Below are 56,728 nucleotides of genomic sequence, written 5' to 3' on the forward strand. Positions count from 1 at the left end.
GAAGTAGACCATCGGCGTGGCCACCACGCCCAGGTCGATCACGTCGACGCCGGCCGACTGCAAGCCCTCGGCCAGCGCCTTGGCCAGCGACGGGCCGGACAAACGGCCGTCACGGCCGATCACCACCTTTTTTTCGCCCTTGGCCAGCGCGGCGCGGCCGAACGCGGCGCCGATCTGGTGTGCAACGCCCGCATCCAGGGTTTTATCGATGATGCCGCGAATATCGTAAGCTTTGAAAATCGTTTTGGATAAGGAGACCATAATGAGCGATAAGTGAGAGCGATTGGTTAGTGTATCATCAATGTTTTTTATGGCGTATCATCCAGCGCGGCGCGCGGAAACGTACGATGCGCACATAAATCCAGATGTAGCAGCCGATGAACAGCAGGCAGGACACCATCAGCACCCAGGTATGGCGCCAGAACACGGTGGCCGGGATCACCGCCATCAGCGAGAACAGCCACAGATAGGGCGACGTCATCGAATTACGGCGGATCAGCGCGCGCGCCTCCTTGCGGCCCACGGCCCACTGCACCACGCGCCGGAAAATCAGGCTGTGCAGGTGGATACCGTCTGGCACCGCCGGCGACTTACCGCGCACGAACATGCGGCGATACACCGAGAACATGGTCTCGAACGCCGGATAAATCAACAGCAGCGCCGCATACCAGGTCGACACCTGCGGATTGCGCATCACCAGCAGCAACGCCAGCTCGCCCAGCATGAAGCCGATAAAGTACGCGCCGCCGTCGCCGAGGAAAATCAGGCCGACCGGATAATTCCAGATCAGGAAACCGGCGGTGGCGCCGGCCACCATCAGCGCCGCGATCAGCACGAACATATCGTTGACCTGCAGCGCCACATAGCCCAGCGACAGCAGCATGCAAATGCACACCACGCTGGCCAGGCCATTGAAACCATCGATGATATTGACCGCATTGGCGATGCCGGCCACCGCCAGCACCGTCAGCGGCAGCGTGATCCACATATATGGCAGCGCCCAGGCCGAGAACGCCCAGTCGAGGCGGTCGATGCGGGCGTCGAGCAGGAAATAGCCGAGCGTGGCGGCGGTCATGGTCAGCAGCAGGCGGCGGGTGGCGCTGACGCGGCCGGTGTAATCCTCGACAATGCCGCCGGCGAAGGCGACGGCGGCGCAGGCCAGCAGCGACAGCAGCAGATCGCTGAGCACCGGCACGCGCCAGATCGAAATGGCGGAACTGAGCGCCACCGCCACAAAAATCGGCAGACCGCCGATCCGGGCCACATGGTGGGCATGGACTTTCTGCACGCCGTCGAAATTGGTGTCCAGCGCCGGTCCGTGCAATCTCGCCTCTTTAATGACCAGCAGGGTCAGCAGTGCGGAAGCGATAAAGCTCAGTAAGAAGGAAAACATATTATTTTAAATTCTGCGTTGTATCGCAACACGAAGCATTAACAACGTGCCAACAGCTGATTGTACAGGATTACACGCGGCGGCCAGCGTTTTGGGCGGCCGCCGGCATGATACCAGTAGCAACTTGCTCATGTGGCCATGCTTACCAATCGATACAACTCCGGAGGAATTAGCGCATGCAGAGATGCAGGGCTTCTTTCCAGTGGGGCAGATGGCAGAAACGCGCCATCAGGCGTTCGGACGACATCACCGAATATTGCGGCCGGCGCGCCGGGGTCGGGTACTCGGCGCTGGTGATCGGCACCACCTTGCAGCTCAGGCCCGCTTCTTCGATGATGGCTTCGGTGAATTCGTGCCAGGTGGTCTGGCCTTGCGCGCTCAGGTGATACACGCCGCTGTTTTGCACCCACCACTCGCGTCCGCCCGCGTGCGCCTGCGACAGCACCTGGGCCGTGATGTCGGCGATGGTGCGGCTCCAGGTCGGCGCGCCGTGCTGGTCGGCCACCACGCGCAGTTCATCGCGTTCCTTGGCCAGCCGCAGCATGGTCAGCAGGAAGTTCTTGCCGCGCATGCCGTACACCCAGCTGGTGCGGAAGATCAGGTGCGGAATACCGGCCGCCGCGATCGCGCGCTCACCGGCCAGTTTGCTGGCGCCATAGACGTTCAGCGGCCCCAGCGGATCATCCTCCACCCGCGCCGTCGGCTGCGAGCCGTCAAACACATAGTCGGTGGAGTAATGCACCAGCGCCGCGCCCAGTAGCTTGGCTTCCTCGGCCATCACGCCTGGCGCTTCGGCGTTGATGCGGTGTGCCAGTTCGGGCTCGCTCTCGGCCTTGTCGACCGCCGTGTAGGCGGCCGGATTGACGATCAGCTTGGGCTTGACGCTGCGGATCACGTCGCGCACCTGGTCCAGATCGGACAGGTCCATGACATTGCGGTCCACCGCCACCACCTCGCCCACACCCTGCAGGCTGCGCGCCAATTCGTAGCCAACCTGGCCGGTGCTACCGGTCAGCAGCACCTTCATGCGAACACCTCGGCGTCGGCCAGCAGCAACGCGGCCTGGTCTTTACCGGACAGCAGCGGTGCGGCGTCCAGCACCGGCCATTGGATGCCGATCGCCGGGTCGTTCCACAGGATCGCGCGCTCATGTTCGGGCGCCCAGTAGTCGGTGGTCTTGTACAGGAATTCGGCGGAATCGGAGGTGACCACGAAACCATGCGCGAAGCCGGCCGGTATCCACATCTGCAGCTTGTTTTCGGCCGACAGTTCCAGTCCAAACCACTGGCCAAAGGTCGGCGAGCTCTTGCGGATGTCGACCGCGACGTCGAACACCGAACCGGCGGTGGCGCGCACCAGCTTGCCCTGGGCTTGCTGAATTTGATAATGCAGGCCGCGCAGCACGCCCTTGGTCGAGCGCGAATGGTTGTCCTGCACGAATTCGGTGGTGACGCCGGTCAGCTCGCTAAAGCGGCGGGCGTTGTAGCTTTCAAAGAAAAAACCGCGGTCGTCGCCGAAGACGCGTGGCTCCAGCACCAGCAAGCCTTCCAGCGGCGTAGTAATGACATTCATCGTGGGACTACCTTATCTTCCAGAATTTGCAGCAGATATTGACCGTACTGGTTTTTCTTCAGCGGCTCGGCCAGCTTGCGCAGTTGCTCGGCGTCGATATAGCCCTTGCGATAGGCGATCTCTTCCGGGCAAGCCACCTTCAAGCCCTGACGTTTTTCAATCGTGGCGATGAACTGCCCCGCTTCCAGCAGCGATTCGTGGGTGCCGGTATCCAGCCAGGCCATGCCGCGCCCCATCACTTCGACATTCAGCTGCCCCTTTTCCAGATAGGCCTGGTTGACGTCGGTGATTTCCAGCTCGCCACGCGGCGACGGCTTGATGCCGGCGGCAATGTCGCACACCTGGCTGTCGTAGAAGTACAGGCCGGTGACGGCGTAGTTCGATTTCGGCTGCTTCGGCTTTTCCTCGATCGACACCGCGCTGCGGTTCGCGTCGAACTCGACCACGCCATAACGTTCCGGATCCTGCACGTGATAGGCAAACACGGTGGCGCCGTCGGTCTGCTCGGTGGCGTGGCGCAGCAACGCGTCCAGGTCATTGCCGTAGTAGATGTTATCGCCCAGGATCAGCGCCGACGGCGCATCGCCCACAAACTCCCGGCCGATGATGAAGGCTTGCGCCAGCCCGTCCGGCGACGGCTGCACCGCGTAGCTGATGCTGATGCCCCACTGGCTGCCATCGCCCAGCAGATCCTTGAAGCGCGGCGTGTCCTGCGGCGTCGAGATCAGCAGAATCTCGGTCATGCCGGCCAACATCAGCACCGTCAGCGGATGGTAGATCATCGGCTTGTCGTAGATCGGCAGCAGCTGTTTGGAGACGCTCATGGTCACCGGATACAGCCGGGTGCCGGAACCGCCCGCGAGAATAATCCCTTTGCGCTTGTTCATCACTGGCCCTCGCGGTTGAAGTAGTTGGTCTCGATCCATTTGGTGTAACCGCCCGACTGCACGTCGGCCACCCATGCCTGGTTATCCAGATACCATTGCACGGTCTTGGCGATGCCGGTCTGGAAGGTCTCGGCCGGCTTCCAGCCCAGTTCACGCTCCAGCTTGCGCGCATCGATGGCGTAGCGGCGGTCGTGTCCGGGACGGTCTTTGACGAAGGTGATCTGGTCGCGGTAGCTGCCCTGCGCTTTCGGCTTCAGCTGATCCAGCATGTCGCACAGCGTGTGCACCACGTCCAGATTGGCCATCTCGTTCCAGCCGCCGACGTTGTAGGTCTCGCCCAGGCGGCCGGCTTCCAGCACGCGGCGGATCGCGGCGGCGTGGTCGCTGACGTACAGCCAGTCGCGCACCTGCTGGCCATCGCCGTAGATCGGCAGCGGTTTGCCGGCTTGCGCGTTGGCGATAATCAGCGGGATCAGTTTTTCCGGGAAGTGGTACGGGCCGTAGTTGTTGGAGCAGTTGGTGGTCAGCACCGGCAGGCCATAGGTGTGGAAGTAGGAACGCACCAGATGGTCGGACGCGGCCTTGGACGCCGAGTACGGGCTGTTCGGCGCAAACGCCGTGGTTTCGCTGAACGGCGCATCGTCCGGTCCCAAGGTGCCATACACCTCGTCGGTCGACACATGCAGGAAGCGGAATGCGGCTTTCTCATCGTCCGGCAGGCCGGACCAGTAAGCGCGCGCCGCTTCGAGCAGGCTGAAGGTGCCGTTGATATTGGTCTGGATGAATTCGCCCGGCCCAACGATGGAGCGGTCGACGTGACTCTCGGCCGCGAAGTGCACCACCGCGCGCGGCTTGTGCTGCTGGAACAGCGCCAGAACCTGGGCCTGGTCGCAGATATCGCCGCGCACGAACACATGGCGCGCATCCTGCTTCAGGCTGGACAGGTTGTTCAGATTGCCGGCATAGGTCAGCTTGTCGTAGTTGAGGACGGGCTCATCGGACTGCGCCAGCCAGTCGAGAACAAAGTTTGAGCCTATAAAACCAGCACCACCCGTTACAAAAATCATTTAGTATCCCGCAGCAAGCGTCAGTTAGTCGTATGCATGATTTTATGTGAAGTGCCCCGTATCAGGGCAAAAATTCAGGGTAATTCAGCCCCCAAAGCAACGAACAAGTGAGTATCTATATGAAAACCTATGTAATCGGGGATTTGCAGGGCTGTCACGAGCAGGCGCTGGCCATCCTCGACCGCATACGCGCCCATGCCGCAGCCGCTGGTGTGGCCGAGCCCGCCATCCTGTTCGCAGGCGACCTCATCAACCGTGGTCCGGATTCGTTGTCCACGCTGCGCCATGTGCGCCAGCTGGCGATCGCCAGCGGCGGCCTGATCGACAGTGTGCTGGGCAATCACGACCTGCACCTGCTGGCGGTGGCGTACGGCATCCGGCCCGAGCACAAGTCGGACACGCTGGCCGAGATCCTGCATGCGCCCGATCGCGATGAGCTGATCGATTGGGTGCGGCACCGGCCATTGGCGATCCACGTGCAGAACCACGTGCTGGTGCACGCCGGCCTGCTGCCGCAATGGAGCGCGGCGCAAGCGATGACGCTGGCCGGCGAGGTGCAAGACATGCTGCGCGGCGATGGCATCGACGACTTCCTGGCCGAGATGTATGGCAACGAGCCGGCCCAGTGGTCGGATGATTTGCAGGGCGCAGACCGGCTGCGCTGCATCATCAACGCAATGACGCGGCTGCGCTTCTGCACCGCCGATGGGGTGATGGACTTCAAGATGAAGGAAAGCGGCACCGCCGATCCGTCGAGCGGCCTGATGCCGTGGTTCGAAGTGCCGGGCCGCCGCAGCGCGCGCGAAACCGTGGTGTTCGGCCACTGGTCGGCGCTGGGACTGAAGCTGGAACCGAATCTGATCGCGCTGGACAGCGGCTGCGTGTGGGGCGGCCAGCTGTCCGCCGTGTGCCTGGAAGACCGCAGCCTGCTGCAGGTGCAGTGCCCGGAATTCCAGCAAGTCGCGTCTAAAGCGGCAAAACTGGCATAGCATCTGCCATGGCCTGGTAGCCGCGATCGTTCGGATGCAAATGATCGCCGCTGTCGTAGGCCGGCAGCAGCCGATCGGTCCGGGCCGGATCACGCAACTGCAGGTCAAAGTCAACCAACGCATCGAACTGGCTTGCGCTGCGTATCCACGCATTGACCGCCTGCCGTTTGGCTTCGCCCTCGGCGCTGCGGACGAACGGCTTGCCGACGCCGCCGGACGGCAGCAAGGTGGCGCCGCACACCTTGACGCCAGCCGCATGCGCGCGCTGTATCACAGCCTGCATGCCGGCAATGATGTCCTGCGCCGACGCTTGCTGATCCGGCACCGCCAGCATATCGGAAGCATTGATATCGTTGGACCCCGCATGCAGCACCAGCCAGCGCACGCCCGGCCGGTCCAGCACATCGCGCTGCAAACGCGCCAGCATGCTCGGGCCAACGAAAGGCCTGGCGCCATCTCTCAGCAGCCGGTTACCGGCAACGCCCGCGTTCAACACCGCCACCGATGACGGCGCCAGCCGTGCCGCCAACTGATCCGGCCAGCGCGCTTGCGCATCGGTGCTGGAGCCGACACCGTCGGCGATGGAATCGCCCAGCACCACGATGGTACGCGCCGCGCTGGCGCCCCGCACCTCCAGGCTAGCCAGGAAATACAGGCTGTCATCGGTTTCCGTGGCGGGCATGACGGCGGCGGCAGTGAGGTCCGCGCCGCGAGCAATGTAAGCGGTCTGCAAGCCTTCGCCATGCAGCGTTGCACGCGCGCTGCCCTGTGGCAAGTAGAGGCTGACCGCCAGTTTCTGCAAGGCCGTCACCGGCATCGCCAGCGGATCGCTGAGTACGCTCTCACCCGGCGCAATCGTCACGTGCGGCTGCCCCGCGAAGGTCAGCACGCCGCCACTGCCGGGCTCGATGGCGGCGACGCCAGCCCAGCGCGCCACCCGCACCGTCCCCACGATCAGCGGCGCCGTGCCCTGCGCATTGGACAGGCGCACCCGCACACTGTCACCGCCGACGCTGGCGCGTATCACCTGGCGCAGGCTCAACGCCTGCATCGCCGGCCCGGGAGTGTCCGGCACCGCCATCCAGCTTGTCGTCCACTCCGGCGCGGCCATGCTGTACATCGGCGCCAGCAAAAACAGCAGCATTGCCATCCAGCGTTTCATCGCACTCCCCTATGGTTGTTGAGTGCGGCCAGTCTACGGACGCAGGCTTGCCAAATCAACAGCAATGGCCGCATACCCGCTATGCGTGCCGCGCATGCCCGGCTCAACCGGCGTTGAAGTGCGTCACGCCATGCTCGAAGCCATGCAGCACATCAAACATCTGCTGCCGGAACCATTGATGCGCCGGATCGTGATGATGACGGGCATGCCACAGCAGCCAGTAGCGGTAGGCAGGCACGTCGAACGGCAACGGCTGCCATGCCAGCGGCGCGGCCGAGGCGAACTTGATGGCCATGTGTTCAGGCACGGTCAGCAGCAGATCTTGCTGGCCAAGCAGACGCAGCGCCGCCGAAAAAAACGGCACGCTCAGACGCACAGTGCGCCGCACGCCATGCTGAGCCAGTGCTTGTTCGATCACGCCATCGCGGTCGCTGCCGCCGCTGATGCGCAGGTGCGAGGCCGCCACATAATCCGCCAGTGTCAGCACCTTTCCCGCCAGCGGATGGGTGGCCCGCATCAGGCACACCGCCCGGTCCTCCCCCATGGCGCGGCCATGCAGGTTCTCTGGCAGCAGGTCGGCGATGGTGGCGACCAGGTCGACGCCTTCATCGCTCAACAGCCGGTAGTAGCCGGGCTCCCACATGCGGAAGTCCAGCCGGGCCTGCGGCGCTTGCGCGTGCAGAACCTCGGCCAAAGATGGCAGCATGTGTTCAGCCAGATAGTCGGAGCCGGCGAGAGAGAAAGTACGCGAGCAGGTGGCGGGCTCGAAACCCGGGCCATCCAGCACCAAATGAAGCGACGCCAGCACGGCCTTGAGCGGGCCGCGCATGGCTTGTGCACGCTGGGTCAGCAAGAAACGCTGGCCCTCGCGTATCAACAGAGGATCGCCGTATTGAACGCGCAACTGGGCCAGTTGGCGGCTCAGCGCGGACTGGGTCAGGCCCAGCATCTCGGCCGCCAGCGTCAGGTTGCGCGTTTCCAGCAGCACATCCAACGACCTCAGCAAATTCAGGTTGGTGGATGGCTGCGGCATGCTTAGTGCGCCGTTACCGTCACGCCCAACGCGGCGGCGACGGCTTGCTGCGAGGCCTCGGCCAACTCGCGCCGGTGGGCGCCGATGGTGTCCAGCGGTGGCAGGATCGCCAGCTGTGCTTTCACCGGCGGCCCGTTCAGAATCAGCGCGATGCTTTCCGCGAAGCTGGTCTCGCCGATGAAATCCACCGACGGATGCGAGGCGCCGTCGGCATCGCGGTAAGTCAGCGCGAACGGCTGCACCGGCACCTTGGCGTCAATCGCCGCCTCAAACAGATTGGCATGGAACGGCAGCAGCTGGCCCTGCGCGGCGGTGGTCCCCTCCGGGAAAAACGCCACCCGCTCGCCCTGCTCCAGCGTGTGCACCAACCCCTTGAAGATATGCCGCAGATCGCGCCGGTTGCCGCGCGCGATGAACACCGTGCCGGCCTTCTCCGCCAGCCAGCCGGCCAGCGGCCACGAGCGAATCTCGGCCTTGGCCACGAAGTGACTCGGATACAGGCTGTGCACCACGAAGATGTCCAGCCACGACACGTGATTGGCCACCACCATCGAATGCTCCAGCACCGGCGCGCTGCCCGGCGCCAGCTCCACCGTCACATTGCACAGCGCCAGCAACCGGGTGGACCAGCGGCGGATGTGAACATTGCGCTGGCTCCAGCCTATCCACGGAAACACCGTGGCGCAGATCGCCATGCCCTTGAATACGTGCAGCAGCACCCGCGCCAGGCGGAAGATCGTCGACAGTTTCATGCAGGCGTATCAGCGTTGGTAAGCGACGTGGCCGGCCACGATGGTGGTTTGTACCTGACCGGCCAGGTTGTAGCCGAGGAACGGCGTGTGCTTGCCCTGGCTGGCCAGCGCCGACGCTTCCACCGTCCAGTGCGCACCGGCGTCGAACAGCACCACGTCCGCCACCGCGCCCACCGACAGCGTGCCGGCATCCAGACCTGCTACACGCGCCGCTTCCGAGGTGATGCGGGCCAGCGCGCGCGATAACGGACGCTGACTGCCGGTATCCTGTTGCGCCGCATAGTCGTCGGCCCATTTCAGCGTCAGCGACAGCAGCAGTTCCAGGCCGGTCGCGCCGGGCGAAGCTTCACCGAACGGCAGCAGTTTTTCATCGTCGTCGACTGGCGTGTGGTCCGAGCACAGCGCGTCGATGGTGCCGTCCAGCAGGCCGGCACGAATGGCGTCGCGGTCGCGCTGGCTGCGGAATGGCGGATCCATGCGCGCGTTGGAATCGAAGAAGCCGATATCGGCGTCGGTCAGGTGCACATGGTGCACGCCAACGTCGCAGGTGACCGGCAAGCCCTCTTCCTTGGCCTTGCGCACCAGCTCCAATGCGGCCGCCGACGACAGGCGGCACAGGTGCACGCGCGCGCCGGTCGAGCGCATCAGTTCGAAGATGGTGTGCAGCGCGATGGTCTCGGCCATCACCGGCACGCCGGACAGGCCCAGGCGCGAGGCCAGCGGACCCGACGCGGCCACGCCGCCACGGCCGATGTACGCATCCTGCGGACGCAGCCACACGGTGTAGCCGAAGGTCTTGGCGTACTGCATGGCGCGCAGCAGCACGTTGGTGTCCTGGATGGTTTTTTCCGCTTGCGAGAAGCCGATGCAACCCGATTCGGTCAGCGCAGACATTTCGGTCAGCGCGTCGCCCTTCAGACCCATGGTCAGCGCGCCCAGCGGGTGCACGTGCGCCTGGTTCAGCTTTTGCGCGCGGTGTTTCAGCATTTCCACCAGGCCCGGTTCGTCCAGCACCGGATCGGTATCCGGCGGGCACACCAGCGAGGTGACGCCACCTTGCATGGCGGCCTGCATTTCCGATTCCAGCGTGGCTTTGTATTCAAAACCCGGCTCGCGTAGGCGCGCCGACAGGTCGACAAAGCCAGGTGCGACGATCAGGCCGATGGCGTCGATGGTCTGGTCGGCGGTGAAGCCGGCCGGCGCGGCGCCGATCGCCAGCACTTTGCCGTCGGCGATATAAAGGTCGTTGAGGCCGTCGATGCCGTTGGCGGGATCGATCACGTGGCCATTCTTGATGTGGATATTCTTCATGCTTGGGTTCCTGCTACGATGCTCATGACTGCCATACGAACTGCGATGCCGAAGGTGACCTGCGGCAGAATCACCGCCTGCGCGCCATCCGCCACGGCGGAATCGATTTCCACGCCGCGATTCATCGGGCCCGGGTGCATGACGATGGCGTCCGGCTTGGCCAGCGCCAGCCGTTCCGGCGTCAGGCCGTAGCTCTTGAAGTATTCGCCGGCCGACGGCAGCAGCGCACCGCTCATGCGCTCGTTCTGCAGGCGCAGCATGATGATCACATCGACGTCTTTCAAGCCTTCATCCATGTTGGTGAAGGTGCGCACGCCCATCTGCTCCAGGCCGCCCGGCAGCAGCGTGTGCGGGCCGATCGCGCGCACTTCCGGCACGCCCAGCGTGGTCAAGGCGTGAATGTCGGAACGCGCCACGCGGCTGTGCAGAATGTCGCCCACAATCGCCACGCGCAGGTTGGTGAAGTCCTTCTTGTAGTGGCGGATGGTGTACATGTCCAGCAGACCCTGGGTCGGGTGAGCGTGGCGGCCATCGCCCGCGTTGACCACGTGCACATGGTTCTGCTTGGTTTCCATCAGGTGCTTGGCGATCAGATACGGCGCGCCCGATTGCGCGTGGCGCACCACGAACATGTCGGCGTGCATGGCCGCCAGATTGTCGATGGTGTCCAGCAGCGATTCGCCCTTGCTGGTCGACGAGGCCTGAATGTTCAGGTTGATGACGTCGGCCGACAAGCGCTTGGCGGCGATTTCAAAGGTGGTGCGGGTGCGGGTCGAGTTCTCGAAGAACAGGTTGAACACCGATTTGCCGCGCATCAGCGGCACTTTCTTCACATCGCGGTCGGAGATGCCGACGAAGGACGAGGCGGTGTCCAGGATGTGATTGAGGATGCCTTTCGGCAGGCCCTCGATCGACAGCAAGTGCTGCAGCTCGCCGTGTTTATTCAGTTGCGGATTAAGCATGATGTGGTCTAAACGTTACTCGATAGTTAGCGTGAATTTGTCGTCGTCGGTGCGCTTCAGCACCAGTGCCTGGCCCGCAGGGACAGCCACCTTGGCAGCGACGAAATCGGCCGCCACCGGCAGTTGGCGCTCGCCGCGGTCGACCAGCGCCGCCAGCATGATGCGCGCCGGGCGGCCGTAGTCGAACAGCTCGTTGATGGCGGCGCGGGTGGTGCGGCCTGTGTACAGCACGTCATCCACCAGCAGGATGTTGGCGGCCGCCACGTCGAAGCCGATGTTGGTCGGCTTGACGTCGGCCGTCAAGCCCTTCTTGGCGTAATCGTCGCGGTAGAAGGACACGTCCAGCACGCCGCAGCGCGCCGACAGGCCGAGGTCAGCCGCGAGACGCTCGGCGATCCAGGCGCCGCCCGAATGAATGCCGACAATGGCAACATCCGGCACGCCGGCCAGGCCGGCTTTCACATCGGCCAGCAGGGTCGCGTACAGCGCCTCGGCATCGAGTTGGTGGGGGTTCAGAGTCATAGGGAGTCGAAGTATTGTTGCAGAATGATGGCGGCGGCGCGGTCGTCGATGACCTCGCCGCGCTTGGCCGAAATCACGGCCGAGGAATAGCGCTCGTCGACCAGCTCCACCGGCAGGTTGAAGCGGCCGTTCAATTGATTAGCAAAACGGCGCGCCCGCGCCGTCATTTCGTGTTCATTGCCGTCCGGGTGCATCGGCAGCCCGACCACCAGCCGCGCCGGCTTCCATTCGTCCAGCAGCTTCTGGATGTCGGCGAAACGGGTGGCGTTGTCGATCGCGTTGATGACCTTCAGGGGTTCCGCCTGGCGCAGCATGGTGTTCCCCATGGCCACGCCGATCCGTTTAACGCCGAAATCGAAAGCGAAAATGGTGTCGATACCGCTCATTTAGGCGTGACCCGCCTCGGATGTCAGCATCAAGGGATCGATGCCCAACAGGCGCATGGCGGCGGTGTAGCGTTCCTCGATCGGCAGGCTGAACAGGATTTCGGGATCGGCGCCCACCGTCAGCCAGCCGTTGCGGCCGATTTCCTCTTCCAGCTGGCCCGGGCTCCAGCCCGAGTAGCCGATCGACACCAGCATGCGCGACGGACCGTCGCCGGCCGCCACCGCTTCCAGCACGTCGATCGAGGTGGTGAAGGCGATATCCTTGGTCACCGTCAGCGACGACGAATAGCGCGGGCCGGGCGTGTGCAGCACGAAGCCGCGATCGTCCTGCACCGGGCCGCCGAACATGATCGGTTCATCGTCATGGCCTTCCAGGCCATCCTCGACCTTGAGATCGATGCGCTCGAACAGCGTGTGCATGGTCATGTCGGTCGGTTTGTTGATGACAACGCCAAGCACGCCATTTTCATTGTGTTCGCAAACATACACCACCGTGCCGCCGAAAATCGGATCTTGCATGGATGGCATTGCAATTAAGAAATGATTAGCCAGATTGAGGGCTTGGGCCGATACGGCGCCGAATGGTTCCAAGGAATCGCCGGCATCCTGCAGGACGCCGGGTACAGGTAGAGTTTTGCCTATTTTGCTCTTCTTCATACAAGTTGCTCTCTCTGCTGGGGTGCGTGTTCTTTCTGTGCTGCTGACAATTACTGTAGTATTCGCGCGGCTAGCAACTCTGTTTTACCCGCTAGTTTACACTGAAACGCGGGTGCAGCCATGATTGCGTCCCACACAAGCTTGACACAGACCGAATGAAACTGACTTCCTCCCTCGTATGGCTGCGGCGCGACCTGCGCGTGTTCGACCACGTGGCCTTGCATCAGGCGCTGCTGGCCAGCGACAAGGTGTATTGCGTTTTTGTCTACGACACCACGATCCTGGACAGCCTGCCGCGCCGCGACCGCCGGGTCGATTTCATCCACGCCAGCATTGCCGAGGTAGCGGCGGAATTACAACAGTTGGGCGGCCATTTGATCATCCGCCACGGCGATCCGGTGCAGGAAATTCCGGCGCTGGCGGACGAACTCGGCGTGCAGGCGGTGTTCTGCAACCACGATTATGAACCGCAAGCGATGGAACGCGACGCCACGGTGGACGCGGCGCTGCAAGCGGCCGGGCGCAAGTTCTACAGCTATAAAGACCAGGTGATTTTCGAGCGCAGCGAGGTGCTGTCGCAGACCGGCGGCGTGTTCTCGGTGTTCACGCCGTACAAGAACGCCTGGCTGAAAAAGCTGGCGGCCGATCCGTCGGTGCTGGCGCCGTACAACATCGAACCGCACGCGGCGCGACTGGCGGCGCCGCCGGCCGATGCGCCGCCACTGCCGACGCTGGCCGAGCTCGGCTTCGAAGCGAGCAACCTGGCCGAACTGAAAATCCCGACCGGCATGTCCGGCGCGGCCCAGCTGTTCGACGATTTCCTCAAGCGCATCGCGGACTACAACGTGACGCGCGATTTCCCTGCGGTGAAGGGGCCGTCCTACCTGTCGATTCACTTCCGTTTCGGTACGCTGTCGGTGCGCCACATGGTGCGCACGGTGCTGGACCTGCAGGAACGCGGTGGCGGCGGTGAAGGCGCGGCGGTGTGGCTGTCGGAACTGATCTGGCGCGAGTTCTACGCCATGATTTTGTATCACCACCCGCACGTGGTCGGCGCCGCGTTCAAGCCGGCCTACGACGCCATCGAATGGGAAACCGGGCCCGAAGCGGACGAGATGTTCGCCGCCTGGTGCGAAGGCCGCACCGGCTATCCGCTGGTGGATGCCGCCATGCTGCAGCTGAACCGCACCGGCTGGATGCACAACCGCCTGCGCATGGTGACGGCCTGCTTCCTGATCAAGGATCTGGGCATAGACTGGCGCCGTGGCGAAGCATATTTCGCGCTGCATCTGAACGATTTCGACCTGGCCTCCAACAACGGCGGCTGGCAGTGGGCTTCGTCCTCGGGTTGCGATGCGCAGCCTTACTTCCGCATCTTCAATCCGGTGACGCAGTCGCAGAAGTTCGACGCCCAAGGTAAATTCATCCGCCGCTATCTGCCGCAGCTGAAGTCTTTGAGCGACAAGGAAATCCACGCGCCGTGGGACGCGCCGCGCATGCTGGCGCCGGACTACTGGCCACCAGTGGTGATGCACGACGAAGCGCGCAAGCTGACGCTTGAGCGCTACGAGGTGGTCAAGAAGCCTGCTTGAGCAGGCCGCTGATCGCTTCCAGCAGCACGTCTTCCTGATATGGCTTGCCGAAGTAGGCATTCACACCCAGCTCCAGTGCCACGTTGCGGTGTTTGTCGGCGCTGCGCGAAGTAATCATGATGATGGGGATGGCGCGCGTGCTGTCGTCGCCGCGCACGTTGCGGGTCAGGTCAAAGCCGTCCATGCGCGGCATCTCGATATCGACCAGCATCAGGTCTGGCCGTGATTCCTGGATTTGCTCCAGCGCGTCGACGCCGTCCTTGGCCAGCGCCACTTTGTAGCCTTCACGCTCCAGCAGGCGCTGGGTGACGCGGCGCACGGTCAGCGAATCGTCCACCACCATGATGGTGCGGCCCAGCTGCGGCAGCGCCGCCGGACTGTCGACCGCCACCTGCGCGTAGTGCGGCTTGGCTTCCGGGTGGTGCGCCAGATGCTGGACCAGCGCCACCGGGTTCAGGATCAACACGATGTCGCCAGTACCCAGCACCGTGGCGCCGGCAATGCCGACCATGCGCGACAGCTGCGGGCCGATGTTCTTGATGACCACCTCGCGGTTGCCCAGTACTTCATCCACTTGCAGCGCCAGGCGCTCGTTGCCGTTCTTGAGCATCATCACCGGAGCGGAACGCTGCACCGGCGGTTGGGCGGCGTCGCCCAGCAGCGTTGGCAGGTATTCCATGCCGTTGGCGCGGGCTTCGGCCAGCGCGGCTTCCTTCATCTGCAGCACCTGTTCGACCAGAATCGCCGGCAGCGCGTAAGTCTTGCCACCGGCGGCCAGCAGCACTACCTGCGTGACGGCCAGCGTCAGTGGCAGGCGGATGGTGAAGCGTGTGCCCTGTCCGGGCACCGAGTACAGGTCGACGCGGCCGCCCAATGCTTGCGCCTCCGACTGCACCACGTCCATGCCGACGCCGCGCCCGGACAGTTCGGTCAGGGTGTCGGCGGTGGAGAAGCCGGGTTCGAAAATCAGGTCGGCGATCTGGGCGTCGCTGGCTTCGTCGTCCTCGTCCAGCAGGCCGACGCTGAGGGCTTTGGCCTTGATGCGTTCCAGATCGAGGCCGCCGCCGTCATCGCTGAATTCGATCACGACTTCGTTGCCTTCCTGTGCCACCTGCACCAGCAGTTCGCCGGTTTCGTTTTTGCCGGCGGCGGCGCGGGCGGCGCGCGCTTCGACGCCGTGGGCGATGGCGTTGCGCAGCAGGTGTTCAAATGGCGCGGCCATGCGTTCCAGCACGCTGCGATCCAGTTCCACCGTGCTGCCACGGATGTCGAGGTTGACGCGCTTGTCGACGTCCTTGGCGCTCTGGCGGGCGACGCGGAACAGGCGTTCGGAGATGCTGCCGAAGGGGACCATGCGGACCCGCATCAGGTCACGCTGCAGGTCACGTGTCAGGCGGGCTTGCTGGGTCAGGTCGCTGTGGGCGTTGTCGACGCTGCGGGTCAGGCTTTCGTGGAAGCTGGCGACGTCGTTGACGCTTTCGGCTATCATGCGGGTCAATTCTTGCAGGCGCGTGAAGCGGTCGAATTCGAGCGGGTCGAATTCGCGGTCGCTGGAGATGGCCATGCGGGAGGCGATCTGCGATTCGGCCTGCATTTCGACTTCGCGCAGTTGGCGGCGCAAGCGACCCAGGTTGTCGGAGAAGTCGGCCAGTGAGGCGCGCAGGGTTTCGACTTCGTTTTCCAGCTTGGAGCGCGAGATCGAGACTTCGCCGGCCTGGTTGACCAGCCGGTCCAGGATGTCGGCGCGGACGCGGACCAGCGGAGAGCGGACGGCGGCTTGCGGGTCGTCGATGCCGGCGGCCAGCGGTGGCGCGGCGTTTTGCGCGGCGCCTTGGCCTGCGGCTGCGGCGTGCGCGCCAGGCGCCTCGTCGGCGGCGGACATGGCTGGCGATGTTGCGTGCCCGGTGCCAGCGTCCAGCGCGGCGACGTTGTCGGCCAGGCCGGCGATGGCGTCTGGGTGTTGCAGCTGTTCGAACAGCAGTAGCGCGTGGTCGTAGTGGGCCAGCAGTTCGTCGAAGGCTTGCGGCGTGGCGGAGCCGGCGTGCACCATGTTTTCGATGTGGGTTTCGATTTCATGGCAGTGCTGGCCGAGGCGCATGGCGCCGGCCATGCGGGCGCTGCCCTTCACGGTGTGCAGCAGGCGTAGCAGGCTTTGGGCTTGGGCGGTGTCGGCGGGATTGTGCTGCCAGGTGCGCAGCGCTTCGCCCACTTGCGGCAGCAGATCGGCGCCTTCTTCGAGGAAGACGGGCAGCAGGTCGGGGTCCAGCTCATCGTGGAACAGCGCAGGCGCGGCGGCCAGGATTTCCGCTTCGGCCGGCGCCAGGGCGATAACCTCGGTCTCCAGCGAAGGTTCATCAAGCGCCACCAGCTCCGGCTCGACGTCGCGCGACTCAACCGCAGGCGCGGGCTGCTCGGCAGGCTCGTGCTCCGTCGCGGCGACCGGCGGCTCGGCCGATGCTGGCGCTTCCTCGGCGGGCGCCCGCGTCGGCTCCGCGTGCTCTGGCTCCATCGCGGTGACCGGCGGCTCGGCCAGTGCGGCCGCCTGCTCGGCTGATGCTGGCGTCGGCTCGACGGGCTCGAGCTCGGGCTCCGCTGCGGCGATGGGCGGCTCGGCCGGTGCCGGCGCGTCCTCGGCGGGTGCGAGTTCCGGCTCGCTGGCGGCGGGGGGCGGCATTTCGGTTTCGGCGACGGGTGCGGCCGGCGTGGGCGCCAGCGGTTCGGCGATCTTCAATGGCGGCTCGGCAAACGCATCGTCAAACGCGGCGTTGAACAGATCGTCGATACCATCGTCCACATGCACTTCCGGCTTCTTCTTCACCGGCGGCGCCACCGGCGCCTCCGACTCCGGCACCGTCCCGCTGATCGCGTTGTAGACCTCCCTGAACAGCTGATCCAGCGCCGACTCCTGCTCCTCGACCGGTGCCGCAGTCAGACCATCCATAGTCTCCGCCACCAGATCATCCAGCCGCGCCTCGATCTCATTGCTGGCCGCCGGCGGCGTCACCATCAACTCATCGCGCAGACCATGCAGCGCGCCGATCAACTCCGGCTGCGCCTCCGGCAAATCACCCGCCGCAAAGCTTTGCAGCATCTGCCGAATACGCTGCATCGTAAAGTCCAGCAAATCATGCTGCGCCTGATCCAGATGCGGCGCCGGCGGCAGCAACACCTCCAACGTCGACTCCAGCGCCAGCGCCAACTCACGCAACGCCTTGAAGCCCACCGTGCCCGACGTGCCGGCCAGCGTATGCGCCGCCTGCAGAGCATCCGGATTCACCGGCCGGCGCGGCTCATGCCGCCACTCGCCGAAATCCTGCACCAGCTTGCGCACCAGATCATCCGACTCATGCAGATAGATGTTGTACAGCGGCAGAGGAATCTCCAACTCGCCGATATGCTTCACATTATCGTCACGCTGCAGCGCCGGCGGCGACACGGTCGGGAACTCGATCACATTGCCAAGCGCAGTCGCCGGCGCTGCAGCAGGCGCAGGCGGCGGCTCGATCAGCTCCTCCGCCGGCAGCACCTCCGGCAATCCAGCCTCGCCACCATCCAGCACCCGCGCAGCCGCAGCCACCAGCGCATCCGCATTGCGTGCCGAAACGCCTTGCGCCACCAGCTCCGCCACCCAGGCCGCCATCTCGCGCTCCGCGCCCTCCAGCAGCTCGAACAGCGCATCCGTGGCCGGCCGTCCCTCACCCAGCCACACATTCATCACCTTCTCGATGGCGTAGGCCGCATCGGCAAACTGATTCAGACCCACCATCCGCCCGCTGCCCTTCAGCGTATGGAAGGAGCGCCGCAACATGCTCAGATTCTCGTCCGTGCGCGGCTGCGCCAGCGTCGAATCGACAAACACCAGCACCTCCTGCGCCTCGGAGATAAAGATCTCCAACAGCTCCGCCTCCACCGCCGCATCACTGGCGGCGGGCGGCGGCGCCTCGGTCGGCATCGCCACCGGCGCCGGTGCCGGCACTTCCTCCTCCAGCAGCGGAATCGCGCCCGACGCCGCCATCTTCTTGAACGGCACCGAACGGAAACTGCCCTGCTCCGCATCGAACGCAAAGCGCTCACGCGCGCCGTCCGCATTCTGCGCCAGCATGTCGACAAAGAAGCCCAGCGCGCCCACGTTCTGCGCGATATCATCCAGCGCCTTCGGCTCCGCCGCCGGATCACCTTCGCCGCGCGCCAGCGCCAGCACCGCCGACTTCACATGCAGCGCCGCCCGCATCGCATCATCCTGATCCAGCACCGCCAACGCGCCCTGTAACTGATGCAGCACCGGCTCCAGCTCCAGCAGCGACGCGCGCTTGGCCGGATCGGCGTAATAATCGTCCAGCACCTTTTCCACCTGACGCAGGCCGGCCTTCATCTCGGTCGCCAGTGCCACCGCCGTATCGTCCTGCTGCAGCTGATGCGCCAAGCCTTGCTGCCACTGCGCCGGTTCCGGCGGCGTCTGGCCGCCCACCAGCGCCAGCAGACGCGCGCCTATGGTGTCGGCATGCGCGGCAAAATCATCCGGCAGATGGCGGATGTGCTGCAGACCATGTTCGGCAAACAGCAAAGCGGTGGCCATCTCCAGCGCCAATTCTTCGCTGCGGCCGGCCGACACCGCGCGCCGCGCCACCTCCGCCAGTTGGCGCAGCAAGGCGCCCAGCGCCGGCAGGTTCAGCTTCTCGCACTCCGTCGCCACCGTCTGCAGCGACGCATCGAAGGCCGCATCCAGGTCGGGATCGATCTCCGCCGCCGCCAGCCGGTCCCACGCCGACTTGGCCTGGGCGATGCCGGCCTTGGCACGCTCCAGCGCTTCGGTATCGACCTGGCCATAGCGACGGGTTTCATAATCCGTCGGCGCCAGGCCATCCAGCGCAAACGCCGCGCGCAACTGGCGCACCGTGGCCGATGCCGATTCCGCGCCTGCGGTGGCGACGAAGAACAGCGCGTCGCGCAGCATCGCTTCCGGCTGCGCCGCCGTACCCTGGCTCAAACGGCGGATCTGCAGATTGATCAGGCCAAACAGCTGCTTCACATACAGCCCGCCAGCCAGTTGGCCACCGGCCACCAGCTCCGCAAATCCCTGCATCGCCAGCCAGAACGCGCGCGCCTGGCCGTCCTGCTGCGCATTGGCCACCTGCTCCACCGCGTCCAGCAGTGCCGCCGCGTGCTCCTGCTGCTGCGCCGGATCGGTCGCCTTCATGTACGGCAGCAGCGCGCGTTCGAAGCGCTGGCGGCAGGCCGCGTAATCCGGCGCGGCGGCATCGGCCGCACCATCGGCCGCCTCGGCGCCGGCCGACAACGGCAGGCGCACCGGCTGCGACAGGTCCGGGAAGAACAGATCGGCCGGGTGGATGCGCTCCGCCCCCATCATCTCCAGCACCGCGCGGTAATACGGGAACAGCCTGGCCGGCTGCGACGACGCGCCCTGCAGCAGCTCTTCCAGATACTCCACCAGCGCCTGATACAGCTGCGCCACGGTCTGCGCGTGATCGGTCGAGCACTTCAGCGTGCCGGCCTTGAAGCGGTCCAGCGCCGCCTCGGCCACTTCGGTCATCAGGCTGACGCCATCCACGTCCACCATCTGCAGCGCGCCATGCGCCTGATGCAGGTGCGACTTCGCATGCTGCAGCTGGGTGGCCTGATCTTCCGGCTCGCGGCCGCCCGCCTCAAACAGCGCGGTGCGCGAACGGGCCAGCGACTCGCGGATTTCCACCATCACCCACGACAGCGGGCCGGTGTCCAAAGGCGGTTGCGGCGGAGTCGAAAAATCAGTTGTGGTCATGCTGGTCTCGGCCTTTCAATAGCGTCACGCGATGCGGAATCGCGCCACCGAATTCTTCAATTCCTGCGCCAGCACCGACAGCTTGTGAATCGACTGTGCGGTCTGCTGGGTTCCGTCCTGGGTCTGCTGGGTCACGCTCAGGATGTGCTGGATGTTGTGCGCCACGCCGGATGCCGACGTGGCCTGCTGCCCGGTCGCCAGCGAGATGCCGGAGATCAGCTCCGCCAGACGATTCGACACCTGCGAAATATCGTGCAGCGCCGCGCCGGCCGCGTCGGACAGGCGCGCGCCCTCGACCACGCCCTGGGTCGATTTTTCCATCGCCGCCACCGCGTCGTGGGTGTCGGTCTGAATCGCGCGCACCAGCGCGCCGATCTGCTTGGCCGCTTCGGCCGAACGTTCCGCCAGCCGCTGCACCTCCTCCGCCACCACCGAGAAGCCGCGTCCCGCCTCGCCGGCCGACGCGGCCTGAATCGCGGCGTTCAGCGCCAGCACGTTGGTCTGCTCGGTGATGTCCGAAATCAGCTCGGTGATCTCGCCAATCTCCTGCGACGATTCACCCAGCCGCTTGATGCGCTTGGAGGTGTCCTGGATTTGCTCGCGAATCTCGTGCATGCCCTTGATGGCGTTTTCCACCGCAGTCGAACCCTGACGCGCCGCCGCCACCGATTGCCGCGCCACGTCGGCCGATTCGCTGGCCGAGCGCGACACGTCGGTGATCTCGTTGGCCATCTTCACCACCGTCGACGACGCGTCCTGAATCTCGCGCGACTGCTGCTGCGAAGCGTTCAGCAGATCGGTGGAGATGCTCTGCGCGTGCGTCGAGGCGCGCGTTACCTGCTCGGCGGTGGCGGTAACCCGGCCCACCAGCCCGCGCAACTCTTCCACCGTGTAGTTGACCGAGTCGGCGATGGCGCCGGTGATGTCCTCGGACACCGTGGCCTGCACCGTCAAGTCGCCGTCCGCCACTTCCTGCAGTTCGTTCATCAGGCGCAGAATCGCAGCCTGATTCTGGTCGTTCATGGCTTTGGCTTCTTCTTCCTTTTTCTGCGCCTGCTGGCGCATCGCTTCCGCTTCCTGGCGGCGGCGTTCAGCGCCGCGCGTGCGGTTGTAGGAATCGCTCAGCAGCACGCGGCCGATGGCGGCCGCCGTCACCAGCGTCAGCATGCCGCCCGCCACCATCAGCCAGAAGGTGATATCCAGCGAATCCTGGTTCTCGCGATAGCTTTGCTGCAGCACGCTTAAACGCTGGCGCAGCGCTTCATTGTCGTTGAAGATCAGCTGCTCGGCCGCTTTGGCGGCGGCGAATTTATCCAGCTTGTCCAGCACCGCCGTCACCAGTTTCTGGTATTCCTCGAATTCGTTTTGCAGCTCGCTGAATTTGGCGCGCAGGTCCGGCTCGCGCACCGCCGCCAGTCCCTGTTGCGGACTGCCGTTGAGGAAGCCATCGACGGTATTGCGGAATACGGTGGTGTCGCGCCCCAGCTGGAACGCGGTTTCGGAGCTGATGCCGCCGGCGGTGAGGAATTCGCTGGCGCCACGGCTCATGCGCTGGGTCAGCATGGTCAGCTTGCCGAGCGCCGCGATCTCGCGCGCCGAGCCGCCGCGCTGCACCTTGAGCGCCAGGATGTCTTCACTGCGGATCAGCAGGTCGGGCGACATCGCGTTCAGCTTCTGCACCGTCTTGTCCATGCCGCTCAGGTCAGCCTTCAGCGTCAGGATGGTGCCGGCGGCGAGGTCGGTCGCGGTCCACTGCTTGCGCGCGGACGCCACCACGGTGGCGATGTCCGCATTCGGCTCACCGATCGAGCGCCCCTGGTATTTGCCGCCGCTGGTCATCAGCTTGATGTCGTTGGTGAGTTCCTTGCGGCTCTCCTCCAGCTGGCGGAAGCCTTCGGCGCTGCCCTGCACCGCGTTCGGTGCGGCCTTGCCGATGCGCTGCGAGTGCATCAGCGCGTCGCTGGCGACCTGGGTCTGTGCCGAGCGGTTGGCGCTGTGGATGGTGTTGAGCGCGACGAATACCGCGCTGGCGCCAAGCGATACCGCCAGTGCGGTCGACAGCACGCTCAGTTGGCGCTGCGCCGGCAGATGGCCGATCAGTGGCAGCTTGAAACTGGCGGCGGCATCGTCGGCGGCCGGGGCGGCGGCGCGGCGGCGGCCCAGCGCGTCGCGCAAGCGCAGCGGCGCGGCATCGGCGTCGTCGGCCGGTGGCGCGGCGGCTGGCGTCCCCGCAGTCGCCCCCGTGCGCGCCTGCAGAAACTGTGAGTCACCAAATTCTGAATTCGCAGCCAGATCCGCTCCCTGGCCGGCGCTCCGGTCGCCGCGCGATAAAAAACCCAACTTGAAAGCCATACACCCTCTCCGGATTAGTGTTTGCCTGCTATACCAGTCCTACCTGTACAAAACGGGGTTCCCGCACCAGCTGCGTCAAATCGATGCGGCTCCACTGCTGGCCATCGGCCTCGCGGAACTGCTGGCGGCACCAGGCCGGCGCGCCGTCCGCCGCCGGCGTCTCTTCCATGTCGGCCAACTTGCGCAGCCCCAGCACGCGCTCAACCAGCAGCGCACAGTTGAAGCCCAGCGCCGGCGCAAAACTGATCAAACGGCGCTCGGCCGGCGCGGCCTCGCCACCGCCCAGCCCCTGATAACGCGCCAGGTCGATCACCCCGGTCAGATTGCCGCGCAGGTTGACCAGGCCCAGATACCAGTCCTGCGTCAGCGGCACCGGCGTGGCCGGCTGCAGCGGCACGATCTCGCTGATCTGGGTCAGGTCCAGCAGGCACAGACGGCCGCCCACCATCACCCCCAGCTCACGGCCGCCGACTGCCTCGCCGCTGCGCGCGGCCTGCATGCGTTCCAGCAGCTGCACCTGATACTGGCGCAAACGGCTGCGGCGTTCCGGCGTCTGGCTGGCCATCGTGCTCACAGGGCCGCGATCTTGGCCAGCAGTTCGGCCGGATCGACCGGCTTGACCAGATAGTCCTTGGCGCCCTGGCGCATGGCCCAGATGCGGTCGGTCTCCTGGTTTTTGCTGGAGCAGATGATGATCGGCACATCCTTCAGCTCCGGATCGCGGCCGATGGTGCGCGTGACCTGGAAGCCGTTCGCGCCCGGCATCACCACATCCATCAGGATCAGTTCCGGTTTGTCGGCTTTAATCTTCAGCAGCGCTTCCTCGCCGCTTTCCGCCACCGCCACCGTGTAGCCGCTACGGGTCAGCAAGTCGCTGAGGTAATAGCGTTCGGTGGGCGAGTCGTCGACGATCAGGATTCGGTGTATGGCCATTGTTTCCCCCGGCTTTATTATTCTGTCGCGACAGCGCCGCCGGTGTGCTCGCGCACCGCGGTCAGCAGGCTGTCTTTGGTAAAAGGTTTGGTCAGGTAGGCGACGGCGCCCACCATGCTGCCGCGCGCGCGGTCGAACAGGCCGTCCTTGGAGGACAGCATCAGGACCGGCGTGGCGTGGAATTTGGCGCTTTTTTTAATCAGCGCGCAGGTCTGGTAGCCGTCCAGGCGCGGCATCAGGATGTCGCAGAAGACCAGCGCCGGATGATGGTCGTTGATCTTGGCCAGCGCATCGAAGCCGTCTTCGGCCAGCACCACCTGGTAGCCGGCCTGGGTCAGGAAGATCTCGGCGGAGCGACGAATCGTGCTGCTGTCGTCGATCACCATGATTTTCAGGGGCGTAGAGGTCATATTGGATTCGCTAAGATGAGACTACACCATAGCATAGGGCGGCCATGCCCGGGATTCAGATGGCGACCATCTCGAAATCGTCCTTGCGGGCGCCGCATTCCGGGCAGCTCCAGTTCATCGGCACGTCGGCCCAACGGGTGCCGGGGGCGATGCCTTCGTCCGGCAGGCCGGCTTCCTCATCGTAGATCCAGCCGCAGATCAGGCACATCCAGGTCTGGAACTCCTGCGTTGTTTCGTTGCTACTCACGTTATGCCACCCTCAATCAAGTAAAATGCCGAATTAGATATCTTAATCTACCCGCCGTGCAAAACCAAACTTCTCCTCTCATTCTCAGTTTTGGCGCCGCCGACCCGGCCGGCGCCTGCGGTGTCCAGGCCGACCTGGCAGCTTTTTCCGCCCTCTCCTGCACCGGGCTGGCGGTCACCACGGCGTTGCTGATCGGCGACAGTGCCGGCGTCGAAGACGCCCAGGACATCGATCCTGACTGGGTGGCCGACCAGGCCCGCGTGCTGCTGGAAGACATGACCATGGCCGCCTTCAAGGTGGGCGCCATCACCAATGTCGAACAGGTGGCGGCGGTGGCCGAGATTTTGTCCGACTATCCGGACGCGCCGCTGATCCTCGATCCTTTCAGCTCACGTCTGCCGGCACCGGCCGACGACGACGCCGACGAGCTGCTGACCGCGATCCGCCAGCTGCTGGTGCCGCAGGCCACGTTGCTGATGCTGTCGCAGGTGGAGCTGGGCCGGCTGGCCGAAACCTGGCGCGAAGCCGGCGAACAGGGTGAAGCCGGCGAGGTCGATACGCTGATCTCGGACGTCGAACATCTGCTGGCCCTGGGCTGCGAATTCGTGCTGCTGACCGGCACTGCGGGCAGCAACTCCAATTCGCTGGCCAACACGCTGTACGGCGCCGATGGTGTCATCAGCCACGACGCCTGGCAGCATCTGACCGGGCCATTCATCGGCGCCGGCGGCACGCTGTCGGCGGCGCTGACCGCCTTCATGGCGCGCGGCGCCGAGGTGCCGGAAGCAGTGGCGGCCGCGCAGGAGTACACTGTGGGCGCGCTGGCCCATGCCCAGCGCTACGGCATGGGCAAGTTCGTGCCGAACCGATTTTTCCATCTGCAGTCCGCTGAAGACATGCAGTGAGCAAGCTAAGAAAGATGCCATCATGACTACGATTTCCAAGAACGACCAGCTGTTTGAACGCGCCCAGAAAACCACCCCGGGCGGCGTCAACTCGCCGGTGCGCGCCTTCCGTTCGGTGGGCGGCACGCCGCGCTTCATCACCCGCGCCGAAGGCCCGTACTTCTGGGACGCGGACGGCAAGCGCTATATCGATTACATCGGTTCCTGGGGCCCGGCGATTGTCGGACACGCCCATCCCGAGGTGGTGAAGGCGGTGCAGGAAGCGGCCACGCGTGGCCTGTCGTTCGGCGCGCCGACCGAAGGCGAAATCGAGATGGCCGAAGAAATCGTGCGCCTGGTGCCGTCGCTGGAGCAGGTGCGGCTGGTGTCGTCCGGCACCGAGGCCACCATGAGCGCGCTGCGCCTGGCGCGCGGCGCCACTGGCCGCGACAAGATCGTCAAATTCGAAGGCTGCTACCACGGCCACGCCGATTCGCTGCTGGTCAAAGCCGGCAGCGGCCTGCTGACCTTCGGTAATCCGACTTCGGCCGGCGTGCCGGAGGACTTCGTCAAGCACACGCTGGTCCTCGACTACAACAACGTGCAGCAGATTGAAGAAGCATTCGCCAACTTCGGTGACGAAATCGCCTGCGTGATCGTGGAGCCGGTGGCCGGCAATATGAACCTGATCAAAGCCAGCGTGCCGTTCCTGCAAGCGCTGCGCGAGCTGTGCACCAAGCATGGCGCGCTGCTGATTTTCGACGAAGTGATGTGCGGCTTCCGCGTGGCGCTGGGCGGCGCGCAGGAACTGTACGGCATCAAGCCGGACCTGACCGCGCTGGGCAAGGTGATCGGCGGCGGTTTGCCGGTGGCGGCCTTTGGCGGCAGCACCGCGCTGATGAGCAAGATGTCGCCGGTGGGCGCGGTCTACCAGGCTGGCACGCTGTCGGGCAATCCGGTAGCGGTGGCGGCCGGCATGACCACGCTGAAGCTGATCCAGCAGCCGGGTTTCTACGACCAGTTGAGCGCGTCGGCGGCGCGACTGGCGGCCGGTCTGACGGCGGCGGCCAAGGAAGCCCATGTGGCGTTCTGCGCCGATTCGGTGGGCGGCATGTTCGGTCTGTACTTCAGCGTGACACCGCCGAACAACTACGCCGAGATGATGGCCGGCGACCGCGAGCGCTTCAACAAATTCTTCCACGCCATGCTGGACGAAGGCGTGTACTTCGCACCGGCCGCGTTTGAAGCCGGCTTCGTCTCGATCCAGCACAGCGACGAAGTGATCGACGAAACCATCGCCGCCGCCCGCCGCGTGTTCGCCAAGCTGTAATTTGTAGTACCTCAATATGGCCGGCATGCGCCGGCCATACTCTGGCGGAATGACCTCCGCCACTCCCCCTGCCCGCTACGACCTGCCCTGGAAAACCGCGCTGACGCACGCGTTCCGGGAGTTCATGGATTTCTTTTTCCCCAACATCAGCACCGAGATCGATTGGTCGAAACGGCCACGCTTCCGCGACAAGGAGCTGGCCCGGCTAGGTTTCGGTCAGACGTCGAACTACTTAGTGGCTGACAAGCTGATCGAAGTTCTTCTACGCGATGGCAGCATGAGCTGGGTGCTAGTGCACGTGGAAATCCAGGCGCAACGCGATCCTGAACTACCGCGCCGCATTCTCGACTATAACTACACCATCTTCTACGAATACAAACAACCGGTGAGCAGCATGGTGGTGCTCGGGGATGATGATCCCGACTGGCGCCCTAACTCTTTCTACAACGAACTGTTTGGAACGAAGATGGGTATTGAGTTCTCCACCACCAAGCTGGCGGACTATGCGGAACGAACTGAGGAATTGGCCGCGTCGGACAACCCATTCGCGCTGGTCACGCTGGCCCATCTGCGGACACAACAAGCGCGCCACAATCCGGATCAGCTCCTCGCGGCAAAATGGCAACTGACCAAGCTACTGTTCCAACATGGCTGGAACAAGGAGCGCATAATCGTGCTATTCAAAGTGATTAACTGGATGATGGCCCTGCCTGAGCCTCAATTGCAGCGCTACTGGCAGCAAGTTGGTCAACTGGAAAAGGAGGAAACAATGGAACTCATCCCACTGGAGCAAATGTGGCTCGACCAAGGTCTTGAGAAAGGACGCAAGGAAGGCGCCGCCCTCGTGCTAGAGCGTCAACTCACCCACCGCTTTGGGCCGCTGCCGAAAACCATCCAGAAGAAACTAGAGAAGGCCGATGTGGAACAGCTCGCGGCCTGGGGCGCCGCTGTACTGGACGCCCAAAAGCTGAAACAGGTGTTTGAATAGTGCGTCAGTCCGCAGCTGGCTGGTCCTCTTCCGGCAACTGAATCACGCCGGTGTTGAAGTTGTACTCGAACAGGTCGCCGTAACGGCCCCACTCGATCGCCACCCGCAGCGCGCGCTCGGCCTCTTCCTCGCTCAATGTGAAGCGCAGCAGCTTGAGGAACAAATCCTCCGGCAAATCGCCCGACTTGTCCTGCTGCAGACCATGGCAGATGTAAGCGATCAACGGCACATGCTCCAGTAACTGCTTGCCAAACATCTCCTGCCGCTCGATATTGCTGGCCTTGACGTAGCGCCCACCCAGCTCCGTCATCAGAATGTCGCCGTTGGTCAGATAGGCAAAGCCCAGCAGCAGCAAGGCATTCAGCACCTCCAGCAACTCGGCGTCGGTCAGCTCGGTCTCTTCAGCGATCTTCGGCAGGTCGGCGCGGCCGTGGAACGGCTCCTCGGCCAGCGTCTCCAGAATACCTTCCATGTGCGCGATATCGGCCTGCGGCAGACGGTCGCCCAGCTGCAGCTTGACCTCCTTCTCGCTGATCAAACCACCGCGACGCGAACTGGCCGTCATCAACTCATACACCTTGTCGATCAGCTGACGCACCTCGTTGCTCTCGGCCTTGCGCGGCTGCGGCAGCGAAATCGGCAGCTCGGCGCGCACCCGGCCCGGATCGCTGGCGAAGATCAGCACCCGGTCCGCCATCATCACCGCTTCCTCGATATTGTGCGACACCACCAGAATCGCCTTGGTCGGAATCTGCCCCGACTGCCACAGCTCCAGAATCTCTTCGCGCAGACGCTCGCCGGTCAGCACATCCAGCGCCGAAAACGCCTCGTCCATCAGCAGCACTTCCGGCTCCATCACCAGCGCGCGGGCGATGCCGACCCGTTGACGCATGCCACCCGACAGCTCGCGCGGCAACGCGCCCTCGAAGCCGGACAAGCCAATCAACTCGATCACTTTCTCGGCACGGCGCGCCCGTTCTTCCGGCGCCATGCCCTGCGCTTCCAGCCCCAGCTCGACGTTCTTCTGCACCGTCAGCCACGGGAACAGCGCAAACGACTGGAACACCATGCGAATCCCGCGCGCCGTGCCATACAAGGGCATGCCGCGATACAGCACCTGGCCGTCATCGGCCTGGATCAGCCCCGCCATGATGCGCAACATGGTCGACTTGCCGGAACCGGACTGGCCCAGCAGCGCCACGATCTCGCCCTCGCGCAGCGTGAAGTCCACGCCTTCCAGCACCGAGCGCTTGGACCCGTCGGCACCACGGAAGTGCTTGCCGACGGCTTTCAGTTCAACGATAGGAGTACTCATGATTCTGTTCCTAGAAATGCAGCCGGCTTTCGGCCATGGTGTACAAACGGCGCCAGACGAAATGGTTGAAGCCCATGACGAAGATGCACATGATGCCGGTGCCCAGGGCGATGCGCGGGAAATCGCCGGTCGCGGTCATTTCGGCGATGTAGCTGCCGATGCCGTGCGCCTTCAGCGTGGTCGGCCCCCAGCTGACCAGCTCGGACACGATGGCGGCGTTCCACGAGCCGCCCGACGCGGTAATGGCGCCGGTGACAAAGCTGGGGAAGATGGCCGGCAACAGGTAGCGGCGCCACTTCAGCCAGCCGCTCAGGCCGAAATTCTTGGCCGCGTGGCGCAGCTCGGTCGGGATGGTCGAGGCGCCGGCGATCACGTTAAACAGCAAATACCACTGGGTGCCCAGGATCATCAGCGGCGACAGCCAGATGTCCGGGTTCAGGTGGTAGCGCACGATGATGATCACCGCCACCGGGAACACCATATTGGCCGGGAACGCCGCCAGGAACTGCGCCACCGCCTGGGTGCGCGAGGCCCAGCGCGGATTCATGCCGATCCAGATCCCGACCGGCACCCACACCATGGCCGCCAGCGCCAGCAGCACCACCACCCGCAGCATGGTGTACACACCCAGCATCACCACATGGCCCACCTCGCCCCAGCCGACTTCGGTCCGGATGAAATGCACCAGGCTCCACAGCGCATAAAACACCACCGCCGCGATCACCGCATCCCACACCCGCTGCGGCACCAGCGACGGCTGGTCCTTGCGGGCGCGGATCGAGGTGCCGTCGTGCGACAGCCGGAACACCGCGATCGAGCGCGACAACTGATGACCGAACCACTCGACTATCTGCTGGGTGCGCTCGGTGCGGCGCAGCCAGGTCAGCAACCACGACGATTGTGCGGTGTCGCCGCCGGTTTCCTCGAAGCGGAACTTGTCGGCCCAGGCCAGCAGCGGGCGGAAGAACAGCTGGTCGTAGGCCAGCACCGCGATCAACATCGCAAAGATGGCCCAGCAGATCGCGCTCAGGTTGCTCTGCTCGATCGCCAGCGCGATGTAGGAACCCATGCCCGGCAACTTGATATTCTGGTTCGAGACCGAAATCGCTTCCGAGGCCACCACGAAGAACCAGCCGCCGGACATCGACATCATCATATTCCACAGCAGGCCGGGCATGGCGAACGGCAGTTGCAAACGCCAGAAGCGCTGCCAGCCGGACAGCTGGAACACATGCGCCGCTTCCGACAGTTCGGCCGGCACGGTGCGGAAGCCCTGGTAGGCGGAGAACGCCATATTCCAGGCTTGCGAGGTAAAGATGGCAAAGATCGCCGCGCACTCCACCCCCAGCAGATTGCCGGGAAATAGCGCGATGAAGGCGGTCACGGTGATCGACAGGAAACTCAGGATAGGGATCGATTGCAGAATGTCGAGCAGCGGCACCAGCACTTTTTCCGCCACCCGGTACTTGGTGGTGAGCGCCGCGAACACGCAGCTGAACACCATCGACGCGCCCAGCGCAATGAACATGCGCAGCGTGGTACGCAGCAAATAATACGGCAGGTTGCTCGGGTCGAGCGACAGCGCCAGCGGTTGGCCCACTTCATATGGCCGCACCATCTGCTGGCTGCCATAGGCCATCAGCACGAACACCGCCAGCACGATGGGCAGCAGCGCCCAATCCCAGCGGTTACCGCCGGCTTCCACCACCTGGCGGGGGAAAAATTGCCGTTTCTTATTCATTGTTATTTCTTTCTCAAAGCGACAGGAGGGGTCGCGTGGAGACCAAGGGAGGGAGCTGTGCCACACAGCCCGCGCCATTCTAATGGATTATTACTTCAAATATATTACGAGCGTGAAAGTTATTTAATATATAATTATCAACCATGAAACTGATAGCGGAAAAACGATCCCTCAACGACAAGTATGACGTGTTGCGCTTCGTGCGCAACAACGGCAGTTGCAGCGATGCCCTGATGCCGCGTCAAGGCATTCTGCCGCACGATCTGGTGCATTACGTGGTGGAATCAGTGCTGCCGCTGCGGCACGGCTTCCTCAGCCTGCTGGCGCGCGGCGCCGAAGTCCAGCACGTGATGGAGCAAGTGCACGATCAGAACAACCCGCATGTGGCGGTGGAAGCGGTACAGGCCGAGGCCATCGTCGCAGGCTTGCAGGCGCAGCTGTGGAGCGGCGCCTTCGACGAGGCCGCCTTCGTGGCCGGCGCCGCCGCAGCCTGCAGCGCGCGCGACAAGCCACCCTTCGATTTTGGCCAGCTGGCGCTGGATCTTAAAAGCGCGCTATACGACCGCGCGCTGGCGCTGCATCAGCAATGGCAGGCGGCGCCCTACTACAGCACCCTGACGCTGGAATTCAGCCCGCAGCCGGTGTGATGGCTTGAATTACTTGATTTACTTGAGCCAGCCGCGGTGGCGGAAGTACAGGAAGGGCGCGATCGCACTGGCCAGCATCAGCCCCAGCGCCAGCGGGTAGCCCAGATCCCACTCCAGTTCCGGCAGCCACTTGAAGTTCATGCCGTAGATCGACGCGATCAGCGTCGGCGGCAGGAAGGCCACGCTGGCCACCGAGAAGATCTTGATGATCTTATTCTGGTTAATGTTGATGAAACCGACGGTGGCGTCCATCAGGAAGTTGATCTTGTCGAACAGGAAGGACGTGTGGCCGTCCAGCGATTCGATATCGCGCAGAATCTGGCGCGCTTCCTCGAACTGCTCGGAATTGAGCAGACGGCCGCGCATCAGGAAGCTGACCGCGCGCCGCGTATCCATCATGTTGCGGCGGATACGGCCGTTCAAGTCTTCCTCGTGGGCGATGGCGTTCAGCGCGGCGGCCGCGTCCTGATCGGTGAATTCCTTCTGCAGCACGCGGCCGCTGACTTCTTCCAGGTTCTGGTAGATGCCTTCCAGCGCATCGGCCGAATATTCGGCGTCGGTGGCGTACAGGTCCAGCAGCACGTCCATGTAATCGGCGATCGAACCAGGACGCGAACGGGCGCGCATGCGCACCAGGCGGAACACCGGCAGATCATCGGTATGCACCGAGAACAGCATCTTGCGCGCCAGGATGAAAGCCACGGTAACGATGCGCGACGGGCCATCTTCCTCTTCCAGCAGAAAGTCGGTGCGCAGGTGCAGATCGCCGTTTTCAGCCTCGTAATAGCGGGCCGACGCTTCGATATCCTTGACCTCGTCTTCGCCCGGCAGCGTGACGCCGTAAATGGCTTTAACCCAGCTGCGTTCGTCGTCCGTCGGATCGGTCAGATCGACCCAGACCGGTTCGACCTTCTCCAGATCGCCGCGCGTGTCGATGGGCACCTGGTTGAGCCGGCCATTCTGGAGAACGAAAACATTAATCATGGAGTCACGCGCCTTTGGAAACAGCGCAAGTGTACCCGCAAAGCCTGGTTTAAGGTAGATCCGCCGAACCCATGCGGCGCAAAATCACCCCGGTGCGGCGCGCCAGGTAGTTGGAGTCGCGGTGTTTGTCGAAGTAGCGCGGATTGGGCAGCATGACCGCCAGCCGCGCCGCCTGGGCGGCGTTCAGCTTGGCCGCGCTGGTGCCGTAATAATGGCGCGCCGCCGCTTCGGCGCCAAAGGTGCCGGTGCCGAATTCCACCACGTTCAGGTAGATCTCGAAGATGCGCTCTTTCTCCATCAGCGTTTCCAGCATGTAGGTGATGATCAGTTCCTGGCCCTTGCGCAAATAATTGCGCGAGCCGGACAGGAACAAGTTCTTGGCCAGCTGCTGGGTGATGGTGGAGCCGCCCGAGACCACCTTGTGCTTCTTGGTGTTCTTTTCCCACGCCTTCTGCATGGCTTGCCAGTCGACGCCGTCATGCTCGGAGAAGTTGGCGTCCTCGGAGGCGATCACCGCGCGCTTCAGGTTGTTGGAGATGCGGTTGTACGGCACCCACAGCTGCTGGATGTTGGCATTCGGATTTTTCTCGCGCAGCGCCGATTGCTGCTCGCGCATGAAGCTGGTCATCTCGGGATTGTGGTCGACCCACCACCAGATCTGCAGCAGGAAGTACAGCTGCACCACCACAAACAGCAGCAGCGGGATGATGAAGATCCACTTCACCCAGCGCCATTTGCCCGACTTGCCGGCGGCTTTGCTCATAGCTTGGCGCGCAGCGAGGACAGCACGTCAGCCGTGGCCGGCGTCACGCCGCGCCACAGGTTGAACGCTTCGGCGGCCTGTTCGACCAGCATACCTAAGCCGTCGCGCAACTGTGCGCCATGCTGGGCGGCGAACTGCAAGAATACGGTGGGCGCCGCGCCATACATCATGTCCAGCGCCAAAGCGCCGGGCGCGAATACCGTCGGCGCGATCGGCGGCACTTCGGCGCTCAGGCTGGCGGCGGTGCCGTTGATGATGATGTCGTACTGGCCTTCAATCTCGGCAAAGCCGCAGGCCGACACCACGCCCTCACCGCCCAGCGCGGCGAACTGTTCGACCAATTCCTCAGCCTTGGCCACGGTGCGGTTGGCGATCACCAGCTTCGCCGGACGGTGTTCCAGGATCGGCAACACCACGCCGCGCACCGCGCCGCCGGCGCCCAGCAGCAGCACGCGCTTGCCGGTGATGGCGACACCGGCGTTCTGCACGATGTCGGCCACCAGCCCGGCGCCATCGGTGTTGTCGCCGATGATGCCGTCGTCGCTGAACACCAGCGTGTTGACCGCGCCGGCGGCGCGCGCGCGTATCGTCAACGCCTGCGCCAGCTTGACCGCTTCCAGCTTGAACGGCACGGTGACGTTGGCGCCCTTGCCGCCCTCGGCGATGAAGGCACGCACCGCGCCGGCAAAGTCGTCCAGCGGCGCCAGCCGGCGCTCATAGCTGATGTCCTGCCCGGTCTGCACCGCGTAGGCGGCGTGGATTTCTGGTGATTTGCTATGGGCAATCGGGTTGCCGAACACGCAGTAGCGGTCCATATTGTTATCGTCCTCCGCCGCTCAGATCGGCTTCTAGTTTGTCGTCGCGGGTAAATTTAAACGTGGTGATGATCACCCACAGATCATCCCTGTCGTTGGACAGCATATTCGGCGGGAACTTGCCGAACGGCGCCGAGCGGCGCACGATGCGCATCGCGGCTTCGTCCAGCGCCGGATTGCCGGAGCTGCGCTCAACCTTGATGCCGCCCTCTTTGTCGTAAATGGTGCCGTCCTGGAACACCGGGATCGACAGCATCAGCTGGCCATACAGCTTGCGCCCGTTCGCGTTGGGGAAGTTCAGCGTGCCGAAATCCTCGATGCGCTTCTGCATGGTCTTGTAATACGCGGCATAACCGGCCTCGCGCGTGCTTGGCGTGATCATGGTTTTCTTCGGCCGCTTGTTCTGGTCCTCGATGGTTTCGCTGATCTCGGCCACGCGGCGCGCGATCGCCTTGCTTGATTCCAGCAGGTCGGCGCCGGTTGGCGTCGGGTCTGGCTTGTTCTGCTCGGTGATCGGCGGCGCCGTCAGCTCGGAGCGCGAGTGCACTTGCGTCAGCAGGTTTTTCTGGCGCTCCTCCAGTTCCTGGATGCGGCGCTTGGTGGCTTTGACGCTGTCGCCCATCTCGGTCTTGCGCATGTCCGGCATCGGCGACTTGGAGCGGCCCTGGTCGACATTGCCGCCGCCGTCCAGGTTGACCTGGGCCACGGCGTCGGCCTTCAGCGGCGCGCGGTTGTGCTTGGCGTTGACCAGGATCACTTCCAGCCCAGGATCGGTCGGCTGCAGCGGCGCCGGCGTCGGCGCCACAAAGCGCACCGCCAGCATGGCGGCATGCGCCGCCAGCGAAACGCCGAGGGCGAGGTACAGCAAGCGATTTTCCTGGAAAGACTTCACGCAGTGGCCGGTCTGAAAAAGATGAGGCTGATTTTACACGTCATTCCGCCGCTGGCTGCTCGGCTGCGGCCTCGACCGCCACTTCCGGCGCGTCGACCGCTTGCTCCGGCGCGTCCTCGACTTCTTCCTCGTCGAAATCAACCTCGGCGGCCACAGCGTCGGTCGGGATTTCCAGCACCCGCGCTTCGATGGTCAGATCGACCTCGTCCCAGCGCAGAATATCCAGCTTGACCTGGGCACCACGCGCCACCGACGGCATGCCCGGCAGACGGATAATCAGCGGAATATCGGTCAGGCGCAGCACTTCATCCTTCAGCACCACCGCCTCAACCTGGCGCGCATTCTCCTGGCCCAGCCAGCGCAAGCACCAGTAGCGTTCCATATTGGCCTGGTGATCCGCATAGGCCGAGTAAGCCGCGTCAAACTGCGACACAATCGCGAACAGCTCCGCATCCTTGTGCTTGAAGTGCGCGACCAGCGGCGCCATCACGCCCTTCTCGGCGCAAGCCAGAATCTGCCACTGGTTGACCAGGTCGGTATAACGGCGTAGCGGCGAGGTCGACCAGGCGTACTGATCGACGCCCAAGCCTTCGTGCGGCGCGGCGTGGGTCAGCATGCGCACCTGCATCTTGGCGTTCCAGCCACCGACACCGCGACCCTGGCTGCGATAAATACCGGGCACGCCGTTGTCGTGCATCAGCTTGCCCCAGGTGCTGTTGGCGAAGATCATCAGCTCGGCCACGATCTTGTCCAGCGGCGCGCCGCGCTTGCGGCGGGTGACGCTGACCACGTCGTCTTCAACGTAGAAGTTGTAATCGACGCGGTTATTCTGTTCCGGCTTCAGGCCAAAGCCCTCGCGCTTGACCATGCGCGCCGCTTCCAGCACCTGCGCCCATTGCCAGATCAGACCCAGCGACTCCTTGTGCGGATACTCGCCCTCGCCGCTGGCCAGCGTCTCTTCGTTGACCAGGTCGTCCAGATCATTGTGACGCAGGTTGTTAGCGATCGGCACCAGCTCGGCGCGGGTTTCGGTGGCCAGCACCGACCAGTCGGCCGGATTCAGCGTGGCGTACAGCGACAGCGCCGGGCAGGTCTTGCCCTCGGCCAGCGTGAAGGCGTTGACGATGCTATCCGGCAGCATGGTGATCTTATCGCCCGGCATGTAGACGGTGGACATGCGGCCGCGCGCGATCTTGTCGACCGCGTCGTCCGGCTTGATGCCCAGGCCCGGTGCCGCAATGTGGATGCCGATCTTGACGTTGCCGTCGGCCAGCTTGGTGACCGAGAACGCGTCGTCGATTTCGGTGGTGGTGACGTCGTCGATCGAGAACGCCTGGACGTCCGCCACCGGCAGATTGGCCGACGCGCTTGGCACCGGCACGTCCGGGAAGCCGGCGCCTTTCGGGAAGTTCTCGAACAGGAACTTGGCCATGTGCAGCGCCTTCGGCGACTGCACGCCACCCACCGCCAGCATCAGCCGCTGCGGGTTGGTGTGCAGCTCGGTGCAAGCGGCGTCCAGCGCCTTGTATTCGATCGAATTCTTGTCCGGCTTGAACAGCAGTTGCAGCACGATGTTTTGCATCGATTCCGGCAGCTGGTTGGCCTTCAACTGATCGACATAGCCGGCCTGCACCAGCGCCTGCTGTTTCTTTTTCTCGATGCCGGCCAAGGCCGCGCGCAGCGATTGCTCGGGCGCGGCCTTGTAGCGGCCACGGCCTTTTTTATAGAAATAGATCGGCGACGAATGCAGGCTCAGGATCAGACCAGCCGCCTCGGCCGGCTGCGGCGCGTGGCCGAAGTATTCGGCGCCCAGCTCGGCAAAGCCGAACTCTTCCTCACCGGCGACTTCCCACAGGAATTCCAGATCGATCTCGGCGGCGATGGCCTTGGCCTGCTCCATCAGTTCGGCCGGGGCCGGCTTGTCGAACTGCAGCAGCACGTCCTTGGTCTTGACCTTGGTGCGCTTGCCGCTGGCCATTTCGACCTGATATGCCTCGCCGGCCTGCGTCATCACGGTGCCGACCTTGAAATCGCCGGACTCTTCAAAAAATACATTCATCGTAGGTTGTCGTTCGTTTTAATCAGTTCCAGTACGGCGGGCAAAAATACTTCGGTCACCAGCAGCGTACCTTGCCGGCGCCGATACAGACAGCGCCGTGCATATAATATGGGGGCATCGACAGCGGCAGCGCCGCTTTCCACCAGTGCCGCGCGTGCGCGCTGCGCCAGGGGATGCCCTTCTCGCAATCTTGCAAATTCCAAAACACCGCGCCGCACCAGCGGATCGCCAAACAGCGTGCTGCCCAGCGAACGCTCGCCCAGCGCGCTGAACAGCGGCCAATCCGCCGCCGTGGCGCTGGTCGGCACCACGGTGTGCGCAAACACCGCAGGCGTATTATCACACCTCAGCAGCACTTCCCTCTCCCACACGCGGCCGGCGTGATGCAAACCGATCACGGCCGCCTCGTCGCTGAGGCAGCGCGCGGTGCGCTGGTGCAGGCACTGCACGCGAAAATTGTCGCTATGCGCCTTCAGGCGCGCGGTCAGCGAACCGGCTTCAGTCAGCCACGGCAGGTAGCCGGCCGGCGCGTTCAGCGCCAGCACGTGCGGCTGCCATTGCGCCTGCCGCAGCGAGGCGCCACGCCGAGCCGCGCTCAAGAACGCGCCCCGACGCCGCAGAATGCCAATACCTCGTCCACATATTGCGGGAATTCCGACACAGCATGGTCGCTGCCTTCAATCACGTGCTGACGCGCGCCGGCGTAGTGGGCCACCATGTCGCGATAGTCCAGCACTTCGTCGCCGGTGGCGGCCAGCAGGAAATAACGTTCCGGCTTGCTAATCTGTGGCACTTCCAGTGTGTGCAGTTCAGCGATGTATTCGCGCTTGAACTCAAACGGTTCGTCGGAGTGGAACTGGGTGGTGACGCCAACGTGCTTGTCCAGATCCAGCTGCGGCACCACGGCCGGATTGACCAGCACCGCGCGACAGCCGATGCGCTCGGCCAGCCAGGTGGCGTAAAAGCCGCCCAGCGACGAGCCGATGATGCTCAGCTCGGCGATCGGGATGCAATCCACCAGCGACAGCGCCAACTCCATCGCCAGCTTGGGCGAGGCCGGCAGTTGCGGCGAAATCAGCTGATCGGCCAGCCCCAGCGCCGCCATGCGCTCGCCGACCACGCGCGCCTTCATCGACTGCGGCGAGGAACGGAAGCCATGCAGATACAGAATCATCAGGCCAGTGCTTTCAGGATTTTGTCGTGGATGCCGCCGAAGCCGCCGTTGCTCATCACAATAATATGGTCGCCCGGCTGCGCGGCCTGGGCGATGGCGGCGACCAGCGCGTCGATGTCTTCATAGGCGCTGGCGATCTCGCCCAGTGGCGCCAGCGCGGCGCCGACACTCCAGCCCAGCGATTTCTCAACGCCGTAGCCGAACACCAGGTCGGCGTCGTGCAAGCTGCCGGGCAGCGCATCCTTCATCGCGCCCAGCTTCATGGTGTTGGAGCGTGGCTCCAGCACCGCCAGGATGCGGCCGCTCTGGCCGATCTTCTGGCGCAGGCCGCCGACGGTGGTGGCGATCGCGGTCGGATGGTGGGCGAAGTCGTCGTACACGGTAATGTTATTGACGACACCACGCACTTCCATGCGGCGCTTGACGTTCTCGAAGGTGGCCAGCGATTTGGCCGCCTGCGCGATCGGCACGCCGACGTGACGCGCGGCGGCAATCGCGGCCAGCGCGTTGGCGCGGTTGTGCTTGCCGGTCAGCTGCCATTCAACGCGGCCCTGTAGCTCGCCTTTGAAAATCACGTCGAACGTGCCGTCATCGTATTCGTTCAGCGCCCAATCGGTGCCGTCGGCGCGGCCGAAGCTTTCCTGCTCGCTCCAGCAGCCGCGCTTGAGCACGCGCTGCAGCGCGTCCTCATCGCCATTGACGATGACCCGGCCGATGCCGGGCACGGTGCGCACCAGGTGGTGGAATTGGGTTTCGATCGCGCCCAGATCGGGGAAGATGTCGGCGTGATCGTATTCCAGATTGTTCAGGATGGCGGTCTTGGCGTGGTAGTGCACGAACTTGCTGCGCTTGTCGAAGAAGGCGGTGTCGTACTCGTCCGCCTCGATCACGAAGAAGATCGAGTCTTTATCACCCTGCATGCGGGCCGAGACGCCGAAGTTCTTCGGCACGCCGCCGATCAGGAAGCCGGGCGCGTAGCCGGCGTCTTCCAAAATCCAGGTCAGCATGGCGGTGGTGGTGGTCTTGCCATGCGTGCCGGCCACGGCCAACACCCATTTGTCTCTTAATATATGGTCGCCGATCCACTGCGGGCCGGATACATACGGCAGGCCGCGATTCATGATTTCCTCAATCAGCGGATTGCCGCGCGTAACCACGTTGCCGATCACGTACAGGTCCGGCTTCAGTTCGATCTGCTCGGGGCCGTAGCCGGTAATCAGCTCGATACCCTGGGCTTCCAGCTGGGTGCTCATCGGCGGATAGACGTTGGCGTCGCAACCGGTGACGCGGTGACCCGCTTCTTTGGCCAACACGGCCAGACCGCCCATGAAGGTGCCGCAAATACCGAGGATATGAATATGCATAGTAGTGAAGACAACGTGTGAATACGCGATTTTACCCGACCGCGCCGCGCTTTTCGCGGTTCAGAGTATTATCTCGTCCATGACTTCCAATGTGAACGAAGAACTCCAGCTCCTGCGTGCCGAGATTGCGGCGGCCGCCGCGCGTCTCATCGCGGAGGATGGTGCCGACTACAACACCGCCAAACGCAAGGCGGCGCGGCAGATCCTGGGCGACACCCAGCCGCCGCTGAACCTGCTGCCGGACAATGCGCAGATCGAGGCCGAGGTGCGCATTTACCAGTCGCTGTTCCACGCCGACAGCCAGCCGGCCCGGCTGTTCCGGCTGCGCACGCTGGCGGTCGACATCATGGGAGGGCTGGAGAAATTCCAGCCCTATCTGACCGGCTCGGTCCTCAACGGCACCGCCGGCGCCCATGACGACATTCATTTGCAGCTGTTCGCCGACAGCGCCAAGGAAGTCGAGATCTTCCTACTGAACCGGAATATACAAATCGACATCTCCGAGACGCCGCACTTCAAGGGACCGCGCTACGGCGCGGTCGAAACCGTCAGCTTCATGTGGCACAAGGAAGGCGTGCATGCCGCCATCTATGAACTGGACGATTTGCGCGGCGCCGTCAAAACCCGTGGCGACGGCAAACTGGCCCGGGCCGACCTGGCCGCCGTGCGCGCCCTATTAGTTAACAGTACTCATCCTCCTCATCATGAATAAACGCCATCTCACCGCCTACGCGGTCGTTGCCATCCTGTTTGCCGCCACCGGCGCCTACACCGGCCTGCGCCAGAGCGCGCCCCCCGTGACCACCGCCCAGCCAGCCGGCGTGACCGGTCCGGTCGCCGCCCTGTTCAAGGAAACCCTGCCGGACGCCAAGGGCGTGGCCACCTCGCTGGCGCAATATAAAGGCAAGGCCATGCTGGTCAATTTCTGGGCAACCTGGTGCGCGCCATGCGTGCAGGAGATGCCGGAGCTGTCCACGCTGTCGGCCGGAGAAGAGGGCAAGAAGCTGCAAGTTATCGGCATTGGTATTGATTCGCCGTCAAATATCACAGAATTTAGCGACAAATACAAAATTACCTACCCGGTGCTGGTGGCCGGCATGAGCGGCACCGATTTGTCGCGCCAGTTCGGCAATACCCAGGGTGGCCTGCCCTTCACGGTGCTGATCGGCGCCGATGGCCAGGTCAAGAAGACTTACCTCGGCAAACTGAAATTCGATGAGCTGCGCAAAGATTTAGCAACTCTGTAAGAAGTTTCATAAGTTTTTTTCTCTTGCCAAATGTCCGCAGTTGGCGTCAAAATGCGGATCTTTCGCGGAGAAGGCTCAAGAATCATGGCAAAAAACCTCCTATTGCTCAACGGACCCAACCTGAATTTGCTGGGGACGCGTGAGCCCGAGGTCTACGGCGCAAGCACTTTGGCCGACATCGAACAGGCTGCTGTGGCACAAGCCCAGGCCGCCGGTGCGAGCTTGTCTTGCTTCCAGAGCAACCACGAAGGTGCACTGATCGACCGCATCCATGCCGCTCGTCTGGAGGGCGTGGACGCCATCGTCATCAATCCGGGCGGACTGACCCATACCAGCGTGGCCTTGCGCGACGCTCTGGCAGGGGTGGCCATTCCGTTTGTGGAAGTGCATATTTCGAATGTTTACCAGCGCGAGTCGTTTCGCCACCACTCATTTCTTAGCGCGATTGCAATAGGCACGATTTGCGGACTGGGTATCGAAGGATATCGGTTTGCCATCGACTTCGTTCTTAAAAAGCGATAACCTACGCGATCTGCGCGCATTTTAGCCCGGCAGTCGTCCACAAGACGGCGCCGCTCAACTGACAAAACACGATATTCCTGGGGGTTACATGGATCTACGCAAGCTGAAGACCTTGATTGATTTGGTCGCGGAATCGGACATCGCCGAACTCGAAGTGACCGAAGGCGAGAGCAAAGTCCGCATCGTCAAATCGTCGGCCCTGCCGCAAAATCAGATGGTCATGATGCAGCCGCAAGCCATCCCGCAATACAGCACCGCCGCTGCCGCAGCGCCGGTCGCCGCCCCAGCCGCCGCAGCGCCAGCCGCTGCCGCCGAGCCTACCGGCCACATCGTCAAATCGCCGATGGTTGGCACCTTCTACCGCTCGTCCGCTCCAGGCGCCTCGGCGTTTGTTGAAGTCGGCCAGTCGGTCAAAGAAGGCGACACCCTGTGCATCATCGAAGCGATGAAACTGCTGAACGAAATCGACGCCGACAAAACCGGCACCATCACCCAGATCCTGGTCGAGAACGGCCAGCCGGTCGAATTCGGCCAACCGCTGTTTGTGATCGGCTAAGAAAGGCTGGCGCCCTGCCCCGCCGGTACGGGCGCCCCTTTCCTGGTCCGCAATCCCTCCTCACCTGACGCAGCCATCCGGCGCTCACAGACATAGCGAACCTATCATGTTTGAAAAAATCCTTATTGCCAACCGCGGCGAAATCGCCCTCCGTATCCAGCGCGCCTGCCGCGAACTGGGCATCAAAACGGTCGTGGTCCACTCGGAAGCAGACAAAGACGCCAAATACGTGAAGTTGGCCGATGAGTCGGTCTGCATCGGCCCGGCCCCGTCGGCGCTGAGCTACCTGAATATGCCAGCCATCATCAGCGCGGCCGAAGTCACCGACGCCGAAGCGATCCACCCCGGCTATGGCTTCCTCTCGGAAAACGCCGACTTCGCCGAGCGCGTGGAAAAATCCGGCTTCGTCTTCATCGGCCCGCGTTCCGATTCGATCCGCCTGATGGGCGACAAGGTCACCGCCAAGCAAGCCATGATCAAGGCCGGCGTGCCATGCGTGCCGGGCTCGGAAGGCGCGCTGCCGGACGATCCGAAAGCCATCGTGCAAATCGCCCGCAAGGTCGGTTATCCGGTCATTATTAAAGCGGCCGGCGGCGGCGGCGGTCGCGGCATGCGCGTGGTGCATACCGAAGCGGCGCTGATCAATGCCGTGCAGATGACCAAGTCGGAAGCCGGTGCGGCCTTCGGCAATCCGGAAGTCTATATGGAGAAGTTCCTGGAAAATCCGCGTCACGTGGAAATCCAGATTCTGGCCGACGAACACAAGAACGCCGTCTGGCTGGGCGAACGCGACTGCTCGATGCAGCGCCGCCACCAGAAGGTGATCGAGGAAGCACCGGCGCCGGGCATCCCACGCAAGCTGATCGAAAAAGTCGGCGAGCGCTGTGCTGAAGCCTGCCGCAAGATCGGCTATCGCGGCGCCGGCACCTTCGAGTTCCTGTATGAAAACGGCGAGTTCTATTTCATCGAAATGAACACCCGCGTGCAGGTCGAACACCCGGTCACCGAGATGATCACCGGCATCGACATCGTGCAGGAACAGATCCGCATCGCCGCCGGCGAGAAGCTGCGCTTCCGTCAGCGTGACGTGATGCTGTCCGGCCACGCCATCGAGTGCCGCATCAACGCCGAAGACCCGTTCAAATTTACCCCGTCGCCAGGCCGCATCACCGCCTGGCACGTGCCGGGCGGCCCGGGCGTGCGCGTCGACTCGCACTCGTATGCGGGTTATTATGTGCCACCGCACTACGATTCGATGATCGGCAAGGTCATTTCCTATGGCGCCACCCGCGAGCAGGCAATCCGCCGCATGCAGATCGCGCTGTCGGAAATGGTGGTCGAAGGCATTCTGACCAACATCCCGCTGCACCGCGAGCTGATGGTCGACGCCCGTTTCATCGAAGGCGGCACCAATATTCACTACCTGGAACACAAGCTGGCCGACATGCCGGACTTGAACAAACTGAGTCTGGGTAACAAAGCGTAATTCAAAGGTTAAACATGAGCTGGACTGAAATTGTCATCGAAATCGCCCGCGACCACGCGGAAGCACTGTCGGAAGCGCTGATGGACGTCGGCGCGCTGTCGGTGTCCGTGGAAGACGCGGACGAAGGCACCGACGCGGAAAGACCGCTGTTCGGCGAGCCGGGCATGGAGCCCACCGAAGCGGCCTGGGATCACAGCCGCGTGGTGGCCCTGACCGACGAGGATGACGATCAGGCTGTGATCGTGGCGGCCGCGGCTGGCCAGATCGGCCTCACCACCCTGCCCAAGTTCACCACCCGCAAGGTGGAGGAGCAGGACTGGGTGCGTCTGACCCAGTCGCAGTTCGCGCCTATCCACATCGGCAAGAACATCTGGGTGGTGCCGTCGTGGCACGAGGCGCCGAATCCGGACGCGCTGATACTGGAGCTGGACCCGGGTCTGGCGTTCGGCACCGGCAGCCATCCGACCACCCGTCTGTGCATGGAGTGGCTGGAGGCGCATCCGGCCCCAGGCAAGAGCGTGCTCGACTACGGTTGCGGTTCCGGCATTCTGGCCATGGTGGCCAAGAAGACTGGCGCCGGCGAAGTGGTGGGCGTGGACATCGATCCGCAGGCGATCGAGTCGGCGGCCGACAACGCCGCCCGCAACAACTGCGAGATCACCTACTTCCTGCCGGATAACTTTGCCGAGTCCAAGCATGCGACGCAGCGCTTTGACATCGTGGTGGCCAACATCCTGTCCAGCCCGCTGAAGCTGATGGCGCCGATGCTGTCCGGCCGCGTCGCCGATGGCGGTGCGCTGATTTTGTCCGGCGTGCTGGCGCGTCAGGCCGAGGAAGTGGCGGCGGCGTATGCGCCGTTCATCAAGCTGGGCGTGTGGGCCGAGCAAGACGGCTGGGTCGCGCTGCATGGCCGCCTCGGCAGTGATACTGTTCCCGCTGCGCGTTAAGCCCGGCAATGGCGCTCGCCACCAAATGCCCCCACTGCAACACGGTATTTCGGGTCGCCCATGACCAGCTGAAATTACGTGGGGGCGTGGTGCGCTGCGGCTCCTGCAATGAAGTTTTTGATGGCAACGCGGCGCTGCTGGAGCCGCTGCCAACCACCCCTCTCCCCCATCCCGTCGCCTTCGACCAGAGAATGGCCGCGCTCGATACGCGCGCGGCCGAAGTGCTGTACGCCGAAGAGGCCGACCCGGTGCTGGAGCTCGACAGCCTGACCGACGAGCCGGCAGCCGACACGCCGACCGCCGATGCCTCCGCCGCCGACTTCGATGCCGAGCCGGACGTCGCTGCGGCGGCCCCCGCCCAGATCCCGCTGCCCGCCGCGCCAGCCGCGCTGCCGGCCAACACCGACGCCCTGTTCGACCTCGATCTGGACATCGAATCCGAGCCCGATCTGGAAGCCAGCAGCGAGCCCGAAGTCAGCCCGACACCGGCCGCCGAACCGACGCTCGATGACGTACTCGACGTCGACAGCATGAGCGAGGACGAACTGGAAGCCGCGCTGGAAGCGGAACTGGAAGCCATGGAGCAAACCCTGGCCGACGTCCCGCACGACGCCGACGGCCTGCCCGCCGGCGAAGACATCTACGCCGGCATGTCCGGCGGCCGCGTCGAACCGACCTGGGACGATGACGCGCTGGACGAGCCGCAAGCCGGCGCCGGTCCCGGCCTGCACAACGCCCTGGCCGCCGCCGACGCCGCCATCTTCGACGATGACGACACGCCACCCGCGCGCGCCACCGCCGCCCCGGCTGCCGCCGACGACGAAGCCGATGCCGAGATCGACGCCGATGCCGCCTACCGCGCCAGCGTAGCCGCCGCCGAAGCCAATCTCGCCGCCGCCAGCGCCGAAGCCTTGGCCGACACCCTGCCCGCCGAGCGCACCAACGCCGCGCTGCCCGACGCCGAATCCGCGCCCCCGGTCGCCGCCACGCAAGCATCCACGCTGCCTGCCCGCCCACTGCGCGACGACGAACTCGACGAAGCCGACGAAGAAGCCCTGGTCCACCTCTCCGCCGCCGGCATGACCGAAGCGCAGAGCGCCAGCGCCCACGCCTACCTGCACGCCCACAGCGTGGAAGAAGCGCCAGCCTACGAAGACCACGCCCAGCCGGAAGAACCCGGCTTCGTCAAACGCGACCGCCAACGCCAGAAATACGGCAAGGTCACCACCATCGCCATGAGCGCCGGCTCGGTGCTGCTGGTCGGCGCCCTGCTGCTGCAAGCCGTCACCACCTTCCGCAACGCGCTGGCCGCCAACATGCCGGCACTGAAGCCGGCGCTGACCGCCACCTGCCAGGCAATCGGCTGCAAAATCGAACTGCCGACCCAAATCGACGACCTCACCATCGAACAGGGCGAACTGCAAACCCTGAGCGACACCACGTTCTCCTTCACCACCCTGCTGCGCAACCAGAGCGCCACCGCGCAAGCCTGGCCCGCGATTGAACTGGTGCTGGACGACGACAAGGACAAGCAAGTGCTGCGCCGCGTGTTCACCCCGCGCGACTATCTGAGCGCCGACACCGCGCTCGACAAAGGCTTTGCCCCACACACCGAACAAGCCGTTAAACTGTACTTTGAACTGCACGACCTGAAAGCATCCGGCTATCACATCGCAGTCTTCTATCCATAAAGACCTATCATGACCCAGACCTCTTTGATTTGCGGCTCGATCGCGATCGACACCATCCTGCAATTCCCCAACCGCTTCGACAGCATCCTGCTGCCGGACCAGCTGCACAAGGTGAATGTGTCATTCCTGGCGCCGACCATGCGCACCGAATTCGGCGGCTGCGCGCCCAACATCGCCTACAACCTGCAGATGCTGGGCGGCCAGCCGCGCATCGTCGGCGTCATGGGCCAGGACAACGCCGCCTACATGGCGCGCTTCCGCAAACTGGGTCTGGCCACCGACAATATCCTGATCAAGGAAGACGCCTACAACGCCCAGTGCTTCGTCACCGCCGACCAGGATAACAACCAGATCAACGCCTTCCACCCGGGCGCCATGTCGTACGCACATGAGAATGAAGTGGCCAAGGCCGGCCCGGCGCGCATCGCCATCATCTCGCCGGACGGCCATCTGGGCATGAAGAAGCACGCCGACGACCTGGCCGCGCTGAAGATCCCGTTCATCTTCGATCCGGGCCAGCAGCTGCCGATGTTCAATGGCGAAGAGCTGATCGCCTTCATCGACAAGGCCACCTACGTCACCACCAACGATTATGAGATTGAACTGCTGACCGAGCGCACCGGCCTGTCGCTGGCGGACATCGCCAGCCGCGTCGAGGCGCTGATCATCACCCGTGGCGAGCAGGGTTCGGAGATTCATACCGGCGGCCAGCGCATCGACATCCCAGCGGTGCCGGTGGCGGCCGCGCTGGACCCGACCGGCTGCGGCGACGCCTATCGCGCCGGTCTGCTGTTCGGCATCACCAATGGCTGGAGCTGGGAGAACACCGGCCGCCTGGCCAGCCTGCTGGGCGCGATCAAGATCGCCCACAAAGGGGCGCAGAACCACCGCTTCACGCCGGCGGAAATCGCCGACCAGTTTGAAGCGGCGTTCGGTTACCGCTTCTAACGACTAAGCACCGGCGAAGGCCACGCCCAGCAGCAGCTGGGCGATTTGCAGCAGGATCAGCGCCACCAGCAGCGACAGATCCAGACTCCCCACCAGCGGCACCACGCGGCGGATAGGCCGCAGCAGCGGCTCGTTCAGCGCGCGCACGAACGGCGCCAGCGGCGCATGCGGATTGACCCAGCTGAAGATCGCCTCGATCACCAGCAGCGCCATAAAGCCATACAGTATCCACTCCAGGAAGCGATGGCAGGCCGCCAGCAACACCATCGGCGCCGGCCAGCCGACCAGGAACCACACCGAGGTGGCCGCCAGCACGATCAGGAACGCGCCGATCAGACTGGCCCAGTCATAGCCACCCACGCCCGGCACGATGCGGCGCAGCGGGCGCACCAGCCAGTCCGACAATTGGAAAGTGAACTGCGCCACCGACGATGGCGGCCGCACGCGGATCGCCTGCATCCAGAAGCGGAGCAGCAGGGCTCCACCCAGCAGGGCGGCGATGGCGTCGACAATCAACTTGATAATACTAATCAGCACGGAACCCCTCCAATAAAAAAGCCGCTGTGTGATTGTCTCACACAGCGGCCATTGCCTCAGCAGGCTTCTAAGCGTTTATTAACTTAGGAAGGACGGGTGCTGGTTGGGAACGGCCATGCGGCGGCCGGAGCCAGTACGGTTTTCGCTGCTGGAGCGGCGGCTGGCGCTGCGGCTGCTGGAGCAGCTGCTGGAGCGGCGGCCGGCTTGGCGGCTTCCTTCTTCGGAGCTGCTTTTTTAGGAGCGGCTTTTTTTGCTGCTGGTTTAGCGGCTGGAGCGGCTGCCGGAGCGGCGGCTACTGGCGCTGGCGCAGCGGCTGGAGCGGCGACCGGTTTAGCGGCTGGCTTAGCTGCTTTCTTGGTTGCTGGCTTCTTGGCGGCGACAGGTTTGGCAGCAGCTGCAGGCTTCGCAGCTGCTTTAGCTGGCTTTTTTGCTGCTGGCTTAGCCGCAACCTTTGCAGCCGGTTTGGCTGCCGCTTTTACTGCTGGTTTTTTGGCAGCGACTTTTTTAGCGGCTGGCTTGGCGGCTACTTTTTTGGCGGCTGGTTTAGCGGCGGTTTTAGCGGCTACTTTTTTAGCGGCTGGCTTGGCAGCGGCTTTTTTCGCTGCTGGCTTAGCGGCTACTTTAGCTGCTGGTTTAGCTGCTACTTTTTTCGCTGCTGGCTTGGCGGCTGCTTTTTTAGCGACTGGCTTGGCGGCTGCTTTAGCGGTGGTTTTTTTCGCTGCTGGTTTAGCGGCGACTTTTTTCACTGCTGGCTTAGCTGCTGCTTTAGCGACGGTTTTCTTCGCTGCTGGTTTAGCGGCTGCTTTTTTCACTGCTGGTTTAGCGGCTACTTTAGCGACGGCTTTCTTCGCTGCTGGTTTGGCGGCTGCTTTTTTCACAGCTGGTTTTGCGGCTGGCTTGGCAGCGGCTTTTTTCACTGCTGGTTTAGCGGCAGCTTTTTTCACTGCTGGCTTGGCGGCAGCTTTAACAGCTGGTTTAGCAGCGGCTTTAGCGGCAGCTGGTTTTTTTGCTGGAGCAGCGGCCTTGGCGGCGGCTGGTTTCTTGGCTGGAGCAGCTTTCTTAGCTGCTGCTGGTTTCTTAGCGGCGGTTGCCATGTTTAGTTCTCCTTGATCGGGGATCGGAAAAATTCGTTTACAAGATTTAAACCCGTCCAACCCGGGATTGGGCCAGGCGAATTATTCATCGGCGCAAACCAAAGCCGTTTGCGCTAATGAATTCGGCACTAGCTGAACTGCTGCATCTCCTCACAAGTGCAGCGCTTCAGCCATCGATCCACCCGCCTCCCCTTGGCCGGAGCGGCGTGTGGATACAAATCTTGTCGCGACGTTTTGCGGTGATCCGGGCGTGTACTCAGCTCCAGGTATCTACGTCGCAGCCACGTCGCGCTTTTCGTTTTCAAACAAAAAACCGCCCGGCCTGAATTGGATCAGGCAAGACGGTTGAGCAAAAACGACGTGGTGTTGTGCATATCAGTGTGAATCTGTGTCCCGTATCTCGGTCATCTGTGCGCGGTGCGCTCTTCAAAATTTCGCACTTTTTAAATCACGCATTTTCAAGTTCGTAAAGTACACGAAAACCTTGTCGGTGCGCAACCAGCACGATAGCGATTCACGCGCTTTTTTTACGACTTGCGCTCGCCAGCTCACATACATCGATCACTTCGGCATGCTCGCTTGCGTCTTCACACGCTGTTCACGCGCGCTCAATCGGGTTCGGGAAGTGCCTCGCGCATCGCGCCGAGAAATTCGCACTTCAAAGTAAGCCTTATGTCGCCTGGGTTTCTTCGATCTCGCCGTCACCGGAGAAAAAAATCGCGTCACCCGCTTCCGAATCCAAGAGCGCTTGCGCTGCTCGCGCACGCCGTTACTGCTCACTGTTTTTAATTCGTCGCGATTATGAGACAGAGTAAGGCGAATAGCAAGCGGAATACAGCGGTGCGCCGCATCGCGCCTGCGTTTTAGAGTGCTTGATCGAAGCGGATGTAACGCCGGCGCGTGGGTGTAAATCGACGTTAAGGCAAGCGGCGACAGGCCGCGTTTGAAATGAGGACGCGCTTACTCGGCGTCTTCGTGGCGACGGCGCACCACCCATTCGTTCATGTCGGCGGCCATCCGTTTGAGCAGGCGCGCCAGGTCGCGGCGCTCGGCGCTGCTCCACTCGGCCATCAATTCACCGACCAGCTGCTCGCGCATGCGGTCGATGGCGTCAGCCATTTCGCGTCCGGCCTCGGTCACCTCGGCTTCGCGCACGCGCTTGTCGCGCGTGCCGGGACGGCGCACCACCAGACCCAGTTCGTCCAGCCGCGCCACCTGCCTGCTGACGGTGGTGTAGTCGCGCCCCACCACTTCGGCCAGTTCCACCACGCCGATCGGACCGCGCCGATCGATGCGCACCAGCAGCGGCAGCAGCGCGCGTTCGAGTGGCATGGCCATCTCGGACATCAGGGCGACGTCGGGCTCGGGACGGCTCATGAAGCCGATGATGTCGAGCAGCGCGTCATGCATATCTCGGATATCTTTATTCATATGTGCATTATACACATAGTTATTGACACGATTTTGAGGCAGGAATAATATGTGCAAAATACACTCATTAAAGGAGAGCAGCATGCATACCGACATTCTGATCAGCGGCGCCGGTGCCGCCGGGTTGACGCTGGCGATCGATCTCGCGCGGCGCGGCATTCCCTTCCTGCTGATCGACCAGGCGCCGGCGCCATTCGCCGGCTCGCGCGGCAAAGGCATCCAGCCACGCACGCTGGAGATCTTCGAAGCGCTGGAGGTGGCCGACCGTATGATCGCCGCCGGCGGTCCCTATCCAGTACAGCGCCACTACCGCGCCGATGGCGGCCACGATGACGAAGCCGCGGTGCAGTCAGTCGCCGCCACGCCGTCCGAACCCTATGGCCAGCCGCTGATGCTGCCCCAATCTCTGACCGAAGGCATACTGCGCGCCCGGCTGGCGGAGCTGGGTCACGCACCGCATTACGCTCACACGCTGAGCGGTTTTGAGCAGGATGACTGCGGAGTCACCGCGCGCGTGCAGCGCACCGGCGGCGAGATCGAAGTGCGGGCGCGCTACCTGATCGGCGCTGACGGCGGCCGCAGCTTCGTGCGCAAAACGCTGGGGATCGACTTCCCCGGCGAGTCGCTGAACGCACGCGCTGTGGTGGCCGACCTCACGCTCAGCGGTTTGACACGCGACGCGTGGCATCGCTGGGGCAAGGGGGCGAACCAGATCAGCCTCTGTCCTTTGCAGGGTACGCAGCTGTTCCAGCTGCAGATGCCAATCCCGCTGGAAGGCGAGTTCGATCTGTCCGACGCCGGCATCGCCGCCGCCATCGCCGCGCGCACCGGGCGCAGCGACATCGTGGTCGACGCCGTGCATTGGCGCTCCGACTACGCCATGAGCGCGCGGCTAGCAGAGCGCTATCGAGTGGGCTGCATCTTCCTGGCCGGCGACGCCGCCCACGTCCATCCACCGACCGGCGGACAGGGATTGAACACCAGCGTGCAGGACGCCTGGAACCTCGGCTGGAAACTGGCCGCCGTGCTGCACGGCGCCGACGCGGCGCTGCTCGACACCTATGAAGCAGAGCGGCGCGAGATCGCGGCCGGCATGTTGGGCATGTCGACCCGGCTGCTCGACGCCGCCCGCGCCGGCGACCTGCGGCGCGGACGCGAACAGCAGCAGCTGGACCTCGGCTATCCCGACTCCTCGCTGTCGCTCGACGAGCGCGATGACGACGCGCCACTGCGCGCCGGCTACCGCGCACCGGATGCGCCGCTGACCGGCGCGGGCGGACAGCCGCGTCGTTTGTTTTCGCTATTGAATTCAGGGGAATGGATAATGCTGCGCTATGAAGCCGACACGCCGGCAGTCTTCAGCGCGCGTCGCGGCCTGCGCATCGTCACGATCGGCGAGCGCGGCGAACTGCGCGACCACGCCGGCCATCTGCGCGACGCCTACGGCCTCCATACCGGCGACATCGCCCTGCTCCGCCCCGACGGCTACGTCGCCGCCCTCACCCACGACGAACACAGCCCGGCGCTGGCGACATACATTGAGAAGTTAGTGGGTTAGGCGACGACGCGCCAGCCGCTCGCGCGCTTCGGCCAATGCGCTGCGGAGCTGGCGTTCCAACTCCTCTTTGGGCGGCAGTTCGGTCCAGAATTCGGCGACGGTGATGCCATCCTTATGCATTTGCAGCAGCTCGACCTGCTCATGACTGGACTCGGCGCACAGGATCAAACCGATGGGTGCCTCTTCGCCGGGCTGGCGCTCAAACTTGTCCATCCATCGCAGATACAGCTCCATCTGCCCCTTGTGCGCGGCCTTGAAGCGTCCCAATTTGAGTTCAATGGCGACCAGCCGGCGCAGACGGCGATGGAAGAACAGCAGGTCCAGATAGAAGTCCTCGCCATCGATAATCATCCGCTTCTTGCGCTCGACGAACGCAAAACCGGTGCCCAACTCCAGGATAAACGCCTTCAGCTGAACCAGGATCGCGCTCTCCAGATCCGCCTCATCGTACCCTTCGCGCAAACCGAGGAAGTCTAAAAAGTACGGATCCTTGAAGATGCCGACAGGAGCTGCCTCAAACGCAGCCGGCGACTCGGCACTGGCAATCAGGCTGCGCTCATAGGCCTTCCGCTCAATCTGCCGGCGCAACTCCCTGACGCTCCAGCACTCAGCGGCACTTTGGTTCGCGTAATACATGCGTGATGACTCGTTCTTTAAAGGTATCAACAGAACAAAGTGGCTCCAACTCAATTGTCGCGACAGTGTCGCGACAATTTCCGGATTGGAAAACGCTTGAACAAATTGCACCATGCGACGCAAATTCTGCGGCTCAAAGCCCCGACCAAACTCTTGTCGCAGTTCCTCCCCGATCCGCGTCATGACGCGCACACCGTACTGAGCTCGCTCGCCTTCCAGCACTTCAACAGACAAACGACGTCCCACGGACCAATAAAGCTGACTCAATTCCGCATTGACGGTTGCCGCTAAACGCTGGCGGCTGGACACAATAAGAGCACGTAATTCCGCGTGCAAAGCGGCCAGATTATTCGCCAGCATCACTTCTGAGTTATCCATGATAGTTCTCCTTGGTTGCTAAACCAAAGATCACTTTCACGCCTATCTCTTCAGCTCATATTGAGCTGGAACAGTAGTACACCTCAAATTTAAAGAGTATTATCTTAGCCATTAATTTCAATAAATAATTTTAATAGCAAATATGTTTGACTTTACTTTATCAACCTCCGAAGAGATTTGCGCTGAGCTGGGGCGGCGGTTGCGGGCGCGGCGGTTGATGCAGGAGTGGTCGCAGCTGGAGTTGGCGCAGCGCGCCGGGCTATCGGTGGGGACCATCAAGAATATGGAGGGCAAGGGCCAGGCATCGCTGGAGTCCTTCGTGCAGGTGGTGGCCGCGCTCGGCCTGGCCGACGATCTGGGCGAGCTGTTTCGCATCAAGATGGTGTCTATCGCCGCCATGGAGCAGGCCGAAAAGGCCAATCGTCAGCGCGCGCCACGCCGTTCAAGCAAATGAAAGTGCTGAGCGTCAGCTACAACGGCTGGGGCGAACACTGGCCGCTCGGCACCCTGGCGGACAATGGCCACGACATCCTGTTCGAGTACTCGCCCGAGGCGCTACGGCGCGGCATCGAACTGTCGCCACGCCATCTGCCATTAAGGGTGATCGCTTTCGGCGGCGCGCCGCGTCACCAACACTCCCTGCCCGGCCTGTTCGCCGACTCGCTGCCGGACGGCTGGGGACAACTGCTGATGGACCGGCTGCGCGGCCAGACCCGCGTCTCGCCGCTCGACCGGCTGGCCTTCATCGGCGAACATGGCATGGGCGCGCTCAGCTACCATCCGGCGACAACGCGCGAGGCGACGACGCCGGACCTCGCCGCCGCCGATCATCTGGCCGAACTGGCCAACGCCGCACAAGCCATCGGCCGTGGCGAGCCTCATCCCTTGCTCGGCCAACTGGCGCTGCTCGGTGCCGCCCCGCAAGGCAGCCGGCCCAAACTGCTGCTGTCGCTGCCAGACGAGGATGGCGCCGGCAGCCAACCCTGGCTAATCAAATTCCCCGCCCACGACGAGCATAAAGAAGTCTGCGCCATCGAACAGGTCTACGCCGAACTGGCCCGCGCCTGCGGGTTGGAGGTGGCGGACACCCGCCATATCGACCTTGGCCGCCGCCACGCCGCCATCGCCAGCCGTCGCTTCGACCGCGAGGACGGCCTACGCGTGCCGGTCCACACCTTGGCCGGTCTGCTGCACGCCGACTTCCGCCTGCCCTCGGTCGACTACAGCACCTTCCTGCGCGCCACCCGCCTGATCACCCGCGACCAGCGCCAGGTGGAAGCCGCCTTCCAGCGCTGCGTGTTCAACGTGCTGTTCCAGCATCGTGGCGACCACGCCCACAACATCACCTACCGCATGAACCGCAAAGGCGACTGGCAGCTAGCGCCATGCTACGGGCTGGGCTACAGCCACGGCCCGCTGGGCCAGCATCAGATGCCGGTGATGGGCGAATGCGCCGCGCCGGCGCGCGACCATCTGCTACGACTGGCCACCGACACCGCCGTCCCCGAGCGCCGCGCCCGCGACCTGATCGCCGCCATGACCGCCCAGGCCGGCCTGTTCGCGAAACTGGCCCGCCACGCGCCGATCCGCGCCGCCACCGCCAAAACCATCGCCCGCACCATCGCCGCCAACCGCGAACGCCTGCGCGGGGCGTAAAAAAAAGGCTCCGCAATGCGGAGCCTTCTTCGTCAGGGGGGGGCGAGGGGCGATTAGTCCCAGTTCAGCGCGCCGCCGGTCTGGTATTCGATGACGCGGGTCTCGAAGAAGTTACGCTCTTTCTTCAGGTCGATCATCTCGCTCATCCATGGGAATGGATTTTCTTCCTGGTCGAACAGCGTTTCCAGGCCGATCTGGGTGGCGCGACGGTTGGCGATGAAGCGCAGGTAGCCTTTGAACATGGTCGCGTTCAGACCCAGCACGCCGCGTGGCATGGTGTCTTCGGCGTAGGCGTATTCCAGATCCACGGCCTTCAGGAACAGCTGCTTGATTTCTTCCTTGAACGCAGGCGTCCACAGCAGCGGGTTTTCCATCTTGATGGTATTGATCAGATCGATACCGAAGTTGCAGTGCATCGATTCGTCGCGCAGGATGTACTGGTACTGCTCGGCGGCGCCCATCATCTTGTTCTGGCGGCCCAGCGCCAGGATCTGGGTGAAGCCGACGTAGAAGAACAGACCTTCCATCAGGCAGGCGAACACGATCAGCGATTTCAGCAGTTTCTGGTCCTGCTCCACGGTGCCGGTGGTGAAAGCCGGGTCGGTCAGCGTGTCGATGAACGGAATCAGGAACTCGTCCTTGTCACGAATCGATTTGACTTCGTTGTAGGCGTTGAAGATTTCCTGCTCGTCCAGGCCCAACGACTCCACGATGTACTGGTAGGCGTGGGTGTGGATCGCTTCCTCGAATGCCTGGCGCAGCAGGTACTGGCGGCACTCTGGCGCGGTGATGTGGCGGTAGGTGCCCAGCACGATGTTGTTGGCGGCCAGCGAGTCGGCGGTGACGAAGAAGCCCAGGTTGCGTTTGACCAGGCGACGCTCGTCGTCGGTCAGGCCGTTCGGGTTCTTCCACAGCTCGATGTCGCGCTGCATGTTCACTTCCTGCGGCATCCAGTGGTTGGCGCAGCCGGCCAGGTATTTGTCCCAGGCCCATTTGTACTTGAACGGCACCAGCTGGTTGACGTCGGTTTTGCCGTTGATGATGCGTTTGTCATCGGCGTTAACGCGCAATGCGACCTGCTCGGCCGTGCCTTCGCTTTCCAGCGCGGCTTGATTGATTTGCGGGGCCGCCGATGCGGCGTCTTCGTCCCAGGACAACGACATGATGAATTCCTCTATATATGTGTGGTGAAGCGCCATCCCCTCAGGGATGGCGCATGTTTCAACTTATTGGCAGGCTTCGCATTCCTCGAAACCGTCGTCGCCTGGACGCAGGTAGCAGGCTTCGCCATCGGCTTCAGCGGCGGCCGGAACCGGAGCAACCGGCGCCGGTGCGGCAGCCTTGGCGCTGGCCGACATGCCGCCATCCACTGCCACCGCGTTCAGCGCGCCGGTCTTGGAAGTCGACTTCTCGGTATGGGTGGCCGAGGTGGTACGCAGGTAGTAGGTGGTTTTCAGGCCACGCAGCCAGGCCAGCTTGTAGGTCTCGTCCAGTTTCTTGCCCGAAGCGCCAGCCATGTAGATGTTCAGCGATTGCGCCTGGTCGATCCATTTCTGGCGACGCGAGGCGGCTTCCACCAGCCAGCTTGGCGACACTTCAAACGCGGTGGCGTAGATATCGCGCAGGTCGTTCGGGATGCGGTCGATCTTGGCCAGCGAGCCGTCGAAGTATTTCAGGTCGGCGATCATTACCTCATCCCACAGGTCACGCGCCTTCAGGTCACGCACCAGGTAGGAGTTGATCTCGGTGAACTCGCCCGACAGGTTGGACTTCACGTACAGATTCTGGAAGGTCGGTTCGATGCAAGCCGACACGCCGATGATGTTCGAAATGGTCGCGGTCGGAGCGATCGCCACGCAGTTCGAGTTACGCATGCCGAACTTGGCGATACGCTCACGCACCGGGGTCCAGTCCATGGCCGACGACAGATCCTGCTCCAGATAACCGCCGCGCTCTTCGGCCAGCAGCTTGATCGAGTCCTGCGGCAGGATGCCGCGATCCCACAGCGAACCTTTGTACGACGCGTAGTGGCCACGCTCTTCGGCCAGCTCGGTCGAGGCCAGGTAAGCGTAGTAGCACACGGCTTCCATCGAGGTATCGGCGAACTGCACCGATTCCATCGAGGAGAACGGCACACGCATCATGTGCAGGCAGTCCTGGAAGCCCATCACGCCCAGGCCGACCGGACGGTGACGCATATTGGCGTTGCGGGCTTTTTCAACCGCGTAGTAGTTGATGTCGATCACGTTGTCCAGCATGCGCATCGCGGTGCGGATGGTTTTCTGCAGCTTGACGTGGTCCAGCTTGCCCTCTTTCATGTGGGCTGGCAGATTGACCGAGCCCAGGTTGCAGACGGCGATTTCGTCAGGACCGGTGTTCAGCGTGATCTCGGTGCACAGGTTCGAGCTGTGGACCATGCCGACGTGCTGCTGCGGCGAACGGATGTTGCACGGATCTTTGAAAGTGATCCATGGGTGGCCGGTTTCAAACAGCATCGACAGCATCTTGCGCCACAGGTCCAGCGCCTGGATTTTCTTGAACACGCGGATTTCGCCGGCGGCGGCTTTGGCTTCGTAGCCCAGGTAGGCTTTTTCGAAGGCCTTGCCGACCAGGTCGTGCAGGTCCGGGGTGTCGGATGGCGAGAACAGGGTCCACTCGCCTTTTTCCATCACGCGCTTCATGAACATGTCTGGAATCCAGTTGGCGGTGTTCATGTCGTGGGTGCGGCGGCGGTCGTCGCCGGTGTTTTTACGCAGGTCCAGGAACTCTTCGATGTCCATGTGCCAGGTTTCCAGGTAGGCGCACACCGCGCCCTTGCGCTTGCCGCCCTGGTTGACCGCCACGGCGGTGTCGTTGACCACTTTCAGGAACGGCACCACGCCTTGCGATTTGCCGTTGGTGCCCTTGATGTGGGCGCCCAGCGCGCGCACCGGGGTCCAGTCGTTGCCCAGACCGCCGGCGAATTTGGCCAGCAGCGCGTTTTCCTTGATGGCGTCGTAGATGCCTTCCAGGTCGTCCGACACGGTGGTCAGATAGCACGACGACAGCTGCGAACGCAGGGTGCCCGAGTTGAACAGGG

The 56,728-nt window shown here is 63.4% G+C and carries 53 protein-coding genes (2 of these 53 running past the window's edge); 17 read left to right on the forward strand and 36 right to left on the reverse strand.

Going from position 1 to position 56,728, the window contains the following annotated elements; all coding sequences use genetic code 11:
- From GJ699_RS22230 to rfbB, 6 genes are all read right to left on the reverse strand, one after another.
- Window positions 1–261, reverse strand: partial view of a phosphomannomutase/phosphoglucomutase gene (locus GJ699_RS22230; RefSeq protein ID WP_154380382.1) — the beginning only. Its footprint begins 1,122 nt before the window's first position; only the first 261 of its 1,383 coding nucleotides appear in the window; its start codon is at window positions 259–261; its stop codon lies off the left edge, out of view.
- Between the two features lie 37 nt (window positions 262–298).
- Window positions 299–1,393 (reverse strand): MraY family glycosyltransferase, encoded by a 1,095-nt coding sequence (locus GJ699_RS22235; RefSeq protein WP_154380384.1) that lies wholly within the window; start codon window positions 1,391–1,393, stop codon window positions 299–301.
- Between the two features lie 169 nt (window positions 1,394–1,562).
- Window positions 1,563–2,420, reverse strand: coding sequence for a dTDP-4-dehydrorhamnose reductase (gene rfbD / locus GJ699_RS22240; protein ID WP_154380386.1), 858 nt, complete (start codon window positions 2,418–2,420; stop codon window positions 1,563–1,565).
- Window positions 2,417–2,965: a dTDP-4-dehydrorhamnose 3,5-epimerase gene (gene rfbC, locus GJ699_RS22245; protein ID WP_154380388.1), complete on the reverse strand. Its 549-nt coding sequence runs from the start codon at window positions 2,963–2,965 to the stop codon at window positions 2,417–2,419. Before rfbC ends, rfbD begins: the two co-directional genes overlap by 4 nt.
- The gene (gene rfbA / locus GJ699_RS22250) at window positions 2,962–3,852 is read right to left on the reverse strand and encodes a glucose-1-phosphate thymidylyltransferase RfbA (RefSeq protein ID WP_154380390.1); all 891 of its coding nucleotides are present in this window, start codon (window positions 3,850–3,852) and stop codon (window positions 2,962–2,964) included. Before rfbA ends, rfbC begins: the two co-directional genes overlap by 4 nt.
- Entirely contained in the window at window positions 3,852–4,919 is a 1,068-nt protein-coding gene (rfbB, locus tag GJ699_RS22255; RefSeq protein ID WP_154380392.1) for a dTDP-glucose 4,6-dehydratase, read from the reverse strand. The genes rfbA and rfbB overlap by 1 nt, the downstream gene beginning before the upstream one ends.
- Window positions 4,920–5,038: 119 nt before the next feature.
- Between rfbB and GJ699_RS22260 the strand changes: the two genes are divergently transcribed.
- Window positions 5,039–5,908: a symmetrical bis(5'-nucleosyl)-tetraphosphatase gene (locus tag GJ699_RS22260; protein WP_154380394.1), complete on the forward strand. Its 870-nt coding sequence runs from the start codon at window positions 5,039–5,041 to the stop codon at window positions 5,906–5,908.
- Here the strand turns inward: GJ699_RS22260 and GJ699_RS22265 are convergent.
- The 8 genes from GJ699_RS22265 to GJ699_RS22300 all read right to left on the reverse strand — a co-directional run bounded on the left by GJ699_RS22265 (window position 5,886) and on the right by GJ699_RS22300 (window position 12,693).
- Complete coding sequence (locus GJ699_RS22265) at window positions 5,886–7,070, reverse strand: SGNH/GDSL hydrolase family protein (protein ID WP_154380396.1); 1,185 nt, start codon at window positions 7,068–7,070, stop codon at window positions 5,886–5,888. The two genes, GJ699_RS22260 and GJ699_RS22265, sit on opposite strands and share 23 nt — an antisense overlap.
- A 103-nt stretch (window positions 7,071–7,173) precedes the next feature.
- A complete protein-coding gene (locus GJ699_RS22270; RefSeq protein ID WP_154380398.1) occupies window positions 7,174–8,103 on the reverse strand; it encodes a LysR family transcriptional regulator in 930 nt (309 codons plus the stop codon).
- 2 nt (window positions 8,104–8,105) lie between these two features.
- On the reverse strand, window positions 8,106–8,855 hold the full coding sequence (locus tag GJ699_RS22275; protein ID WP_154380400.1) for a lysophospholipid acyltransferase family protein: 750 nt from the start codon (window positions 8,853–8,855) through the stop codon (window positions 8,106–8,108).
- A 9-nt stretch (window positions 8,856–8,864) separates the two neighbouring features.
- On the reverse strand, window positions 8,865–10,166 hold the full coding sequence (locus tag GJ699_RS22280; RefSeq protein ID WP_154380402.1) for a dihydroorotase: 1,302 nt from the start codon (window positions 10,164–10,166) through the stop codon (window positions 8,865–8,867).
- Window positions 10,163–11,128 carry an aspartate carbamoyltransferase catalytic subunit gene (locus tag GJ699_RS22285; protein ID WP_154380404.1) on the reverse strand — a complete coding sequence of 322 codons (966 nt, stop codon included), beginning with the start codon at window positions 11,126–11,128 and terminating at the stop codon, window positions 10,163–10,165. Before GJ699_RS22285 ends, GJ699_RS22280 begins: the two co-directional genes overlap by 4 nt.
- A gap of 15 nt (window positions 11,129–11,143) precedes the next feature.
- Complete coding sequence (gene pyrR, locus GJ699_RS22290) at window positions 11,144–11,650, reverse strand: bifunctional pyr operon transcriptional regulator/uracil phosphoribosyltransferase PyrR (RefSeq protein ID WP_154380406.1); 507 nt, start codon at window positions 11,648–11,650, stop codon at window positions 11,144–11,146.
- Complete coding sequence (ruvX, locus tag GJ699_RS22295; protein ID WP_154380408.1) at window positions 11,647–12,036, reverse strand: Holliday junction resolvase RuvX; 390 nt, start codon at window positions 12,034–12,036, stop codon at window positions 11,647–11,649. Before ruvX ends, pyrR begins: the two co-directional genes overlap by 4 nt.
- Window positions 12,037–12,693, reverse strand: coding sequence for a YqgE/AlgH family protein (locus tag GJ699_RS22300; protein WP_154380410.1), 657 nt, complete (start codon window positions 12,691–12,693; stop codon window positions 12,037–12,039).
- A 155-nt stretch (window positions 12,694–12,848) separates the two neighbouring features.
- On the opposite strand from GJ699_RS22300, the gene GJ699_RS22305 reads away from it, so the two are divergent.
- Window positions 12,849–14,285 carry a cryptochrome/photolyase family protein gene (locus tag GJ699_RS22305; RefSeq protein WP_154380412.1) on the forward strand — a complete coding sequence of 479 codons (1,437 nt, stop codon included), beginning with the start codon at window positions 12,849–12,851 and terminating at the stop codon, window positions 14,283–14,285.
- Here the strand turns inward: GJ699_RS22305 and GJ699_RS22310 are convergent.
- The 6 genes from GJ699_RS22310 to GJ699_RS22335 are packed head-to-tail and all read right to left on the reverse strand — an operon-like array spanning window position 14,269 to window position 23,967.
- Complete coding sequence (locus GJ699_RS22310) at window positions 14,269–20,064, reverse strand: hybrid sensor histidine kinase/response regulator (protein ID WP_154380414.1); 5,796 nt, start codon at window positions 20,062–20,064, stop codon at window positions 14,269–14,271. The two genes, GJ699_RS22305 and GJ699_RS22310, sit on opposite strands and share 17 nt — an antisense overlap.
- 24 nt (window positions 20,065–20,088) lie before the next feature.
- Complete coding sequence (locus GJ699_RS22315) at window positions 20,089–22,416, reverse strand: methyl-accepting chemotaxis protein (RefSeq protein ID WP_154380416.1); 2,328 nt, start codon at window positions 22,414–22,416, stop codon at window positions 20,089–20,091.
- A 28-nt stretch (window positions 22,417–22,444) separates the two neighbouring features.
- Window positions 22,445–22,981, reverse strand: coding sequence for a chemotaxis protein CheW (locus GJ699_RS22320; protein ID WP_154380504.1), 537 nt, complete (start codon window positions 22,979–22,981; stop codon window positions 22,445–22,447).
- 5 nt (window positions 22,982–22,986) lie between these two features.
- Window positions 22,987–23,349, reverse strand: a complete 363-nt coding sequence (locus GJ699_RS22325; RefSeq protein ID WP_154380418.1) for a response regulator transcription factor — start codon at window positions 23,347–23,349, stop codon at window positions 22,987–22,989.
- A 17-nt stretch (window positions 23,350–23,366) separates the two neighbouring features.
- Complete coding sequence (locus tag GJ699_RS22330) at window positions 23,367–23,759, reverse strand: response regulator (RefSeq protein WP_154380420.1); 393 nt, start codon at window positions 23,757–23,759, stop codon at window positions 23,367–23,369.
- Window positions 23,760–23,814: 55 nt separating this feature from the next.
- Window positions 23,815–23,967: a rubredoxin gene (locus tag GJ699_RS22335; protein ID WP_092275808.1), complete on the reverse strand. Its 153-nt coding sequence runs from the start codon at window positions 23,965–23,967 to the stop codon at window positions 23,815–23,817.
- A gap of 95 nt (window positions 23,968–24,062) precedes the next feature.
- Here GJ699_RS22335 and thiD point away from each other — a divergent pair, with 95 nt between their 5' ends.
- The 3 genes from thiD to GJ699_RS22350 are packed head-to-tail and all read left to right on the forward strand — an operon-like array spanning window position 24,063 to window position 27,208.
- Window positions 24,063–24,911 (forward strand): bifunctional hydroxymethylpyrimidine kinase/phosphomethylpyrimidine kinase, encoded by an 849-nt coding sequence (gene thiD / locus GJ699_RS22340; RefSeq protein WP_371867629.1) that lies wholly within the window; start codon window positions 24,063–24,065, stop codon window positions 24,909–24,911.
- 22 nt (window positions 24,912–24,933) lie between these two features.
- Window positions 24,934–26,220: a glutamate-1-semialdehyde 2,1-aminomutase gene (gene hemL, locus GJ699_RS22345; RefSeq protein WP_154380424.1), complete on the forward strand. Its 1,287-nt coding sequence runs from the start codon at window positions 24,934–24,936 to the stop codon at window positions 26,218–26,220.
- A gap of 49 nt (window positions 26,221–26,269) precedes the next feature.
- On the forward strand, window positions 26,270–27,208 hold the full coding sequence (locus GJ699_RS22350; protein WP_195763622.1) for a DUF4351 domain-containing protein: 939 nt from the start codon (window positions 26,270–26,272) through the stop codon (window positions 27,206–27,208).
- Between the two features lie 4 nt (window positions 27,209–27,212).
- Here the strand turns inward: GJ699_RS22350 and GJ699_RS22355 are convergent, their stop codons facing one another.
- Window positions 27,213–28,523: an ABC transporter ATP-binding protein gene (locus GJ699_RS22355; RefSeq protein ID WP_154380428.1), complete on the reverse strand. Its 1,311-nt coding sequence runs from the start codon at window positions 28,521–28,523 to the stop codon at window positions 27,213–27,215.
- Window positions 28,524–28,533: 10 nt separating this feature from the next.
- Window positions 28,534–30,264: an ABC transporter permease gene (locus GJ699_RS22360; RefSeq protein WP_154380430.1), complete on the reverse strand. Its 1,731-nt coding sequence runs from the start codon at window positions 30,262–30,264 to the stop codon at window positions 28,534–28,536.
- A gap of 143 nt (window positions 30,265–30,407) precedes the next feature.
- Between GJ699_RS22360 and GJ699_RS22365 the strand changes: the two genes are divergently transcribed.
- A complete protein-coding gene (locus GJ699_RS22365; RefSeq protein WP_154380432.1) occupies window positions 30,408–30,911 on the forward strand; it encodes a hypothetical protein in 504 nt (167 codons plus the stop codon).
- A gap of 18 nt (window positions 30,912–30,929) precedes the next feature.
- Here the strand turns inward: GJ699_RS22365 and corA are convergent, their stop codons facing one another.
- Genes corA through mpl form a run of 8 tightly spaced genes read right to left on the reverse strand, consistent with a single transcriptional unit; the run spans window position 30,930 to window position 38,992 of the window.
- Window positions 30,930–31,895 (reverse strand): magnesium/cobalt transporter CorA, encoded by a 966-nt coding sequence (gene corA, locus GJ699_RS22370; protein ID WP_154380434.1) that lies wholly within the window; start codon window positions 31,893–31,895, stop codon window positions 30,930–30,932.
- A 49-nt stretch (window positions 31,896–31,944) separates the two neighbouring features.
- Window positions 31,945–32,658: a monofunctional biosynthetic peptidoglycan transglycosylase gene (mtgA, locus tag GJ699_RS22375; RefSeq protein WP_154380436.1), complete on the reverse strand. Its 714-nt coding sequence runs from the start codon at window positions 32,656–32,658 to the stop codon at window positions 31,945–31,947.
- Window positions 32,655–33,473, reverse strand: coding sequence for a shikimate dehydrogenase (gene aroE, locus GJ699_RS22380; RefSeq protein ID WP_154380438.1), 819 nt, complete (start codon window positions 33,471–33,473; stop codon window positions 32,655–32,657). Before aroE ends, mtgA begins: the two co-directional genes overlap by 4 nt.
- A gap of 4 nt (window positions 33,474–33,477) precedes the next feature.
- On the reverse strand, window positions 33,478–34,365 hold the full coding sequence (locus tag GJ699_RS22385) for a TonB family protein (protein ID WP_371867630.1): 888 nt from the start codon (window positions 34,363–34,365) through the stop codon (window positions 33,478–33,480).
- A gap of 40 nt (window positions 34,366–34,405) precedes the next feature.
- Window positions 34,406–36,424 carry an RNB domain-containing ribonuclease gene (locus GJ699_RS22390; protein ID WP_154380442.1) on the reverse strand — a complete coding sequence of 673 codons (2,019 nt, stop codon included), beginning with the start codon at window positions 36,422–36,424 and terminating at the stop codon, window positions 34,406–34,408.
- On the reverse strand, window positions 36,421–37,023 hold the full coding sequence (locus GJ699_RS22395) for a chorismate--pyruvate lyase family protein (protein WP_154380444.1): 603 nt from the start codon (window positions 37,021–37,023) through the stop codon (window positions 36,421–36,423). The genes GJ699_RS22390 and GJ699_RS22395 overlap by 4 nt, the downstream gene beginning before the upstream one ends.
- Window positions 37,020–37,598, reverse strand: a complete 579-nt coding sequence (locus GJ699_RS22400; RefSeq protein ID WP_154380446.1) for a YqiA/YcfP family alpha/beta fold hydrolase — start codon at window positions 37,596–37,598, stop codon at window positions 37,020–37,022. The genes GJ699_RS22395 and GJ699_RS22400 overlap by 4 nt, the downstream gene beginning before the upstream one ends.
- Entirely contained in the window at window positions 37,598–38,992 is a 1,395-nt protein-coding gene (mpl, locus tag GJ699_RS22405; RefSeq protein ID WP_371867636.1) for a UDP-N-acetylmuramate:L-alanyl-gamma-D-glutamyl-meso-diaminopimelate ligase, read from the reverse strand. Before mpl ends, GJ699_RS22400 begins: the two co-directional genes overlap by 1 nt.
- A gap of 49 nt (window positions 38,993–39,041) precedes the next feature.
- Between mpl and GJ699_RS22410 the strand changes: the two genes are divergently transcribed.
- From GJ699_RS22410 to GJ699_RS22450, 8 genes are all read left to right on the forward strand, one after another.
- Window positions 39,042–39,674: a hypothetical protein gene (locus tag GJ699_RS22410; RefSeq protein WP_154380450.1), complete on the forward strand. Its 633-nt coding sequence runs from the start codon at window positions 39,042–39,044 to the stop codon at window positions 39,672–39,674.
- The gene (locus tag GJ699_RS22415) at window positions 39,667–40,209 is read left to right on the forward strand and encodes a TlpA family protein disulfide reductase (protein WP_154380452.1); all 543 of its coding nucleotides are present in this window, start codon (window positions 39,667–39,669) and stop codon (window positions 40,207–40,209) included. The genes GJ699_RS22410 and GJ699_RS22415 overlap by 8 nt, the downstream gene beginning before the upstream one ends.
- 84 nt (window positions 40,210–40,293) lie before the next feature.
- Window positions 40,294–40,731, forward strand: a complete 438-nt coding sequence (gene aroQ, locus GJ699_RS22420; RefSeq protein WP_154380454.1) for a type II 3-dehydroquinate dehydratase — start codon at window positions 40,294–40,296, stop codon at window positions 40,729–40,731.
- 88 nt (window positions 40,732–40,819) lie between these two features.
- Window positions 40,820–41,287, forward strand: a complete 468-nt coding sequence (gene accB, locus GJ699_RS22425) for an acetyl-CoA carboxylase biotin carboxyl carrier protein (RefSeq protein ID WP_154380456.1) — start codon at window positions 40,820–40,822, stop codon at window positions 41,285–41,287.
- Between the two features lie 106 nt (window positions 41,288–41,393).
- Window positions 41,394–42,773 carry an acetyl-CoA carboxylase biotin carboxylase subunit gene (gene accC, locus GJ699_RS22430; RefSeq protein ID WP_154380458.1) on the forward strand — a complete coding sequence of 460 codons (1,380 nt, stop codon included), beginning with the start codon at window positions 41,394–41,396 and terminating at the stop codon, window positions 42,771–42,773.
- A 14-nt stretch (window positions 42,774–42,787) separates the two neighbouring features.
- Window positions 42,788–43,720: a 50S ribosomal protein L11 methyltransferase gene (gene prmA, locus GJ699_RS22435; RefSeq protein ID WP_154380460.1), complete on the forward strand. Its 933-nt coding sequence runs from the start codon at window positions 42,788–42,790 to the stop codon at window positions 43,718–43,720.
- Window positions 43,721–43,728: 8 nt separating this feature from the next.
- Entirely contained in the window at window positions 43,729–45,411 is a 1,683-nt protein-coding gene (locus GJ699_RS22445) for a DUF3426 domain-containing protein (RefSeq protein WP_229262235.1), read from the forward strand.
- 9 nt (window positions 45,412–45,420) lie between these two features.
- On the forward strand, window positions 45,421–46,359 hold the full coding sequence (locus GJ699_RS22450; RefSeq protein WP_154380462.1) for a carbohydrate kinase family protein: 939 nt from the start codon (window positions 45,421–45,423) through the stop codon (window positions 46,357–46,359).
- Window positions 46,360–46,362: 3 nt separating this feature from the next.
- Here the strand turns inward: GJ699_RS22450 and GJ699_RS22455 are convergent, their stop codons facing one another.
- The 3 genes from GJ699_RS22455 to GJ699_RS22465 form a co-directional block, all read right to left on the reverse strand.
- Complete coding sequence (locus tag GJ699_RS22455; RefSeq protein WP_371867631.1) at window positions 46,363–46,896, reverse strand: YggT family protein; 534 nt, start codon at window positions 46,894–46,896, stop codon at window positions 46,363–46,365.
- An 83-nt stretch (window positions 46,897–46,979) separates the two neighbouring features.
- Window positions 46,980–47,990: a transcriptional regulator gene (locus tag GJ699_RS22460; RefSeq protein WP_154380464.1), complete on the reverse strand. Its 1,011-nt coding sequence runs from the start codon at window positions 47,988–47,990 to the stop codon at window positions 46,980–46,982.
- 960 nt (window positions 47,991–48,950) lie between these two features.
- Complete coding sequence (locus GJ699_RS22465; RefSeq protein ID WP_229262236.1) at window positions 48,951–49,421, reverse strand: MarR family winged helix-turn-helix transcriptional regulator; 471 nt, start codon at window positions 49,419–49,421, stop codon at window positions 48,951–48,953.
- Between the two features lie 82 nt (window positions 49,422–49,503).
- Here GJ699_RS22465 and GJ699_RS22470 point away from each other — a divergent pair, with 82 nt between their 5' ends.
- Window positions 49,504–50,979, forward strand: coding sequence for an FAD-dependent oxidoreductase (locus GJ699_RS22470; protein WP_229262237.1), 1,476 nt, complete (start codon window positions 49,504–49,506; stop codon window positions 50,977–50,979).
- Here the strand turns inward: GJ699_RS22470 and GJ699_RS22475 are convergent.
- Window positions 50,968–51,993 (reverse strand): PDDEXK nuclease domain-containing protein, encoded by a 1,026-nt coding sequence (locus GJ699_RS22475; protein ID WP_229262238.1) that lies wholly within the window; start codon window positions 51,991–51,993, stop codon window positions 50,968–50,970. The two genes, GJ699_RS22470 and GJ699_RS22475, sit on opposite strands and share 12 nt — an antisense overlap.
- A 142-nt stretch (window positions 51,994–52,135) precedes the next feature.
- Between GJ699_RS22475 and GJ699_RS22480 the strand changes: the two genes are divergently transcribed.
- Window positions 52,136–52,447 (forward strand): helix-turn-helix domain-containing protein, encoded by a 312-nt coding sequence (locus GJ699_RS22480; RefSeq protein ID WP_154380468.1) that lies wholly within the window; start codon window positions 52,136–52,138, stop codon window positions 52,445–52,447.
- Window positions 52,444–53,649: a type II toxin-antitoxin system HipA family toxin gene (locus tag GJ699_RS22485; RefSeq protein WP_154380470.1), complete on the forward strand. Its 1,206-nt coding sequence runs from the start codon at window positions 52,444–52,446 to the stop codon at window positions 53,647–53,649. Before GJ699_RS22480 ends, GJ699_RS22485 begins: the two co-directional genes overlap by 4 nt.
- 53 nt (window positions 53,650–53,702) lie before the next feature.
- Here GJ699_RS22485 and GJ699_RS22490 read toward each other — a convergent pair whose 3' ends face one another.
- Both GJ699_RS22490 and GJ699_RS22495 read right to left on the reverse strand, forming a co-directional pair.
- Entirely contained in the window at window positions 53,703–54,812 is a 1,110-nt protein-coding gene (locus GJ699_RS22490) for a ribonucleotide-diphosphate reductase subunit beta (RefSeq protein ID WP_154380472.1), read from the reverse strand.
- A 63-nt stretch (window positions 54,813–54,875) separates the two neighbouring features.
- Window positions 54,876–56,728, reverse strand: the 3' portion of a protein-coding gene (locus GJ699_RS22495; RefSeq protein WP_154380474.1) for a ribonucleoside-diphosphate reductase subunit alpha. It continues 1,075 nt past the right edge of the window; 1,853 of the gene's 2,928 nt are visible here — the last part of the coding sequence; its start codon lies beyond the right edge, outside the window — the gene reads right to left on this strand; the stop codon is at window positions 54,876–54,878.

The sequence above is a fragment of the Duganella guangzhouensis genome (genome assembly GCF_009674535.1).
Lineage (GTDB): Bacteria > Pseudomonadota > Gammaproteobacteria > Burkholderiales > Burkholderiaceae_D > Rugamonas > Rugamonas guangzhouensis.

Bases quoted from the DNA above. Each gene is read 5' to 3' on its own strand.
- GJ699_RS22260 (WP_154380394.1), top strand. From the start codon at position 5,039: ATGAAAACCTATGTAATCGGGGATTTGCAGGGCTGTCACGAGCAGGCG.
- prmA (WP_154380460.1), top strand. From the start codon at position 42,788: ATGAGCTGGACTGAAATTGTCATCGAAATCGCCCGCGACCACGCGGAA.
- aroQ (WP_154380454.1), top strand. From the start codon at position 40,294: ATGGCAAAAAACCTCCTATTGCTCAACGGACCCAACCTGAATTTGCTG.
- GJ699_RS22320 (WP_154380504.1), bottom strand. From the start codon at position 22,981: ATGGCCAGCCAGACGCCGGAACGCCGCAGCCGTTTGCGCCAGTATCAG.
- GJ699_RS22470 (WP_229262237.1), top strand. From the start codon at position 49,504: ATGCATACCGACATTCTGATCAGCGGCGCCGGTGCCGCCGGGTTGACG.
- GJ699_RS22325 (WP_154380418.1), bottom strand. From the start codon at position 23,349: ATGGCCATACACCGAATCCTGATCGTCGACGACTCGCCCACCGAACGC.
- GJ699_RS22450 (WP_154380462.1), top strand. From the start codon at position 45,421: ATGACCCAGACCTCTTTGATTTGCGGCTCGATCGCGATCGACACCATC.
- aroE (WP_154380438.1), bottom strand. From the start codon at position 33,473: ATGGACCGCTACTGCGTGTTCGGCAACCCGATTGCCCATAGCAAATCA.
- GJ699_RS22360 (WP_154380430.1), bottom strand. From the start codon at position 30,264: ATGAATAAGAAACGGCAATTTTTCCCCCGCCAGGTGGTGGAAGCCGGC.
- rfbB (WP_154380392.1), bottom strand. From the start codon at position 4,919: ATGATTTTTGTAACGGGTGGTGCTGGTTTTATAGGCTCAAACTTTGTT.
- GJ699_RS22330 (WP_154380420.1), bottom strand. From the start codon at position 23,759: ATGACCTCTACGCCCCTGAAAATCATGGTGATCGACGACAGCAGCACG.
- GJ699_RS22285 (WP_154380404.1), bottom strand. From the start codon at position 11,128: ATGCTTAATCCGCAACTGAATAAACACGGCGAGCTGCAGCACTTGCTG.
- GJ699_RS22305 (WP_154380412.1), top strand. From the start codon at position 12,849: ATGAAACTGACTTCCTCCCTCGTATGGCTGCGGCGCGACCTGCGCGTG.
- pyrR (WP_154380406.1), bottom strand. From the start codon at position 11,650: ATGACTCTGAACCCCCACCAACTCGATGCCGAGGCGCTGTACGCGACC.
- rfbC (WP_154380388.1), bottom strand. From the start codon at position 2,965: ATGAATGTCATTACTACGCCGCTGGAAGGCTTGCTGGTGCTGGAGCCA.
- GJ699_RS22460 (WP_154380464.1), bottom strand. From the start codon at position 47,990: ATGGCAACCGCCGCTAAGAAACCAGCAGCAGCTAAGAAAGCTGCTCCA.
- GJ699_RS22445 (WP_229262235.1), top strand. From the start codon at position 43,729: ATGGCGCTCGCCACCAAATGCCCCCACTGCAACACGGTATTTCGGGTC.
- GJ699_RS22485 (WP_154380470.1), top strand. From the start codon at position 52,444: ATGAAAGTGCTGAGCGTCAGCTACAACGGCTGGGGCGAACACTGGCCG.
- mtgA (WP_154380436.1), bottom strand. From the start codon at position 32,658: ATGAGCAAAGCCGCCGGCAAGTCGGGCAAATGGCGCTGGGTGAAGTGG.
- rfbD (WP_154380386.1), bottom strand. From the start codon at position 2,420: ATGAAGGTGCTGCTGACCGGTAGCACCGGCCAGGTTGGCTACGAATTG.
- hemL (WP_154380424.1), top strand. From the start codon at position 24,934: ATGACTACGATTTCCAAGAACGACCAGCTGTTTGAACGCGCCCAGAAA.
- GJ699_RS22475 (WP_229262238.1), bottom strand. From the start codon at position 51,993: ATGGATAACTCAGAAGTGATGCTGGCGAATAATCTGGCCGCTTTGCAC.
- GJ699_RS22310 (WP_154380414.1), bottom strand. From the start codon at position 20,064: ATGACCACAACTGATTTTTCGACTCCGCCGCAACCGCCTTTGGACACC.
- GJ699_RS22400 (WP_154380446.1), bottom strand. From the start codon at position 37,598: ATGATTCTGTATCTGCATGGCTTCCGTTCCTCGCCGCAGTCGATGAAG.
- GJ699_RS22355 (WP_154380428.1), bottom strand. From the start codon at position 28,523: ATGAGTACTCCTATCGTTGAACTGAAAGCCGTCGGCAAGCACTTCCGT.
- GJ699_RS22275 (WP_154380400.1), bottom strand. From the start codon at position 8,855: ATGAAACTGTCGACGATCTTCCGCCTGGCGCGGGTGCTGCTGCACGTA.
- GJ699_RS22390 (WP_154380442.1), bottom strand. From the start codon at position 36,424: ATGAATGTATTTTTTGAAGAGTCCGGCGATTTCAAGGTCGGCACCGTG.
- GJ699_RS22335 (WP_092275808.1), bottom strand. From the start codon at position 23,967: ATGTGCCTGATCTGCGGCTGGATCTACGATGAGGAAGCCGGCCTGCCG.
- accB (WP_154380456.1), top strand. From the start codon at position 40,820: ATGGATCTACGCAAGCTGAAGACCTTGATTGATTTGGTCGCGGAATCG.
- ruvX (WP_154380408.1), bottom strand. From the start codon at position 12,036: ATGAGCGGTATCGACACCATTTTCGCTTTCGATTTCGGCGTTAAACGG.
- corA (WP_154380434.1), bottom strand. From the start codon at position 31,895: ATGATTAATGTTTTCGTTCTCCAGAATGGCCGGCTCAACCAGGTGCCC.
- rfbA (WP_154380390.1), bottom strand. From the start codon at position 3,852: ATGAACAAGCGCAAAGGGATTATTCTCGCGGGCGGTTCCGGCACCCGG.
- GJ699_RS22410 (WP_154380450.1), top strand. From the start codon at position 39,042: ATGACTTCCAATGTGAACGAAGAACTCCAGCTCCTGCGTGCCGAGATT.
- GJ699_RS22465 (WP_229262236.1), bottom strand. From the start codon at position 49,421: ATGAATAAAGATATCCGAGATATGCATGACGCGCTGCTCGACATCATC.
- accC (WP_154380458.1), top strand. From the start codon at position 41,394: ATGTTTGAAAAAATCCTTATTGCCAACCGCGGCGAAATCGCCCTCCGT.
- GJ699_RS22300 (WP_154380410.1), bottom strand. From the start codon at position 12,693: ATGAAGAAGAGCAAAATAGGCAAAACTCTACCTGTACCCGGCGTCCTG.
- GJ699_RS22265 (WP_154380396.1), bottom strand. From the start codon at position 7,070: ATGAAACGCTGGATGGCAATGCTGCTGTTTTTGCTGGCGCCGATGTAC.
- GJ699_RS22270 (WP_154380398.1), bottom strand. From the start codon at position 8,103: ATGCCGCAGCCATCCACCAACCTGAATTTGCTGAGGTCGTTGGATGTG.
- GJ699_RS22490 (WP_154380472.1), bottom strand. From the start codon at position 54,812: ATGTCGTTGTCCTGGGACGAAGACGCCGCATCGGCGGCCCCGCAAATC.
- GJ699_RS22365 (WP_154380432.1), top strand. From the start codon at position 30,408: ATGAAACTGATAGCGGAAAAACGATCCCTCAACGACAAGTATGACGTG.
- GJ699_RS22315 (WP_154380416.1), bottom strand. From the start codon at position 22,416: ATGGCTTTCAAGTTGGGTTTTTTATCGCGCGGCGACCGGAGCGCCGGC.
- GJ699_RS22480 (WP_154380468.1), top strand. From the start codon at position 52,136: ATGTTTGACTTTACTTTATCAACCTCCGAAGAGATTTGCGCTGAGCTG.
- GJ699_RS22235 (WP_154380384.1), bottom strand. From the start codon at position 1,393: ATGTTTTCCTTCTTACTGAGCTTTATCGCTTCCGCACTGCTGACCCTG.
- GJ699_RS22280 (WP_154380402.1), bottom strand. From the start codon at position 10,166: ATGAAGAATATCCACATCAAGAATGGCCACGTGATCGATCCCGCCAAC.
- GJ699_RS22415 (WP_154380452.1), top strand. From the start codon at position 39,667: ATGAATAAACGCCATCTCACCGCCTACGCGGTCGTTGCCATCCTGTTT.
- GJ699_RS22350 (WP_195763622.1), top strand. From the start codon at position 26,270: ATGACCTCCGCCACTCCCCCTGCCCGCTACGACCTGCCCTGGAAAACC.